The sequence below is a fragment of the Moritella sp. F3 genome (assembly GCF_015082335.1).
Taxonomy (GTDB): Bacteria; Pseudomonadota; Gammaproteobacteria; order Enterobacterales; family Moritellaceae; genus Moritella.
Genome location: NZ_BLRL01000004.1, coordinates 57,672 through 115,342, shown reverse-complemented (window position 1 = coordinate 115,342; position 57,671 = coordinate 57,672). Strand labels below are relative to the sequence as shown.

The following is a 57,671-nucleotide window of genomic DNA, read 5'->3' as shown; positions in this document are numbered from 1 at the left end:
AATTAGCCCAAGAAGGCGCATCGGGGTCGGGAATATCCGTTCCTGTTGCCCAGTATTTGTTTATGTATACGAGACCATCTTTTTGTACTTGAGTGTCTTTTTTTTCATAGGTTGCTTGCGGATCCCACAGAGCAATATCCGTACAATCAAACGTATTTGCTTGTACGTTAAATGTTATTAAACATGCTGCTGTTAGACTACTCAGTGCAAATGTTTTTCTCACTAACTTAGTTCTATTTATACTCATTACGCTTATCCTTAAACGATAGTTAAGTGGTTGTTATAAATATCAAAATATATTGTAGTAAGTTAGTAACGCTAAAATAGTGATCAATGTTGTGTGTTTAATGCTTTATGGAATATCGCCATTTCTTTGTGATCCCAGACTATTCCACATCTTATTTTACAGAGTGAAATAATACTTTATGGTTAATTTACGATATTTAAAATCTTAATTTATGAGAAATAACGGCAATTTTCCTGAGCTGATTGATAACAAGTGGTAACACAAATGATAGCAAAGTGTTAAATCGATAGTTGAAATGTAATATCGGCAATGTTTCAAAGTATCCAGATGCGAACCTTCGAGTAATCTAGCTTAGGTCGTTTGTAGAAATAGAGAAAAGAGAAATAGGTCAGTCTAGCGACTGTTTAAATGAGCGCTTACTTGCAGCGATTCCGTGACAGGGAAAAGCAGACTCATGAACTGAGCCTACTTTACAATATGAGCACTTACACTTGCGTATCTTAATTCACGGCAAGGCTATCTGCTCCGCGTAATTTCATGTAATCGCCAAATACCGTTAATGCCCCGCTCGATCCGGTTAGTGTCGACGTCTTATTATCATCACGACCAACCCATACAGTCACGACATCGCGGTTATCTAATCCAACAAACCAGCTATCACGAAGTTTATCGGTAGAACCGGTTTTACCGGCAAAGTTAGTACCAGGGAATTGCCAACTTAAACGGCGCGCAGTACCTTGCTTAGCGACCAAGGTCATATTATAAATCGTCAAATCCGTGTATTTACGATCAAAACGACGGCTACCTTTTAAGTCTTGTTGGTAAACCAAATCACCATCTTCATCAACCACTGCGACTAAGCTCGTTAACTTATGATATTCGCCTGCAGTCGCAATCGTTTGATACATTTGTGATACTTGAAATGGCGACATATTTAACGCACCTAACAACATTGATGGGTAGTGGTTATCCACTTTTTTAATCCCTAAGCGTTTTAAACTTTCAATGACATTATCAACGCCAAGCGCCATGCCTAAATTAACCGTCGGTACGTTAAGCGATTGCATCAAGGCTTGATATAACGGCACTTCGCCACGGTATTTACGATCATAATTCTTCGGCGTCCAGTTATTGCCATATTGGTTATTCAAGCGCAGCGGTTTATCCGCTAACGGTGAGTTCAGATCATAGCCTTGTTCAAACGCAGTTAAATAAATCGCGGGTTTCACCACCGAGCCAATTGAACGCGAGGCATCCAGTGCTCGGTTAAAACCAGCATATTGAGTATTACGGCCACCGACAATCGCAGTCACCCGTCCATAATGGCGGTCGGTCACCACCATAGCCGTTTCTAACCCTGATATGTTACGGGCTCTTTCTAAGCGCGGTAAGCTTGCACTGATCGCAGTTTCTGCTGCACGCTGGGCGAGTGGATCTAAGCTGGTAAATATTTTTAATCCTGATTGATCATAGAGCGCATCACCAAACGTAGTTTTTAACTCTCGGCGCAGCAGAGACATAAATGCCGGTGCTTTAGAGACGCTCATGTGCCCACGTGGGATAATCCCTAACGGACGCGCTATTGCCGCACGGTATTCAGCAGTGCTGATTTTACCGTTTTTAGATAATAATCGGATAATCATGTCACGACGTTCAAGCGCACGATCTGGGTAGCGCCATGGATCATAAAACGACGGGCCTTTCACGACAGCAACCAAGAACGCCATTTGATCTATGCTCAATTCAGGTACAGGTCGACCAAAATAGAAATAACTCGCTAAACCAAAGCCATAAACACCATCACTGTAATTTTGACCTAAATATACTTCATTAAGGTAACCACTTAATACCGCATCTTTACTTAAGCGATAATTAATTAACAATGCCATGTAGGCTTCATTAAATTTACGCCAAAAACTACGTTGTCGGGTTAAGAAAAAGTTTTTCACTAACTGCTGCGTCAAGGTACTGCCACCTTGCACTGTGCGTCCAGCATTCATATTAGCGAATGCTGCACGTACAATCGCAACGGGCGACACGCCGCTATGATGGTAGAAATTACGGTCTTCCACCAGCAGTAAAGTATCGATTAATAGTTGTGGGTAATTTTGTAACTCTACCAAAATACGGTCTTCTTGATTAGGTGCTTGCAAGGTATCAAGCAACATAGGGTCAAGATTGACGGAGTTGAGGTATTTACCCGTTTTCTGATCGCGAATACTGACTAAGCGATTATCCGCAAAGGTTAAAAATAACGCTTGAGTAGGCTCAGTACCATCGAGATAGGTAAAGCTGCGGCGTAATAATTCAACTTTCGTTTTTGATACTGAAAACTGCCCTGCAGTACGAGGCTTGGATACTTTTAAGTAATTCAGTAAGACCAGTTCTTCGACGAGTTTATCGTGAGGCAGAAACATACCTGGCGTGAGCTCTAAACTACGTGCGTAGATCTGTGCTGGGGTTTTCCAAATAGGGCCAGAAAATCGCGCTTGAATTTTACTGTCTAAATACATGCCGTAGAGAACAAAGATAGCCGAAAACGCCAAACTAAATTTGAGTAAGAAGATGGCAAGACTGCGACTCCAAGTGCGATTTTTAGCTTTCTTGGTTTTCTTTTTTGTGACTTTGCGTGCAGTTGTTTTTTTTGCTGTTTTGTTTACGGTTGATTGCGCTGGTGTTTTACGTTTTCTGACAGGTTTTTTAGTGTCATCAGTTACGGGACGTTTAGCCAAGAGAAAGAGTCCTAGAGATTGCATCAAATACGCTTAAGATATGATCGAATACGAACTCATAAAACGGCGTAACAAAGAATCGCTAGTTTACCCTGTTCCCTCCCCGTAACTCAACCAGTGCAAGGTTATTTAACGGCCTTGCGCATATATAATTCATTACTCGCCAAGTCATCAACCATCCCAGACGGCTTTATCGTTTGCTGCTTAAACCCTGTGTTTTCATAGAACTTGATGGCATTGATATTATTAACCATCACGGTTAATTCGAGCTGTTGTAATTGATGTAGACGAGCCCATGCCTCAACCTGTAATAATAACTGCCGCCCGAGTCCCCGGCCGATACTCGCTTGTTCAATACCAATAACCAATGAGACACTGTGACGATCCCCACTGATATAGGCGGCGATACCAATCGCAAAACCAAGTAACGGTTGATTCTCAGCCTCGATGACATACAGCACTTGTGTTGGCGAGTTAATAAATAACGCCAGATGTTCACAGAGTTCAGCGGCACTATTTTGTTCACCCATTGCCATAAACGGCGTTTCAGTATTCAATTGGGTAAATAGGATGGATAAGGCGTGTGCATCACTCATCCTGACCGGTCTAATGATCATAGAAATACTCTCACTGAGCTAGAAGATAATAACGGCAAAAAAATTGAAAATTAACAATCGCAGGAAACAGGAGTATCATAGGCAGATACTCAAACGACTTCAAGAACTACAAACACCAAGGTTTATTAATGCTCGTAATCTCTAGCAATGTGTCAATTCCCGATTCAGAAATTGATATTCAAGCCATTCGCGCACAAGGTGCAGGCGGTCAAAACGTGAATAAAGTATCAACAGCGATTCATTTGCGCTTTGATATCAAGGCTTCGTCATTACCGGAGTTTTATAAAGAAAGGTTATTAGCACTACGTGATCATCGCATCACCAAAGATGGTGTCATTATAATAAAATCGCAAGAATCTCGCAGCCAAGATTTTAACAAGCAGGTAGCGTTTGAACGCTTGGTCGAATTAATTAAACAAGCGACAGTGATCCAAAAAGCGCGTCGTGAAACCAAGCCAAGTCGTAATGCCAAAAAGAAACGTATGGACACTAAGACTCAGCGTGGGAAGACTAAAAATATGCGTGGTAAAGTTAGCTTTTAACTTCATCCCATGCGGCATGGTAATTACTTAACGCCAGTTTGAATGCCGCTTGCTGCTTTTTCCCAATCGCTGTTGCAATCGGAATATCAGCCGTCATGGCATTCACTGCTCGGCCACGTAAATGTAGCTCATAATGCAGATGTGGTCCGGTAATACGACCACTGTTGCCTGATAACGCAATTTTCTGCCCACGTTTCACTCGTTGACCTTTACGTACTAGCGCCTTACTTAAATGTAAGAAACGGGTACGATAAGTTTGGCCATTTGAGATCTCGATATACAAGCCTGCATACTTATGATTAAGCACGCGTGATACCACACCATCGCCAGTGGCGAAAACAGGGGTGCCAATCGGCGTTGCAAAGTCAGTACCATTATGCGGACGTAATAAACCCGTAACTGGATGTAAACGTCTTGGATTAAAGCTCGATGATATACGGTATTTACTGCTCACCGGACGACGTACAAAGGCACGTTCAATGCTTAATCCCGCTTCATCATAATAAGTACCTTCATACAAATAAGCACTAATATTACGGCTGCGGTTATTAATACTCACCGCTTCGATACGATTTTCACCCGAGCGCTCATCACCAATGTATTGACGCGATACCAATACTTTAAACGTATCGCCGATCTGTAAATCACGACTGAAATTAATTTTATCTTTTAATAAACTGGCAATAAATTGTGCTTCAAATAACGATAAGCCAGCTTTTTTCGCAGAGCCTGCAAAGCTGTATTCTACCTTGCCTATATAACTGTGCTCACGCCACTCACCATCAAGGGTTATTTGCTCAAATTCAAAACCATTATCGCCAGCGCTAGTATAAACCACTTGATGCGCAAGACTGATTTGTAATTCAAGACGTGTTAATAATCCTTCGAATTCAGTGAAAATGAGGGTTTGCCCAGGCTTAATGCTATCTAACGCAAGTACGTTTAAATCCACTTCGAGGATCTGATATAAACTGGTTTGACTTAAACCCAGTTTCTCAAAGATACCGCCTAGCGTGTCGCCTTTTTGGATCACGTAGTTAATCGTTTTCGGATACGACTTGGCTAGCTCTTTGGCAATCGATGCGACCGTCGACTCTGTCACTGTTTCAGCTTGTGTATTAGCGTCATACAGTGGTAATTCAGGCTCGTACGTTAACTCGGTTACGACTTTAGGCGTCGCCTTTATCGTGGCTTTCGTCTCGATGTTATCACCCACTGGTAATAGCGCGACGATAAGCAGCAATGTGCTGGTTAATAGCACCCACATTAGTGCTAGTTTTAATTTATTTTTTTTAATTAACGACATTAATGAATACCCGATTATCGTTCAAAATAGCCGTAATTAGCATAATAAGGCCGAAATGGTATACCACAATAAAACAAAGACCTAGTATAGATAACGTAAAAGTGTGTAAATCAGTGGAAAAATTTGACATCAAACAATCAGCTAATAACGACATAACTCGGGTCAATTTGAAAAATGCCTAATACAATGAGTAAATTACCAGCAACCGTTAACCAAAAAATGCGTTTGAAACTAACTTTACTTTTTTTATGAGAAAAGAGTCTTTGAGCGATCATCGCGCCAGGCCAACCGCCTAACAATGCCAATATATGTAATGTACGCTCTGGTGTTCGCCATGCTTGTCGTTTAGCAGCCCACTTATCTTTACCATATACCAGCAACGTGATGAGGCTCAACACCACATAACTGTAACCAAGCCATACCAACATGTCATCATTCCTTAAGTTATCGTTTGTGGTGAAGTTGAGATTGCCTATCAGGATCTCAGATACAAAAACGGCAAGCGCGATGCTTGCCGTTTTAATCTACCTAAATACTGCACATTCTGCCAGTACCTTAAGCGATAGTTTGCTTGTACTGGTTACCACTGTTCGCTAGCCCACTGCTGTTGCTCGTCAGTATCCATAAAGCTCCACGCTAAAATACGGCTGACTTTTTGACCTTGCGACATTGGGATCACGCGAATTTGTTTAGCGCCAATCGCAGTTAGATGCGCTTCTAACGGTTCTAGGTTTTCACTTTTCGAGATAAGGCTGGTAAACCAAGACACTTGCTGAGAAAAATCTTTACTCTCACTCGCCATGTCTTTCACAAAGCGTAGCTCACCACCTTCACACCAAAGTTCTGTGTGTTGACCACCAAAGTTCAACTTAGTGGTATTGGTTGGCGCTGCTTTGCCTTTGTGTAAATTGATAATTTTACGCTCAGTACCTGCCGCAGCTTCTTCCATTGATGCATGGAATGGCGGATTACACACAGTCACTGAATATTTATCGCTATGTTTAATCACACCTTTAAACATACTGCCCGGTGTTTTTTTCAACACGATTTTAATTGCTTTGTTTAAACCTGGGTTCGCTTGCACAATGACGTTAGCGGTTTTTGCAGCCACTTTATCAACATCAGTACCAACAAAACCCCAGCCATAGCTGCGATGACCAAGAATAGGATAAATACAGTTAGCGCCTGTACCTATGTCTAATGCTTTTACACGTTTACCAGTTGGTACTTCGCCACTATTCATTTCTGCCAACAAGTCTGCAATATAGTGAATATAATCAGCACGGCCTGGAATAGGTGGGCATAAGTAGCCTGCAGGGATCTGCCAATTTGGTACTTGGTAAAAATGTGCTAATAAGGCTGCGTTCAAACATACAACGGCTTTATCATCACTAAAATCAACCGTTTCTTCTCCACGCGGATTTTGCGTTATGTGCGCTTGTAACGCTGGGTATGTTTTAACTAAGGCAGTTAAATCATAACGTCCCTGATGTGGATTACGGGGATGCAATGTGGCAATTTTTTTAGTCATGATAAATCTTCTTTTATTTTGCTGGAACGAACACGGGCGGATAATAGCAGATTCCGATTAATTATGGCTGCTTTCCTACATATGTTTTTTAACCCGGCGGGTCGGCATCGCTTCAAGTGGATTATCTGGCCAATAATGTTTCGGGTAGCGGCCTTTCATTTCTTTTTTGACTTCGTTATAGCTGCCACTCCAGAAACCGAGTAAATCTTGGGTTATTTGCAACGGACGTTGAGCGGGAGACAATAATTCAATCACAATCGGCACACGACCATTCGCAACAGCCGGTTTATTCGCTTGACCAAACATCTCTTGAATACGCACGGGTAAACTCGGGGCATTATTATCGTTATAACGTAATTTAATTTTTGAGCCTGTCGGCACGGTAAAGTGTGTGGGTAACTCTTTATCCAAACGTTGTTGCAGAGACCACTCTAAACGCGATAACAGCGCTTCGGACAATGGTATTTTTTTCATCTGCGCAGGCCCCGTCACGCCCGTTAAGTACGGTAACAGCCAATTTTCTAAATCGTCAATCAAGGCAGCGTCACTGTAATCAACAAAACCTAATTCAGGCAACCATTGATGTGCGCAACGTAAACGTGTCAATAAGGCTCTATGTTGTTCGCTCCACGGTAATACAGACAGACCCGCCTTACGAATACCGGCCAGTACTGCAGTTTGTTTTTGTGCAGGGCTGATATCGGTTAATACTTTACGGGATAACACTAACTTGCCTAAACATTGACGCTGCTCAGCAATCAGTTTTTGCGCTTTTAGATCCCATTGCACAAATGCTTGCTGGCTAAACAATTGCGGTAACCAAGTCTGTAACTCTGCGAGATCGATAGCACAGGCGTTATACACCATGGCATCTGCGCCTTGTTCAGTTAATGACAAATCAGCCACAACCATTAATTCGGCACTGGTTAAACTAGCATCGTTCATCAATTTAACCCCGAGGCCGTTACTTAACATATACAGCACATCTTGCCCGTGGCCAGCTTGTCCGCGTCCAGTGCTATCACGACGCTGCGCGATACGATCAGGATACGCTAACGCTAATAACAAGCCGGTATAGGCATTCGTGCTCGCGCTATGACTACTCTGTTTTATAAAACTAAAACGCTGCGCCCACTGCTGCGCTTGGCGTTGTGCTTGCTTAAATTGCCCCGCCGCCATCTGCTGCAGTGCAAAGTCGAGATCAAGTGGTAAGCGTTCACTGCCTTCGAGTAAAGCAATCAAACGGCAGGCTAACCAGCTAATACCTGGTAATTCAGCTTCCCATGTTTGCGCCGTTAATAACATATGCGCTAAACGGGGAGACATACCAAATGCGGCTAACGCTTGGCCATGTTGACTGCAACTACCCGATTCTAACGCGCCTAAATCAGTGAGCAAACCTTCAGCATAATCGACATTGGCCAGTGAAGGTTTATCTAATAACGCCAGTTCCGCAAAGCTATTAACGCCCCACACTTTTAGCTCTAAACACGTTGAGGTTAAGTCTGCGACAAGAATTTCTGGTTCTATTTGCGCCTCTAAGCGGCTATGATCTTCTTCCCGCCATAACCGATAGCAATGTCCGACTTGTAGTCGCCCTGCTCGTCCAGCACGCTGAGTGGCAGACGCTTGGCTAATGCGCTTTGTTTGTAATCGACTAACACCAGAGCGTGGCGAGAAACTGACTTTACGCTCAAGGCCAGAATCAATCACCACCGAAATACCTTCAATAGTTAAGGATGTTTCCGCAATATTCGTTGCAAGTACAATTTTACGTTGTCCGGTAGGCAAAGGATTAATCGCCGCCTGTTGCTGCTGTTGCGTCAATTGCCCGTACAAAGGCAGGACATGCAACTGGGCATTAACGAGAGCCTGTAATTGTTGCTGACAACGCTTAATCTCACTCACACCCGGTAAGAACACTAAGATATTACCCGCTTGTTGTTGCAAGGCTAATGTTACGGTCGCAGCAATCGCCCCCGGTAGTGCTTGTTTAGCAGTACTGCGCTGTAAACTCATTGGGTGATAGCTATACGTCACCGGAAAACAACGTCCTTCTGCTGTCAATAATTGCGCATCAGGCAATAGCTTTTGCAATCCGTCGGTATCGAGTGTGGCAGACATAACGAGTAGCTTTAAATCATCACGCAGCCCTTGTTGCACTTCTAATGCAAACGCCAGCCCAATATCAGCATTCAATGAACGTTCATGAAATTCATCGAAGATAATTAAATCGTAATCACTGAGTTCCGGATCTTGCTGGATCATCCGCGTTAAGATCCCTTCCGTTACTACTTCCAAACGTGTGGTTTTCGATATTTTGGTATCACCACGCATGCGATAACCGACCTCGTCACCGACTTTTTGTTGCAGCTTCGAGGCCATATAAGTGGCAATATTACGCGCGGCAAGACGACGAGGCTCAAGCATCAGAATACGGCCACTAAAGAGTTTTTCTTGCAGTAGCTTCAACGGTAATAGCGTTGACTTACCCGCCCCAGGTGGCGCTTGCAAGATAACTTGATTGGATGATGTTAAGGCCGTAAATAAGTCGGCTAGTACGGAAGTGATCGGTAACGCTGCCACAAAGGCCTCTCAGGATAAAATAAATTAATCAGTAATCGACGTATTTTACCCTAAAAATACCATCCATTAAATTTAAGTCTATTATTTATAAGGAATAGCAAAAGGAACTTACTATGCGCTTATCCATGCCAATTATTTTATCCTTATTATTGACGCTCAGTTATAGTCACTCAGCGCTTGCCCATGTCGGTTTTTGGTCAAAAACATATACCATCACTCATCAGCTCAGTAATGGTGAAAGCCTTGCCAGTGCCAAACAAATAATGCTGGAAAAAGCGCGAATAAAAGCCAGTTTTGATGTACGCGATTATCAACTAATGAACAAACCCGTCGATCTCACCAACTACAAACAATATGTGCCGATTATTCAAGCCGCCTATATCAAGATCACCCCGCAAAACAAGCCACAGACGGTCAAAGATAAGGATGTCTATAAAGGCAAAGTCTTTGTGGTACAGCAAATACGGGCGACCTTTGACGAACATCATATTGGCGAGAGTATGGCGGTATTACGCAATAACCTCAGCATAGAAAAAAGTCTCATCACCCTTGATAATGAATTCGATAATAATTTAAAAAATTTAGGTGAGATAAAATTAGCCATTGCCGAACCACAAATTTCAACGCAACAAAGTGCACGATTAATCCGTCAACAAGATCATGAGGTCATGCAACTCACCTCGATCCTTGATGATGTGAAACGCTTGTTTTCAGCACATGGTCATAGCCCGAAATTCAATCTCGCACAGTTATTAAAAGTGCGCAGTAGTATTGATAATGAAGTCATCGAGCCTATCCTCAATACCAAAGTACAGACCCGTATAACCAATGTCGAAGAGCTCAGTAATGGCGATGTCAAAGTGCAAGTGCAAGTTGGCTGGACACTGCCAATACATCATATGCGTATTTTGCATAAATACGTGCGTACTGCCGATGTCACTGCGCCGGGAGGCAGTTCAACGTACTTAAAAATGTCACGTTTCTATAATGAAAAAGAACGTGCGCCGACCGTGTTATCTGCCAATATTTACAATTATCTCGCCAGTCAGAAGATTTTTTTTGATGTCTCGATTGGCAGTCAACATCAACGTTTAGGCGTGCTTTATCCAAACGGTGGCGATGTGATGAACAACTGTAATAATCCACTCGCACGGAATGCTGATAGCCCAGACAAAACCTCAGTGTGTATCGTCGAGCAAGTATTTAATGATCAACAGATTTTATCCCAGCCCAATATTGCCAACCCCCTTACATTTACCCTGAGTGCCAATGAAATTAATGGTCAATTGAGCGTAAATGTAAAACAAGTGTGGCAGAAGGCCAGCGATCAAGAAGATAAACAATGGCACCGAGATTTATCTAAATTTAAGTGATGGCTTTATTGCTGCAAAATTATTATGCTCTCAATTAATAACCAACTAATTGAGCCATGCAATGCAATATCCGAGTCCATTACAATCCGCGACATTAATAAAACGTTACAAGCGCTTTCTAGCCGATGTCATTCTTGAAAATGGTGAAGAAGTCACTATCCATTGTGCCAATACCGGTGCAATGACCGGTTGTGGCGATGCTGGCGATACGATTTGGTATTCAACCTCGGATAATCCAAAGCGTAAATATTCCCGATCGTGGGAGCTCACCGAAAAAGCCAACGGCGATATGATCTGTATTAATACAGCCAGAGCGAACCAATTAGCCAAAGAAGCCATTGAATGCGCTTCAATATCACAACTTGCAGGTTACGAAACCCTGCGTACCGAAGTAAAATACGGTAATGAGAATAGCCGCATTGATCTATTGCTCGAAGACAGCCAATTAGGTAAATGTTATATCGAAGTGAAGAGTGCCAGTTTATTGCAAGATGGCTGTGGTTATTTTCCAGATACTGTCAGCGTGCGCGGTCAAAAGCATTTGCGAGAACTGATGGCTGTAAAGGAAAATGGACACCGAGCAGTATTATTATTTGTCGTACAACACACAGGAATTACCACTTTAAAACCTGCGAAACACTTAGATAAGGACTATAGTGATCTTGTTAAGCAGGCCATTAACCAAGGAGTAGAAGTATTCGCATACGCGAGTACAATAGAAACAGACGGAATTACACTGGTAGAACAAATTTCATTCAACTGTGATTAAGATCACAACCAAACTAACCCAAAAGAGGGTGTTGATGAACAATTTTCCAGTTTAGTTTGCGCAGTTTGTGTGTTTCTGGTATTTATACCGCCCATAAATATTGCTAAGCAGTGCTCGGTAATATTACGGCGTAATGCGGACTAGGAGAGATAGCATGCCTGAAGCGAAAAAATTACTCGGTGTTTTAGCCATCGCAGGTGTAGAAGCTTACCAAGAACAACCTGGTGAAGAATACATGGGCGAGAAGCAACGCGATCACTTTAAAAATATCTTAAGTGCTTGGCGTAATGAACTACGTGAAGAAGTTGATCGCACAGTGGTTCATATGAAGGATGAAGCGTCAAACTTCCCTGATCCTGTTGATCGTGCAGCTCAGGAAGAAGAGTTTAGCTTAGAACTTCGAGCACGTGATCGTGAACGTAAACTGATCAAAAAAATCGAAAAAACACTTCAATTAATTGAAAATGATGAATTCGGTTTTTGCGACACTTGTGGTATCGAAATTGGTATCCGTCGTTTAGAAGCTCGACCAACTGCAGAACAATGTATTGACTGCAAAACGCTTTCTGAAATTAAAGAAAAGCAAATGGTTGGCTAATCAGTTTCTACTGACATGATTTTATTGAGGGCTAATTAGCCCTCTTTCTATTTCTAGCCTTTTTTATTTTTAACTCTCGATTTAAGAACTCAATTTATGTCCAATAGCTACGTAGGACGCTTTGCGCCCTCACCTTCAGGGCCACTACATTTTGGCTCCCTGATCGCTGCTGTTGGCAGCTACTTACAAGCCAAAGCCAACCAAGGTACTTGGTTAGTACGAATTGAAGACCTTGACCCTCCTCGCGAAGTTGCCGGTGCTGCAGCCAACATCCTAACGACACTTGAAGCCTTCGGCTTGAATTCTGATCGTGACGTTGTCTACCAAAGCCAACGTACTCGAGCCTATCAAGATGCGATAGCACAACTTAGTCAGCAAGGTTTAACTTATTACTGCCATTGCACGCGTAAGCAAATCCAAGCGCAAGGTACGTTTTATCAAGGTCAATGCAAACACAAACAACTTGCTGCAGAAAATGCCTCGTTACGCGTAACAACCACGACGCCAGTGAATGATTTTATTGATGAACTGCATGGTACAATAGCGATTAACCAGGAACTCGCGGCGGAAGATTTTATTATTCATCGTAAAGATGGTCTATTCGCTTATAATCTTGCTGTTGTGGTTGATGATATTTATCAGGGTATCACCCAGGTAGTCAGAGGCGCAGATCTGATTGAACCGACTGGTCGACAATTATATCTATTTGCTCACTTTGGCCAACCTGCGCCATCATTTTTACATTTACCGTTAGTTAGTAATGCCGATGGCTCTAAATTGAGTAAACAAAATCATGCGCCGGGCTTAGATAACCGCAATGCGAAGGCTTTATTAATTGATGCATTCAAGTTCTTAGCCCTACCTGTTTTTAGCGAACTACAAGATCTTTCGATTCCAGCGCTATTACAATGGGGCACAGAACATTGGTCCGTCAAAAACCTACCCAGACAGAAATCCATCGTATTAAGCCAATAAGGCAAGATTAATACTAAATTTCGTCGACAATCTTTGTCATTTTACCAGTGCAGCGCTATGATAGGCGGCACAAAAAATTCAACCTATTTTAATATTAATTCGAGGTGTACCATTTTCACTCAAATCACTAAATTCTGTAAAAATATACTGAGCAGAAAGCAGCTAGATCAAACGCCAGATGTGCAAGACACAACATCTGAAGCAGCGTCAAATACACGCAAAGATCGTGATTCAGCGAGTAAAAAAGCACCTAGCCAAACGCGTTCTCATGAAACAGCGGTTGCAACACCTGCGCCAGTCATAACGCAAGATACACCTGTTTTAGGATTAAATGAGCTGAAGTTGGAAAAGGGTCAACACCCGGTAAACCATAATTTAATTAGTGAAAACGCCCTAAAAGTACTTTACCGTTTACACAAGTCAGGCTACCAAGCGTATCTTGTTGGTGGTGGTGTTCGTGATATTTTTATTGGTCAAGAACCAAAAGATTTCGATATTGCGACCAATGCTGAACCAGAACAAATCAAAAAATTATTTCATAACTGTCGCTTAGTTGGCCGCCGTTTCCGCCTTGCTCACATCCTATTTGGCCGTGACATGATTGAAGTAGCGACCTTCCGTGGTCATCACGTCGAAGAAGAAAATCAACAAACATCAAAGCAATCTGATGGCGGCATGTTATTACGCGATAACGTCTATGGCACAATCAGTGAAGATGCTGAACGTCGTGATTTCACCGTTAATGCGCTGTATTACAACATTGCCGATCGTGCTGTGTATGACTTTGCAGGCGGCCTTGCTGATTTACAAAGCAAACAACTGCGTTTAATTGGCGATCCTGAAACGCGTTACCGCGAAGATCCTGTACGTATGCTACGTGCAGTACGTTTTGCGGCTAAATTAGATATGCAGATTAGCCCTGATGCTGCAGCACCAATCAAACAACTCGCGAGCTTACTATCAAGCATCCCAGCAGCACGTTTATTTGAAGAAACGCTAAAACTATTTTTAAATGGCCAGGGTTTAGCAACATACAAATTGATGAAAGAACATGGCTTATTTCAGCCATTATTTCCACTAGTAAGCAAGTATTTAAACGAAGACGGTTCAAGTAATTGCGATAAATTCATCGAAATTGCACTAGAAAATACTGACAACCGTATTAATGCTGGCAAACGTGTAACACCGGCTTATTTATATGCAGCTATGTTATGGTATCCACTTGAGGCACTTGCTGAAGAGCGTGTGATCGATAGCGGTCTTAACTACAATGACGCTTTGTTATTAGCAATGAATGACGCGCTAGACTCACAAACGAAAAGCATTGCTATTCCACGTCGATTTACCTCAACAATCCGTGATATTTGGCATCTACAAAGCCGCTTACCACGTCGCCAAGGTAAACGCGCAGAAAAAGCGTTCGAGCATTTAAAATTCCGCGCTGGTTTTGATTTCTTAGAAATGCGTGCAGACATTCAAGGTGGCGATTTAGTTGAAGTCACACAATGGTGGCAGGATTATCAAAGTGCCAATGCCACTGGTCGTCAGAACTTAATTAAAGAATTGAATTCACCTGCAGGTAAAAAAACGCGTCCGCGTCGCGTTAAAAAGAAGAAACCAGCCGCTACAACTATTGTTGATAATAATTCTGATAACAGTGCTGATAACAATGCTGAATAATGTGTCGAAACCTATCGAACAGGGTTATACACGTTGTTATGTCGCGATCGGCAGCAACCTTGCAGATCCTGTCACGCAAGCACAAGAAGCGATTGTTGCACTAGAGACATTAAGTTTAAGTCGTTTAGTGTCGGTATCCTCTCTTTATGCAAGTAAACCGATGGGGCCACAAGAACAACCTGACTATATTAATGCTGTAGCATGTATTGATACGCGTTTAGCACCCATTGCATTATTGGATGCACTACAGCATATTGAAAATGAACAAGGCCGTGTACGTAAAGAACATTGGGGGGCAAGAACCCTCGATTTAGATATCTTACTATACGGTAATGAAATGATGAGTACACCACGCTTAACTGTGCCACATTACGGCATGAAAGAGCGTGAGTTTGTACTTTATCCCTTAGCTGAAATAGCGCCACAATTACAACTACCTTGTGGCCAAGCATTATCCGTATTACTTGAGGACTGTCCTCGTAACGGCTTAGCTATTTATCAAAACATAGAGTAATGTGAAGAAGGATTTCCAATGAGTAAAGTTACCGTATCTAAACTGCTTAAATTGAAAGAAGCAGGCCAGAAGTTTGCATGTATTACTGCTTATGATGCAAGTTTTTCTGCATTGTTTGACGAAGTCGGCATGCCAGTATTACTAGTTGGCGACTCGATGGGCATGGTATTACAAGGCCACAATGATACGCTACCAGTTACTGTTACAGATATTGCTTATCATACCCGCTGCGTACGTGCAGGTGCGACTGAAGCACTGCTTATCTCTGACATGCCATTCATGAGTTATGCAACTAAAGAACAGACTTTAACCAATGCGACAACGCTTATGCAAGCCGGTGCGAACATGGTTAAAGTAGAAGGCGGAGAATGGTTAGTTGATAGCGTTTCAGCTCTGACTGAACGTGGAATTCCTGTGTGTGGTCATCTTGGTTTAACACCGCAGTCGGTACATGTATTTGGTGGTTTTAAAGTACAAGGCCGCGCGCAAGATAAAGCCGATGAAATGGTTGAACACGCACTGTCATTACAAGCCGCAGGCATCCAACTATTAGTGGTAGAGTGTATCCCTGCGCCACTAGCAAAGCGTATCTCTGAAGCCTTAACAATCCCAGTGATTGGTATTGGTGCTGGTCGCGATACCGATGGGCAAATCTTAGTAATGCATGATGCATTCGGTATTTCGAAAGGCTTTGTGCCTAAATTCTCGAAAAACTTTCTCGCCGAAACCGGTGATATGCGTAAAGCCGTTAGCGCTTATATTGATGAAGTTGCTGCGCAGACTTTCCCTGCCGATGAGCACATGTTTTCATAGATTACGCTTAGCATAAGTTCACGTGTTATCTCCTGCTCACGTGTCCGCACAAAAGAACGAGGGGTTGATAAGCAAATAATCAAAATTTGCACGCCCCCTCTTTCACTATTCCCTCATTTATTAGGTAATTCATATATGGATATTATTGCAAATATTGACGTGCTTCGAGAGCAAGTTATCGCTTGGCGTCGTCAAGGTCTATCTACGGCATTCGTACCAACTATGGGGAATTTGCATGATGGCCATTTAACCTTGGTGAAAGAAGCGCAAAAATTCGCAGACCGTGTTGTGGTGAGTATCTTTGTGAATCCAATGCAATTTAACCAAGCGGCTGATTTAGCTGCCTACCCACGCACCTTAGATGAAGATTGCCGCGCACTGCAAAGTGTTGATACCGATTTAGTCTTCACACCAAGTCCAGAACTGATATACCCACACGGTTTAGCATCACAAACCTTTATTCAAGTACCCGGCATTTCCGAAGTACTTGAGGGAGCACATCGCCCAGGCCATTTTAATGGTGTGTCGACTATCGTGGCTAAATTATTTAATTTAGTACAGCCTGATGTGGCCCTATTTGGTGAGAAAGATTTCCAACAGCTCGCCCTTATTCGTCATATGGTTGCTGATTTAGCGATGCCAATTCAAATTGTTGGTGTGCCAACCGTACGCGAAAAGTCAGGTTTAGCAATGAGCTCACGCAATGGTCTGTTAACCGCTGAAGAGCGTATTATAGCGCCATTATTAGCAGAAGTGATGACTATAATTGCTGGAAAAATCTCTGTGGACGAGCAAGAAAATCAGATATTAGTAACACAGGCAACGGCGCAACTAAATGCCGCTGGTTTCAATACCGACGCGATTGATATTGTCGATGCAGAGACCTTAGCCTCGCTCACAACAGACAGCAAGCAAGCCGTAGTATTAATGGCTGCATTCTTAGGTAAAGCGCGTTTAATCGACAATAAAGTGATTGAATTAACATAATAACTAGCCTAATCAGTTGGTTGTTAAGGTAAATAGCACTAACCCTAGGTATATATTTACCTTACTGTTAGTGCGTGTTTCCTTGGCGACTAGTACATATTTCCTTAAGTGCTAGTACAATTGCGCTAATTAAACAAATACGCTACTATGGTCGCTGGTACGTATTTTGTACGACATGTCGTCGGTAAATCGTTAACGGTATAGTCATAAACAATTAATGGAATGGGTTTTAGAACAATGCAAACCACAATGCTAAAAGGTAAGTTACACCAAGCGCGTGTAACACATGCCGAACTAAACTATGAAGGTTCATGTGCAATCGATCAAGATATGCTTGATGCATCAGGGATCCTAGAATATGAAGCAATCGATATCTATAACATTGATAATGGTGAGCGCTTTTCAACTTACGCAATCGCTGGCGAACGCGGTTCGAAAATCATTTCTGTGAATGGTGCTGCAGCACGTAAAGCCGCAGTAGGCGATCGCATCATCATCTGTGCTTATGTACGCATGGATAATGAAGAAGCGAAACAACACAAGCCTGACCTAGTTTATCTTGATCAAGCGAATGACATCGTGCGCACAAGTAACGATATTCCTGTACAGGTTGCCTAGTTAGCAAACCTATACGGAATAACAAAAAACCAGCGCATGCTGGTTTTTTTATACCTGTAATTCCACCTTATCCCTCGATTCAACATCAACATCAACATCAACATCATTCAGGCTTAGGTAATAGCTAAATTACAGGTAATAAAAAAGAGCACCGAAGCGCTCTTTTTTGATATCAATATGTGTTACTAATCATAATCAAACCGGACATAACAAAGGTTATGCCGATTGTATTATTATAGTGATTCAGCCGTTGCAACTACGTTAGCAACAGTGAAACCAAACATTTCGAACAATTGCTCAGCAGGTGCTGATTCGCCGAATGTAGTCATACCGATGATAGCACCGTTAAAGCCTGTGTATTTGTGCCAGAAGTCAGCAATACCCGCTTCCACCGCAACACGTTTAACAACGTCTGACGGTAATACTGATTCGCGGTATGCTGCGTCTTGCTTGTCAAATACATCTGTAGCAGGCATAGATACAACACGTACCTTACGGCCTTTCGCTGTAAGCTCTGCAGCTGCTTTAGTACAAAGCTCAACTTCAGAACCTGTAGAAATAAGGATAAGCTCAGGTTTGCCATCACAATCAACTAGCGTGTAACCACCTTTAGCAACGTTTGCTAATTGTGCTTCATCACGTGCCATTGGTGCTAGACCTTGGCGGCTGAAGATAAGTGCAGTTGGACCATCTTTACGTTCAATTGCGTGTTTCCAAGCAACTGCTGATTCAACTGAATCACATGGACGCCATGCGCTCATGTTAGGTGTCATACGTAAACTAGCAACTTGCTCTACTGGTTGGTGAGTTGGACCATCTTCACCTAGGCCGATTGAATCATGCGTGTAAACTTGGATGTTTTGCACTTTCATCAATGCAGCCATACGCATTGCGTTACGCGCATATTCCATGAACATCAGGAATGTAGCACCGTAAGCCGTGAAACCGCCGTGTAACGACATACCGTTGATGATTGCAGTCATACCAAACTCACGAACACCATAGTGTAAGTAGTTACCAGATGCGTCATCAGCAGTGATTGCTTTAGTACCAGACCACATAGTCAAGTTAGATGGTGCTAAATCCGCAGATCCACCTAGCAGTTCAGGTAATAATGCACCGAATTCTTCGATACAGTTTTGTGATGCTTTACGTGTTGCTACTTTTGCAGAATCAGCTTGAAGCTGTTTAATGTAAGCAGACGTTTTAGCTTCCCAGTCAGCTGGTAATTCACCAGAAGTACGACGTGCGTATTCTGCAGCTAGTTCTGGGTATGCCGCTTCATAAGCCGCAAATTTTTCATTCCATGCCGCTTCCGCTTGTGCGCCAGCTTCATTAGCATCCCACTCAGAATAGATATCTGCTGGGATTTCGAATGCAGGGTGTTTCCAACCTAGTTTTTCGCGTGTTGCGATAATTTCAGCGTCACCTAGAGGAGCACCATGACAGTCATGCGTACCTTCTTTGTTTGGTGAACCAAAACCAATGACTGTTTTACAACAGATAAGGCTTGGACGTGATGTTTCTGCTTTAGATGCATCAATAGCTGCTTGGATTTCTGCAGGGTTGTGACCATCTACAGAAACAACATGCCAACCGTAAGCTTCAAAACGTTTCACAGTATCGTCTGTGAACCAGCCGTCTACTTCGCCGTCAATTGAAATACCGTTGTCATCCCAGAATGCAACAAGCTTGCCTAGGCCTAATGTGCCAGCAAGTGAACATGCTTCATGTGAGATACCTTCCATTAGGCAACCATCACCTAGGAACGAGTAAGTGTAGTGATCAACAACTTCATGTTCTGGTTTGTTGAACTGTGCTGCTAATGTTTTTTCAGCAATCGCCATACCAACAGCATTAGTAATACCTTGGCCTAGCGGGCCAGTCGTTGTTTCAATGCCTGGTGCATAACCGTATTCAGGGTGACCCGGTGTTTTTGAATGCAATTGACGGAAGTTCTTCAATTCTTCAATAGGTAATGCATAACCTGTTAGGTGTAGCAGTGAGTAAATAAGCATTGAGCCATGGCCGTTTGAAAGAATAAATCGATCACGGTCAACCCAGTTTGGATTTGCTGGGTTATGGTTTAGGTTTTTACGCCACAATACTTCGGCAATATCTGCCATGCCCATAGGTGCGCCTGGATGGCCTGAATTTGCTTGTTGAACTGCGTCCATACTTAGGGCACGAATTGCGTTCGCTAGCTCTTGACGAGTTGGCATATTTTGCTCCTGCTGAAATTAATTTAAAATACTTTTAAGCTGTTATATTGTCATAAAAATATCGTATGTATAACAAGTTTTTTTAGTTTATTTATATTTATCGAATTTAAACTTCGCAATTACGCTTTAACATTCTAAGCTAACCACAAGTGGTTTCGAATGAAAGCATTTTAGCACTCAAACGAATTTTAACGTGTGCTTTTATTCGTAATTATGTGAGCGCCACACGGAAATAATATTTTTTAATCGCCATTAATTTTTATTACCGCTATCTAAAAAGAAATACTATCCAAGCTGTTTATTCGTTATACTGCTTTGGCATTGATCCTCCACAACGATTTAACTAAAAGCTATTACACAACGATAATAAATAACGCGATAACTCCGCTATATTACCTTGCGCTAACGCCTAGTTTTTACAACTCGATACGAGCTATTTGCATTCTTATCACTCGAACAGGTGGCACAAGAAAATGGCTAAATCACCCAATCTCACATTTTTAAAAACCGCATTACGTAAACACCGCACCAGCCCCAAATTACTTTCAGCCAAACATGACTATATTGTATTACCAATCATTTCAGCGCTAGTCGGTGGTATTACCGGCTTAATGATCGCCTTATTTGAAGCCGCCATACTCTGGACTAATAGCCAACGATTACAAGTATTCAATCCTTTAGACCTGCCGACGAGTCTCAACGTACTGTTGATCATGTTACTAAGCGGGGCCATGGTTGGCTTTTCTTTTTGGCTGACCTTACGTTTTGCCCCCGAAGCATCTGGTAGTGGCATTACGCATATTGAAGGTGCGCTTGATGATATGTATGACATTCGCTGGCGACGTTTATTACCGGTAAAATTAGTCGCGGGAACATTAGCGATTGCTTCAGGAATGATTTTCGGCCGTGCTGGTCCAGCTATACAAATAGGCGGTACTGTTGGCCGTATGTTTGCCGATACTGCTAAACGCTATACTAATTCTACCCACATACTTGTGGCAGCTGGGGCAGCGGCTGGTCTTGCCGCAGTATTTAACGCCCCACTCGCTGGTATCTTATTTGTGATTGAAGAGATGCGCCCGCATTTTCGCTACAACATGACCTCGATAAAATGTGTGACGCTCGCTGCGGCGATGGCAACCATTGTCATGCGCGCTTTTCATGGCCAAGATGCCGTCATGCCCCTTGTACACTTTGATGTGCCACCACTGACTTCACTGTGGTTATTTCTATTATTAGGCAGTATTTTTGGTGTCATCGGGGTGTATTTCAATCGTTGGATAATCAGCAGTACTAAATTGTTGAAACGAAAGCAGAATAATAAGATGAGCCGGATTATTATTACCGGTATTTTGTTTGGTTGCTTGTTTTCACTACTACAGTCGTTCGCCCCTGACACCGCAGGTAATGGCCGTGATTTGATGATTAGAATGATCCAAGAACCTAGTACTTGGGCTATTTTAGTGGGTCTGTTCGTGATCCGTTTATTCGGTACCATTGCTTGCTTTGCTTCTGGCGCACCTGGTGGCGTCTTCACACCTATGCTCACCTTAGGCACTTTATTTGGCTTAGCCTTTGGCGTTGTGGCAGCAGATTTATTCCCCAGTTTTGTCGCCGAACCAACTGTTTATGCAATAGCAGGTATGGGGGCACTATTTGCTGCAACAGTCAGAGCGCCTGTAACAGGGATAGTATTAGTGGTGGAAATGACTGACAGTTACGAGCTTATATTACCCTTACTTATCACTTGCCTTGGTGCTACGTTTGTCGCCCAGGCTATCGGTGGTAAACCACTTTATGCTGAATTATTAAAACTGTCGTTACCTAAAGAACCCATTGCCGATGACAAAGATAAGGTAATACAGTCATAAGAACGGTTCCCAAATACCCAATCAAGATTAAGTTAATACCCCAGAAACAACAAAAGCACCTTCTAGGGTGCTTTTGTACGTGTTATTAACGAGGAACTAAGTTTAAATACTTAGAATACCCACGCTAGACCAAATAGAAAGTCACTTGTTAGACGTTCTTCAGGCATGTTATCGTAATCAACTGTGGTGTAGTTATACTCAGCAAATAAAGTTGCCGTTGGTATTAACGCATAACTCGCACGGAAAACCCACTGCGAGTAATTTTCTGTATCACCAAATGCTAATATTTCAGGGCTATAATGAAATTCAGCTTCTAAGCTAAACTCTTCAGTTAAACGTAACCCACCTAAACCACCAAATGCTAATGCATAACCATCGCCATTATCATTATCCATTCGCATTGCTTTAGCACCAAGCTCAAAGAATGTCGCACCTGCATCCTGAAATGCATAAAGACCAGTATCAACGGTATAACCATTATCGATAGTCTGTAGGAAATCACCTTTAACTTTCAGTGCTTCTTGCAATTCAATATCATAACCTAACACAATATTGTCGTTATTGAACGCAAGCGAAACGTTTGATGCTGCACTACTAAAGCTCGCTAATAATCCTGCAGTAATAATTAATGATTTTTTCAATGACACTTTATTCTTCCCAATGCAAATGAGTGTAGTTACATGTAATGATAGTAAACGAACATTTATTTTCAGTTAAAAAAATGCCGTCACTTCATACTTTTAATACTTTAGCACTATGCTACTTCATATTGCCTGTTTATAACATATATACATAAATAAAATTCCATTGAAAATAGTGAATTTAAACAATTTTCATAATAAATATGACCTAGGGTCTATCTTAATACCGGCAAAATAGATTAGAATAGCCGTCTAGATGTTAAAACTTCTACACATATGAACGTATATTACGTCGGTTGTGTTTAAATATAGAGAGAGAATTAGAACCATGGCTAAACATTTGTTTACCTCTGAGTCAGTATCAGAAGGTCATCCTGATAAAATTGCAGACCAAATCTCCGATGCTGTACTTGATGCAATCATCGCTCAAGACCCTAAAGCACGCGTAGCCTGTGAGACTTATGTTAAAACCGGTATGGTTATGGTTGGCGGTGAAGTAACGACTGACGCTTGGGTTGATATTGAAGAAATCACCCGTAAGACAGTTCGTGAAATCGGTTACATCAACTCAGAAATGGGTTTTGATGCTGATTCTTGTGCAGTATTAAACACCATCGGTAAACAGTCTCCTGATATTAATCAAGGTGTTGACCGTGAAGATCCACTAGAACAAGGCGCTGGCGACCAAGGTCTAATGTTTGGTTATGCAAACAATGAAACTGAAGAGTTAATGCCTGCTCCTATTACTTACTCTCACAAACTGGTTAAACGCCAAGCTGAAGTTCGTAAAAGTGGTACACTGCCATGGTTACGCCCTGATGCAAAAAGCCAAATCACATTTGCTTATGACGACGGTAAGATTGTTGGTATCGATGCAGTTGTTCTTTCAACTCAGCATTCTGAAGATATCAAACAAGCAGATCTTGTTGAAGCTGTAATGGAAACGATCATCAAGCCAGTACTACCTGAGCAATGGTTAACGAAAGACACTAAATTCTTCATTAACCCAACAGGCCGTTTTGTTATCGGCGGCCCAGTAGGCGATTGTGGTCTAACTGGTCGTAAAATCATCGTAGATACATACGGCGGCATGGCTCGTCACGGTGGCGGTGCATTCTCTGGTAAAGATCCATCAAAAGTAGATCGTTCAGCAGCATACGCAGCACGTTATGTAGCTAAAAACATCGTAGCGGCTGGTCTAGCTGACCGTTGTGAAATCCAAGTTTCTTATGCTATCGGTGTTGCTGAACCAACGTCAATCTCAGTTGAAACATTCGGCACTGGTAAAGTAAGTGAAGAACTACTGACTAAACTAGTTCGCGAACATTTCGAGTTACGTCCACACGGCCTAATCGAAATGCTAGATCTTAAACGCCCTATTTACCAAAATACGGCTGCTTATGGTCACTTCGGTCGTAGCGAATTCTCTTGGGAAGCGACAGATAAAGCTGAAATCCTACGTGATGCAGCAGGTCTTTAATCAACACTCGCTTTTAATTAGGTAGTTGATAACTTCTAATTAGATAGTTGATAGCTTTTAATTAGACAGTAAGGGGCGCTTTTGGTAATTTAACCAAAGCGCCTTTTTTATAGATATCGATAATGTCTGACGACTTACAGCAAGCAAACTTAACAACCAAAATGCTAGAACAATTAGTATTAGATAAGATCAGCACCTGCTATCAGCAAGCCGAACAACGCTTAAACCGAACTTTCCCCCGCCCTATTATTAATTTCAAGCAACGTGGTAAAGCCGCTGGCAGCGCCAGATTACAAACGAATGAATTACGCTTTAACCCTATTTTATTGCAAGAAAACCAACAACACTTTATAACGCACACAGTCCCGCATGAAGTTGCTCACCTATTAACGTATCAACTTTACGGTCGAACAAAACCACATGGGAAAGAGTGGCAGCAAATCATGAATCAAATATTTGATCTCGTAGCCAAAACGACACACCAATACGATGTCGCCAGCGTGAAAGGCAAAACTTTTACCTATGCTTGTCAGTGCACAGACCATCAACTGACGATTCGACGTCATAATAAAATTATACGTGACAACATCAAATATATTTGTCGTTTATGCAAGAAAAGTTTAACCATAAAATATTAAATCATACTTAATAACAATAAGTTAACTTAAGCCTGAAGAAGTGACAACTTGTTTGATAATAATCTGAAAAATTAACTTATATAGGTGTATTTATCTAATTTCATCAGATAAAATAACCCTATACATACCATTGTGATTAGGAAATATAGGTTATGACTCACACGTTAGATACTGCGAAATCAACCGATTATGAAATGGAAAAACTGATAACAGCAGTTTTAAAGCGCAACACAAGTCAAGCAGAGCAAATAGCTCGCAATCTCGACCTGAGTGCTTTATCTATTTCTCAGCGTATTTTCATGGCAAAGTCCGGTGTGTTAAAAGAAAAAATGTTATTAGATTCAGATATCGCAGTGCGTTACGCGGCTTCTCGCGCAAACTAGCCCACTTCGAAAACTAATCTTAAGGGCAGTTGTTATCTTCTGCTCTTTTTTTATGCCTGCTTTTTAGCCCTCGCTTTACCCTGCATTGTTATATCTCAATAAGATCTAATCTAGACCACCTATCAAACGTATTAAACAGCCGCCAAAAAACTCATCCCCACGCCACTATCGTCTTGTTTTAGCTATGCTACACTGTTGAATTATCACCCCGGAGTAGCCTGTAATGCTAAAACAGATAAGTACTGTAGTTATATCAACCGCATTGTTAATCCCTTCGTTCTCCTATGCGTCTGATAACGGCAATCAAACTAACCAATCTTTCAGCAAAGCTAAAAAAATGCTTGAGCGAGAGGTTTACACGCAAGTACCGAAACTGACTATCTATTGTCAGGCCGATTTTAATAAGCAAAAAAAGATCACTGACCACAATGGTTTTACATCAACAAAACATGTAAAGCGTCAAGCAAAAGTGGAATGGGAACATGTCGTCCCTGCGGAGAACTTCGGGCGTAATTTTAAAGAATGGCGTGAAGGTGATAATGCGTGTGTAAACAGTAAAGGCAAGAGCTTTAAAGGCCGTCGTTGTGCTGAAAAACTCAATATCCCTTACCGTTATATGCAAGCGGATATGTACAATCTCTACCCTGCGATAGGTGCGGTAAACGCCCTACGCAGTAACTATAACTTTGCATCTCAGGTATCAGCAGAGAAGAACCAATTCGGCAGCTGTCCCATCAAAATTAACAATAAAACTGTACAACCACCAAACTACGCTAAAGGTGAAATAGCTCGCGCGTATCTGTATATGGAATCAGCTTACCCTAAATACAACATCGGTAGACAAAAGCGTGAGTTGCAAGCTTGGGATAAACAATACCCAGTGACTCGCAGCGAATGTCGACGCACTCAGTTAATCGAAAGCTTACAAGGTAACGAAAACCGAGTGGTTAAATCTGCCTGTTTAGATCGTGGATTATGGTAGATAAATAGATTAATTCACCTTATTCCATTCTAGCTGTAATCGGTGGTTGTTAACACCAATCCATTTTTGTAGTGCATACAACTGCTTAAAAGGTATAACACCACTGATGACACTGCCATCAGCAATCGCGACACGGCAGTTTCTTTCTTTATATTGTGCTAACACATGCGGTATTTTCACTTTACTTGGATGACCCACTTGGGTTGAAAGACCAAGAAATATTGTACTCGACACCATGACTTACCTCTAATATGACATCTGCTTAAAGATGATTATCAATAATTCATCATAAAAATAAAGAGCACGAATAAATATATAACTCAAAAAAATGCCTAGTAATCGCTATTTAATATTGATTATAAACATTATTTATTCATATAAGTTCGGTCGATGTAATGTCATATAAATACTTGGGTCAGCTAATGCAGTAAGGTTACAATAACCTATATAATCACATTATTATTACAAAGGATTGCCATGAAAATTGATCTCACATTAAGCGGCTTAGTTGCACAAAAGCACACATTCACCTTGCCACTTGATTACAACAAACCTGACGGTGACAAGGTTGAGGTATTTGCACGCGAACTTGTCGCATCAGATAAACAAGATCAAGACCTTCCATATTTGGTTTATTTTCAAGGTGGTCCAGGATTTGGCGCGGTACGCCCGATGGCTAATGGCGGCTGGATCAAGCGTGCATTACAAGAATATCGTGTATTGCTGTTAGATCAGCGTGGCACAGGGTTATCAACACCAATTAGCTCAGTCAGTCTTGCCCACTTAACGCCAAGTGAACAAGCTAACTACCTTGCCCATTTCCGTGCTGATAATATTGTCCGTGATGCTGAAGCTATCCGCGCACAATTATCACCGTTTAATACCTGGAGCATCATCGGCCAAAGCTTTGGTGGTTTCTGTGTATTACGTTATCTAACTGCCGCACCAGAAGGTTTAACACAAGCTTTTGTGACTGGCGGATTACCATCACTAACGCGCCCAGCTACAGAAGTTTATCAAGCAACTTATAAACGTGTATTAGCAAAAAACAATGATTTCTTTAGTCGTTTTAATGACGCACAAGATCTTGTAACTGCATTAGCGACACATCTTAGTGAACACGATACTTATCTTGCGACAGGCGAGAAACTGACCGTTGAAATGTTGCAACTACTTGGTGTTAACATTGGTATGGAAGAAGGCCCTGAAGCGGTTTATTATTTACTTGAACAAGCACTTATCACCACGCCGACTGGCACACAAGTCAATCCACTGTTCTTAGCGCAGTTCTGTCAATTCCTTGATTTCAATACCAACCCGATATTTGCCGTGCTGCACGAATCGATCTATTGCCAGCAGCAAGCATCAAATTGGGCTGCGCATACTGTTCGTGCTGATCATGATGAATTTAATTATAAGCCCGGCCAGCCGTTCTTATTTACTGGCGAAATGATTTATCCGTGGATGTTCGAACAATTTAATAACTTAAAACCACTGCAAGCAGCGGCGCAACAGTTGGCAGGTAAACAAGATTGGTCAGATCTTTACGATCTTAATGTCCTTAAAAACAACCAAGTACCAGTAGCAGCAGCTATCTATAGCGAAGACATGTATGTAGAAATGCAATACAGCCTAGAAACCGCCGCGCGCGTTAATAACCTCAAATACTGGTTAACGTCAGAATTCGAACACAACGGCATCCGCATGGATGGTGATAAAGTACTAAGTAAGCTTATCGACCTAAATAATGGCGTGACGCTGCGCTAACCACATCATTAAAACTTATCAGCCTGCTGTTGTAACCAAGCTAATAACACCTTAACGCGTGGATTAGGTGTTATATCTGCGCTATATACTGCGTGATATTGATACGTGGCAGGACTGGTGAGCGCAGGAAAGGGCGCGACTAACTCACCACTGCGTAAATGTTTATCAACTAGACGCTTACGACCAATCGCCAAACCGGCATTATTAATCGCGGCAACCATCGCTAAATCGGAACGATCAAAGCTTAAACCGCGATTATAATTAACCCCGCTTACCTGATGACGTTCAACCCATTCTAGCCATTCCGCATTATAAGCCGCTTGTGGCCAAGCCTTACAATCATGCAATAAGCTGCAATGACGAATATTGTCGGGACTATCCATCAAATTGTGTAACTCTGCGTAAGCGGGAGAACAAACTGGCGTGACTTCTTCTGACATTAATTCGATGTTCGATAATCCAGGAAAGGGACCCGAAGTATAATAAAGCGCAACATCAATAAATTCGGTTTGAAAATTAATATCATCATTACCGGTCAGAATATCCAACTGAATAGCCGGGTACAGGCGGTGAAAGTCATGGATTCGAGGTACCAGCCAGCACAGCGAAATAGACGGACGAGCATAAATGGTCAAACGACCAGAAAGTTCATTACTACGAATATCATTTAACTCTTCATCCAATGCACCAAACAATTGCTCGCAACTGCGGCATAAGCGAGCGCCTTCAGCAGTCAATTTAAGCTGTTTATGCAAACGATGAAATAGCTTAAAACCAAGTTCTTGCTCTAGCTTAGCAATACGGTGACTCACTGCGCTCGGGGTGAGACACAGCACCTCCGCCGCTTGTGTAAATGAGCCGTACTGCGCAGATTTTACAAAGGTATCTAGGTTAGCTAATTGGCTACCGCTAAATTGTTTAGGACTGGCGAATGTTAATTCCATAACTTAATACCCAAACTCCTTCAAGATGCTATATCAGAGACTCGCAGGGATATCAGAGCAAGGCACAATATACAGATAATGGTTATTCCATTTTCAAATATTGTAACGCAGTTCTGTTATTCAAGCGAGCCTCCCGCAGGGCAAGCCGAAAGAAGGAATCTTCGGCGTTATGAAGCCTTGATTTACAAGGGCGGTTTGCGATTAGACAGCCCTTGAATTTAACAGACCGGAGCTAAAAATGTTCAGCTTTTAGCTTTTTGTAAATAGGCAGCCATTTCTGACTCTGGCACCATACCACCGCCAGTAGCCCAGACTAAATGGGTCGCATTCGCTAATTTATCATCAAGTTGCATTCGTGCAAGGTAATCAGCATTATTGGTCACATGGACAATTCCAGGCATACCAGCCAGCGCAGAGGGTTCTAATTTAAGCAGTTCAGTCTTATGTATCAACCCTAGTAGCTGATACATATCGGCATCAGTTAACGTAATATAACCATCTAGCATTCGCTCCATTGCTTTACCAATAAAACCCGAAGCGCGACCAACAGCAAGACCGTCTGCAGCAGTGACATTATCTATACCAAGATCTTGCACTGAGATCTGATCATGCAAGCCAGTATAAACACCTAACAACATACACGGTGAATGAGTCGGTTCTGCAAAAATACAATGCACATCATCGCCAAAAGCTAATTTAAGACCAAACGCAACGCCACCAGGGCCGCCACCAACACCACAAGGTAAATAAACAAATAACGGATGCTCGGCATCAACAACGATTCCTTGTTCATCAAACTGCTGCTTTAAGCGCTCTCCAGCAACCGCATAACCTAAAAACAACGACGTCGAGTTTTCATCATCAATAAAATGACAGAACGGGTCTTGCAATGCTTCTTCACGACCCTTTTCAACCGCAATGCTGTAGTCAGATTGATACTCAACCACATTCACGCCATGGTGGCGCAAGCGATCTTTTTTCCATTGTCTTGCATCAGCAGACATATGCACACTAACCTGAAAGCCTAAGCTAGCACCTATAATACCAATCGATAACCCTAAGTTGCCTGTTGAGCCGACTGCAATTTTATATTGACTGAAAAATGCCTTAAATTGTGGCGTATTAATTTTGCTATAATCATCATCGACACCCAGTATGCCCGCTGATATGGCCAATTTCTCTGCATGCTGTAGTACTTCATAAATACCACCTCGCGCTTTAATTGAACCCGATATTGGTAATTGAGCATCAAGTTTAATCATCATTCGACCAAGTAAATCAACCTGATAGTGTTTGCCTAACGCCGTTTGCATCAGCGGTATAGCCTGCAACGGAGACTCTATAATACCGTTACTTTCTTGTGTTTCTGGAAATGCCAGGCATAGAAAAGGCGCAAAACGTAATAAGCGGTCACTGGCATCTTGTACATCAAGCGCGGTTAAGCCAACATAAGGTAAAGCCTCGACATAGCTCGTTACCTTCGGATTGAACCAACTCAACGGTTGAAGATCTATCAGTAATTCCAGCAATGGAAACTCATTTATTAGTTGTATTATTCGCGTATTGTTCATCACATACTCTTCATTAGACGATTAAAAATAGTATGCATTGACTCTACTAATACGAACAAAGGATCAATTTTTAGCCTTAGGATGAATCTGACGATGCCATAAATGAGACAATCATCACCTCGATGACGACGTCCATAAGCAACTATTTTTTTTGTTAACCGATAAATTTCATCTGCTCATAAAAAAAGTGGGTATAATCATTTTATTAACTACATATTTAAATAAAGGTAACCAGCATGCGTCATCCTCGCATCTTCGAATCCGGCGAACTAATCGTAGGTTCTAGCTTTGAATTATCACCAGACGGCGCAGGCCATGTTGGTCGTGTACTACGCATGACAACCGGTGATACGCTAACTTTATTTAACGGTAAAGGTGGCCAGTACCAAGCCACAATTGAACAAACCACAAAAAAATCAGTGACAGTTCACATTGATGAATTCCAAGATATTAACAGTGAATCTCCATTAAAAATCCACCTTGGTCAAGCGATCTCGCGTGGCGAAAAAATGGACTTCACCATTCAAAAATCGGTCGAACTGGGTGTAACAACTATCACGCCACTGTTTAGTGAGCGTTGTGGTGTTAAGTTATCTGGCGAACGTTTAGAGAAAAAAGTACAGCAATGGCAAAAAATTGTCATTTCTGCGTGCGAACAAAGTGGCCGTAACTTTGTGCCACAAGTATTAGCACCAAAACAGTTAAAAGACTGGGCAGCAGAAGAAACAACAGAACTTAAATTGAATCTGCACCCACGCGCAAAATACAGTATTAACACCTTACCCGAGCCGACTAATGGCGTGCGTTTGTTAATTGGTCCTGAAGGCGGTTTATCTGCGGATGAAATTAGCATGACAGAGCAATTTAACTTTGAAGAAACGTTATTAGGTCCTCGAGTATTACGAACAGAAACAGCAGCATTAACGGCGATCACCGCACTACAATGCCGCTTTGGCGATTTAGGATAGGATAAAGAATATGACAATTAAACTTGGCATCGTGATGGATCCCATTGCAGACATCAACATTAAAAAAGACTCTAGCTTTGCAATGTTAATGGAAGCGCAAAACCGTGGTTACGAACTTTTCTACATGGAAATGCAAGACCTATTTATGCTTGAAGGCCGTGCATATGCTGCGTCTCGTTCATTGAAAGTACAACAAGACCCAGCAAACTGGTACGAACTAGGTGAAGAAACTAACCACCTAATTTCAGATTTAGACGTAGTATTAATGCGTAAAGATCCTCCGTTTGACACTGAATTTGTTTACGCCACTTACATGCTTGAACGCGCTGAAGACGAAGGCACATTAATTGTTAACAAACCACAAAGCCTACGTGATGCGAATGAAAAACTGTACACCGCATGGTTTAGTGAATTCACGCCAACGACGCTAGTAACACGTCGTAAAGACAAATTACGTGCGTTCCATAACGAACACAAAGATGTGATCTTAAAGCCATTAGATGGCATGGGCGGCGCATCAATTTTCCGTCTTAACGAACAAGATAAAAATGTTAGCGTGATCATCGAAACATTGACTGAACATGAAACGCGTTACTGCATGGCCCAAAAATTCATTCCAGATATTAAAGATGGCGACAAACGCATCTTAGTCATTGATGGCGAACCAGTACCGTATTGCCTAGCTCGTATCCCAGCAAGTGGTGAAACGCGTGGTAATATCGCAGCTGGCGGTCGTGGTGAAGCACGCCCATTGTCTGAAAGTGATTGGAAAATTGCCAAAGCATTAGGGCCTAAATTAAAAGAAAAAGGCCTGATTTTTGTTGGTCTAGACGTGATTGGCGACAAGCTAACTGAAATCAACGTGACTAGCCCTACTTGTATTCGTGAAATCGAAACTGCTTATGATGTTAGCATCACAGGTATGTTGATGGATGCGATTGAAGTACGTTTAAACAAAGCTTAATTTACCAGCGGCTCTTTAATCGCTAATCAAATAAAGAGCCAAGCTAAAGCTAAAATAAATTATAGCTTATCGTTAATTTCACCGCTTAAGCTATGATTGTCTGCCATAATAAATTCACTGCTAACAACAAAAGGTAGGCCTATGGACTCTTTGCAAGATCACTTCCTTATCGCAATGCCAAGCATGAAAGATGGCATTTTTGAACGCTCTGTTATCTATATTTGTGAGCATAATAATGACGGTGCGATGGGTATCATCATCAATCTGCCCGTCAATATTTCTATCGATGAGTTATTATCACAAACTATTGAGCCAGATCTCGACGACGAGACAGCTGCACAGCCAGAGTCTAAAAAAACCATCGACGAACCGGTATTTAAAGGCGGTCCAGTATCTGAAGACCGTGGTTTTGTATTGCATACTGCCTATCCAGGTTTTAGCTCGAGTTTACAAATCAATGATGAATTGATGATCACGTCATCACTTGATGTGTTAGCAACACTTGGTACCAACAAACAACCTGACAAGTATATCGTCGCGTTAGGTTATTCCGGTTGGACTAAAGGCCAGTTAGAGCAAGAAATAGCAGACAACAGCTGGTTAACCATTAATGCCGACGAAAATATTCTATTTAACGTGCCAGTACACCAACGCTGGGAACAGGCCGTACAGAAAATAGGTATCGACGTCAGCCAATTATCTAGTCAGGTAGGACACTCTTAATATATCTAAGTAATTAAAAGTGCCTACGGAGAAGAATATGAGTAATGCAGAAAACGGACAAAGGACCTTACTTGGTTTTGATTTCGGAACTAAAAGTATTGGTATCGCCGTTGGTCAAGAGCTCACTGGCACAGCACGACCGCTTGTGGCATTTAAAGCGAATGATGGTATTCCTGATTGGGATCTAATCGAACAACAGATCAAAGAATGGCAACCAGATCTGGTTATTGTTGGTAAACCACTTAACATGGATGGTACCGAGCAAGAGATCACGAAGCGTGCGACTAAATTCGCGAATCGTTTAACAGGCCGTTTTAATGTTAAAACCGAAATGCATGACGAACGCTTAACAACGAAAGATGCCAAAGCCCGCTTGTTTGAAGAAGGCGGTTTTAAAGCCCTGCAAAAAGGCGCAATTGACAGTGCCTCTGCCATGGTGATTTTAGAAAGCTGGATGGAAGCACAATACGGCGCAGAGCTTTAGGTTAATAGCACCGACGGTAATTACACAAGGCACTCATAAAGGAAGTTCCATGAAAAACGTCATTATTGTTGGTGCGACAGGCGCAACAGGCAAGCAACTCATGCAGCAGTTAATGCATGATCCGACTGTTGAAAATATCTATGTTGTCCATTATCGTAAAACAGCTTTTGCGCACCTTGATAAAGTGACTGAGTTTACGCTCGATTTAGCCCAGTTTAATACGTTAGACATCACCGCTGACATTGATTGTGCTTATTGTTGTCTCGGTACAACGCGTAAAAAGGCTGGCTCATTAGCCGCATTTAGACAAGTTGATAAAGACTATATTGTTAACTTTGGTACTTGGGTTGCAAATAACACCAAGGCACAACTACATGTGATCAGTGCTGTCGGTGCCAACGCTAAATCTGCAAGTAGTTACTTACAAACTAAAGGTGAAACAGAGCAGTTATTACGTCAATTACCACTCACCGCTTTATTCCTTTATCAACCCACACTGTTACACGGTAAACGTGACGAATTCAGATTAATGGAAGCGATCGCTTATTACCCGCTAGCAATATTATCTCTGTTGCCTTTACCGTTATTAAAGCAGCAAAAACCGATAGCCATCGACCAACTTGCCAATGCCATGTATCAACTAAGCCAGCAAGTCACCGATGGCCACCACGTGATCAGCAGCCTAGAGATCCAACAATATTAACGTATATTAAAAAGTCGAATAAACTATTCTCAGCCAACCCTTATAAAGAGCTCGTTCGTAATTCCGTTGCCGCTTCAAGCACTAGTTGACGGAACCAAATATGGCTAGCGTCATGGTGTAATAGCGGACTCCAGATCATTTTCAATTCAATATTTGGGATCGGAAATGGTGGTTCAAGCAAGGTGTAATCACTGTTATTCTGATGAATAAGTGCAGCCTGCGTCGGTAACGTCGCGATTAAATCATCTTGCAGTGCCAATTGCATCGCGACATTATAGTTACGGGTAAATACCTTAATATCACGTTTCTTACCTAAACGATCTAATGCTTCATCAACCCACCCTAATTTTTGTACATCATGTGGATTCATGCCCACACCAACGCCAAAACCAGTCTTCGATACCCATACATGTTTTGATGCTAAGTAATGATTTAAATTAAATTTATTTACGATGGGATTATCTGCATTCATCATGCAGGTAAACGAGTCATGCCATAACGTTTTTTGATAGAAGGATTGTGGTAATTCATCAAAACGGTTAATCGCCATATCAATCTTACCTTCCTCTACATCATGGAAGGTCACATCCGACGGCGTCATAATATCGACAGTCATGTTTGGCGCAACTTTACTTAACTTACTCAGCAGTCGCGGGATCAGTGTTGATTCTGCATAGTCACTGGCCATAATACGAAACACACGATGACTGCTTTGATCAAATTCTTTTTCTTCTTGTAAGGCTTCTTCAAGTTCCAGTAGTAGCTTTCTGATCACGGGGGCTAATTTACGCGCCTTTTCAGTTGGAGTCATGCCGCCAGAGGTGCGAACTAAGACAGGATCGTCAAGCAGTGTCCGTAAGCGGCGTAATCCGTTACTCATCGCTGGTTGCGTTATATTAAGCATACTTGCAGCGCGGGTTACGTTCTTCTCACGTAATAAAACATCGAAGTAAATCAATAAATTAAGATCGATCCCTGATATATTCATAAAATAAATACCTACAATAAAAATTTGATAAAGCATTAATGAAACAACGCTAATTCAGTGACATAAAAGCTGACACCTAGTCAAATAAGCCCGTATCTAACCACTTAAGCCAGAATACACCATAAATAAGCTAAATGACCAGCCTGATGTATTCACAATGTGAATGGCGACTATAGGAATTATAAACTAACTAAATATCTACTGAGCGTTTAATATTAACTCATCAAAACGCAAACGAATAAAAGGCTTTAGACGCTGCGTTTCAATTTAATTAATCATCATTTGATAACTGTAAGGGATTTGCTATGTCAACATACAACACTGATATCGATTCGGTTGCTACACTAAAAGCGGAACATGGTTCTAAATGGGCTGCAATTAACCCAGAATATACAGCGCGTATGCGTGCTCAAAACCGTTTCAAAACGGGTATTGAAATTGCACAATACACAGCTGACATTATGCGTGCTGATATGGAAAACTACGATAATGATTCTTCACTGTACACGCAGTCTTTAGGTTGCTGGCATGGTTTTATCGGTCAACAAAAAATGATTTCTATTAAGAAACATTTTGAAAACAATACTGACCGTCGTTATCTTTACCTTTCAGGTTGGATGGTTGCTGCATTACGCTCTGAGTTTGGTCCATTACCAGACCAATCAATGCATGAAAAAACATCTGTTTCAGCACTAATCGAAGAACTATACACATTCCTTCGTCAAGCAGACGCACGTGAATTAGGCGGTTTATTCCGTGAACTAGACGCAGCAAGAGATGCGGGCGATTCAGCTAAAGTAGCTGATACACAAGACAAGATTGACAACCACGTGACGCACGTTGTGCCAATCATTGCTGATATCGATGCAGGTTTTGGTAACGCAGAAGCAACATACCTTCTTGCTAAGAAAATGATTGAAGCGGGTGCATGCTGTATTCAGATCGAAAACCAGGTATCTGATGAAAAACAATGTGGCCACCAAGACGGTAAAGTAACGGTACCACATGAAGATTTCCTTGCGAAAATCAATGCTGTTCGTTACGCATTCCTAGAGCTAGGTATCGACAACGGTGTTATTGTTGCGCGTACTGACTCATTAGGCGCTGGTCTAACAAAACAAATTGCAGTAACGAATGAACCGGGTGACCTTGGTGACCAATATAATTCATTCCTTGATTGTGATGAGATCACACAAGCAGAGCTAGGCAATGGCGATGTTATTCTGAAGAAAGACGGTAAATTATTACGTCCTAAACGTCTACCAAGTAACTTATTCCAATTTAAAGAAGGCACGGGTGAAGCACGTTGCGTACTAGATTGCATTACATCGCTACAAGGTGGCGCTGATTTATTATGGATTGAAACTGAGAAACCACACGTTGGTCAAATCGGTGCAATGGTAAATGAGATCCGTAAAGTAGTACCGAATGCGAAACTTGTTTACAACAACTCGCCATCATTCAACTGGACACTTAATTTCCGTCAACAAATCTTTGATATCATGGTTGAAGCAGGTCAAGACGTGTCAGCATATGACCGTGCAGACTTGATGAACGAAAAATACGATACGACAGAATTGTCAGCCCAAGCTGATGAGAAGATCCGTACATTCCAAGCTGATTCAGCACGTGAAGCGGGCATTTTCCATCACCTAATCACATTACCAACTTACCATACAGCTGCGCTATCAACGGATAACCTAGCGAAAGAGTACTTCGGTGACCAAGGTATGCTGGGTTATGTGAAAGGTGTTCAACGTAAAGAAATCCGTCAATCGATTGCATGTGTTAAGCATCAAAACATGGCAGGTTCTGACATGGGCGATGACCATAAAGAATACTTTGCTGGTGATGCAGCACTGAAAGCCGGCGGCGAAGACAACACGATGAACCAGTTCTAATTTAGAGCTTCATTGGTTATCTAATTATCAGTTAAATAAGAAAAAACCAGCTTCGGCTGGTTTTTTGCGTTCTGGGATTATAGATAAATAGAGACCTCATCCCTGCCCTCCCCTTAAAAAAGCAGTAACAGAAGCTAAGCGATGCATAGCGCTAGGTTTTCTTATCTATACTTGCTAGTATTTAACAAAATAGGTGTTTAATAACTAATATCTCAGGGAACTTAATGGAACTATCTTTTTTATTACAACAAATTCGCCATGAGTTATCTCTTACCCAAGCGGAGATGGTAGAACAACTTTCTCTCTTTGATGACAGTTTTGAGCACCTTGATTTAATTACTTATAGTCGCTGGGAACGTAATGTTTCTATGCCTTCCACACTGCGTATTGTGCAACTATTAAGTTTTGCTAAATACGATAAATTAGCCTACTTGTGTAAGCTCGATCTTAAGTTATCTGAAACCAAAAGTAATAAGTTTCAAAAATTAGCAGATCTGCATTATCAAGAGGAGGAGGTATTATTACGTGCTTATTACCCCATCGATAAACCTAACTTTATTCGTTATAGCGCCACTCATCCACTTGCTGATGTGAAACAAATTGAAAAGATTAACGCGGCTACTTCAAGAGTCTTTGATCTGCCTAAAACGAACTTAACAGAGAGAATAGCAGCGGCTGTCAAACTGCAGCAGAGTAATCAGCTGTTTATGGTGACATGTGAAGATGAAGAACAGCGTTTATGCGCCCATGCATTGTACTCCGTGCATGATAGCAGTGAAAAAGCGCGCCTTATTGCAGATGTAAAAGGTTTTTATCGCACACCGCGAGAGCTAGGAGTAAACAAGGATAAGTTTTTATTTAGCCATACCTTCACCCGTTTTAACTTCGATTGGTGGTTATATAACTGCTACTGCATGATAGATATCATCTGTAAAAACAGTGATATTAAAGAGATCTATTGTATTGTGATCAATAAAAACATGGCTAAGATCTACCAAAACATTGGCTTTGAGTTAGTTGAAAAATTTTCAACTAAAATAGAAAACACACAGGGCCAAAGTAAACTAATGTCTATCAAACGCGAAGATTTTCTATCAAACCACGGCGTGATCACTTGGATAAAAGAGCACCAATCCTTTATCCACTAACTCTTTGATCGTATTAAGCACTAGGCATTGTTGAATTATTGCTTATCGACTTGCCCTGTTACCTCTGGTTTATTTATCTAAAATGGTTTCATTCTCAAATCAGTGTTGCTGATAAATAACCAGAGGTGATAATGAAACTATTTTTTAAATATATTTCTCTCGCTGTACTTACGGCCGTTTTATTTGGCTGTGGTAGTGAAGGTAACAGCACGCCTGACACAATTACACCTCCAATCGTTATGCCAGAACCGCCCCCAGTCATCGACGCACAATTATCAGCGATGGACTTTCATACTGCGGTGCAATTTTCCCAGCCTAATCAGCCACTGACTTTTAATATTTCCAACTATGTGGCTTATAGTAAAGCTAACCATATCCGTTTAAAAGATATTGAAGTATTAAGTGATTCACAGACCTGTCAGATAAGTAATATTGATGCAGAGCAACAATCTTTTACTATCAACCCCAATAAAGCCGACAGTTGCGATTATCGTTATACCATTAGCACTGAAGGTGAAGATAAAAGCGCCTGGGCTTCTATTACCTTTTCAGCCGTAAAAGGCGTGCAAAAAGCGCGTAACGACTATCAAGTCATTCCTAAAGATAACCTACTGCCGGATATCAATAAAGCCACTTCGGTCGGTGATACCATTACCTTTAGCATCTACGATGAATTAAGCAGTGAACTGTTAGCCATGACTAATCCGGTGTTTGATGCATCAACAGTGGTGGTGGGCAGTGGTTTAGCCTTTATCACTAAAAATGGTGATTTTAGTTACAACGCCATTGATATAGGCGTCACTAAGGTGAGTTATTCTGTGGTAGATGATAATGGCTTAGCCTTTACGGGCCTGATCAATATTGATGTTTCTGGGGATATCAATACAGCCCCAATAGCAAATAATGCCACCTATGGCCGTACCCAAGGAGTTGGTAATGAACTGACTTTGGATATTATGAAGTTTCCCGGGTTTGGGCCTTTAGTAGAAGATGCCGAAGGTGACAGAATTCAATTAGTCTCAATACAAGCCTTTAATGCAGAAGTGAAACTAGCAGATGCCAATGATGTGGCCAATACCTCTTTTACTTTCCGTGGTGATAGTAAAGCAGTCTATACGGTGAACTATACCGTCTATGACCATGAAGTAGATGGTATTAGCAGTGGCACTATCACCATTGAAACCGATTATATCCGTGAAGGGGTTTTAGAGTTTTCTTTTAATGGTTTTATCAAACTATTTGGTGATGGAGAGCTGGGCGCAGCGGGTCGTAATACCTTAATGCGACCGTTTAAAGACGATTTAATACCCTATATGCAGGATAATGGTCTCTATGCCACGGGGCTTAAGAATATTGGTTTTGGTAATTATAAAATTGATATGAGTAGTGAAAATGGTGGTGGAAATAAAATCATTTTATTTACCGCCGATAATGCCCTGCAAGAAGGCATAGAAAACATCATTACACTGCCGGCAAGCAGTCAAATTTATTATGGCCTAACCTATGCGGATCGTATTCTAGGTTATGGTGGTTTAGTTTTTGAGGTGACTCAAGCAAGCGAACTAAATGTGCATAATCAAATCTATGGCACCTCTAACGCTTCATACAAGAAATTAACCGATAAAATTAATGCGTTAAAGTTAAGTGATGTTAAAAAAGTGGAAAGCTTTGGTCCACTTTCTGCGGTAGTATTTTTTAATGATGGCACAGCAACTTATTACAGTATTTACGTCCCTGATGGCAAGTTAGTAGTCTTAGATTGGACAGCAAGAATAGGCAAAGTGTCTCAATGCTGGGATGCACCTAATGGTCCATCGCAAGTAGGTACTCATTATTGTATCAAGAGTGATCAGAGTGGTGACGCTTTTTGGTTCTCTGAATCAAGTTTAGATCATGATAAAGGCAATAATTTTTATATTAAATTTCTCAAAAATCTTAAGAGCAAACAAGTCAAGATAGTTAAAACAACACAGGTAAATAAAGGTATTGCCGCTTTAACCGATAAAGGTGACTTATATGTTTCGTTTAATGGTAAAGACGTAGATGGCAATACCTATGCTGGGGGAAAAAGAGTCGCGAGAAGGGTAATGAGTTATCAACAAGCGTCCAATTATGTCACTTATATGCATATGGTTGAAGATGATTATCGCGCTAACAAAAACAATAGCAGCAGCAACGAAGCGCGTGATAGTTATTACCTAGAATTTAATGGTTATGCTCAGTATCACCGAGAACAATTACCAGATGGTACCCCCCTGAACATGACACTCGACTTTAGCAAAATAAGTCACAGCAATCGTAAAAAAGTGAAATTTTACGAAAATACCGCCAATGCAGTGGCGTTATTGATTGATGATAAATTAAAAATATTAACCCATAAAGGCCTGAAGGAATATGGTGGTAGAGATCATCATAATAATATTATTGGCGACTCGGGAAACTCTTTTGGTGTTTATACTGCTACGGCAGGGCAAGGCCGAAGCACCTTTTTTGCACGTGGTAATAAAACCGCTCATCAAGATCATTGGGAACTCTATTCTCCACTGGAAGAGCTGGATAGCAGCTTAACCTGTGATAACAAACCTAAACATGGTGAAGTTTCTTATCCGTACATTTTAACCGGATGTACCTATCTTGATTTTAAAATGAATGGTGCAGTAATTGCGTCACCAGGCTCTAACATCAGTGTTCATCCAGCGGTGCGTTTTGCTAATGAAGATGCCACGGGTAAGGTTTATCCTGATTTAGTGGATTTAGATAAGGATGGATTATCCACGGAAAGTGAAGTTGAGCAATGTTTAGCGGATCGCTCTAAATATCACGCGGGTGATATTGAATATTGCTCTCAGCCTATTTTATCGGACAGTGATGGTGATGATGTATTAGATAGCTTTGAATTTTTACATCAGGATAAAGCAGCTGGCAAGGGTAATTATCAAAGCCGTTATAGTAATATTGTGGGTGATTATCATGATAATACCTTTGCTCCCTTTGATGGTAATAAAGATATCGATAATAATGGTCAGGATGATAAATACGATCACTAATCGTAATAATCTGTTATACCACCCGCTTAATACTGAACCTCTGGAGCTGACTGCCTTAACCAGTAAAAAACTCAGGGGTTAAGCGGATGGTATTCCCACAAAATAATAACTATTTTGTTTTTTTATTCACTTAATGAGAACAACATTTAGCCACCTCCATCTCGCGCCAAGCTAGACACCTACTGACTTCATCGCAATTCTATTGTTAGCAAAAAGTTAATCGGTAGGCATTTCTATATTTTCAAATTTCGATGTGACGTGTATCACAAAACATCAAGTCTTTATCATAGTTACACGAAGCTTAGCTAAGAAAACTTTTTAACAATTTATTGTTATCAAGTTAATTAATCGTTAAGCGGGTTTATTAAACTTTCTTAATTAAGGTTAACTATGAAAAACAAACTATTACTACTAATCGTTTTATTAACAGCCTCTTCATCTGTACTTGCTGCTGATGCAACAACAACATTACATTGGAAAGGCGTCGTACCTTCAGTAACATCAAGTGATGAAGTGATCATTACCGGCCCTGGTGGCGCATTACCTTATGCAGAATCAGCCGGTCTTGTGGTAACGGATAACACAGGTGCATTCACTTCAGACAGAATCTCTTTAGAATTACATTACCGTGCATGTGCTGATGGTACTGGTTCTGGTGGTTGTACAACTGACAATGAGGCTGTTCCCGGTGAAGATGTAGACGCAGTGGGTGACATCATCAACGATGCATCTTGGACAATGAGTGCATTAGATACCGTGATTGGTACTACAGATACTTCAGCTATTGGCACCACGGTTAATTTAGATGGTGCGCCAATGACACAAGCAACACCAGTTGTGGCAATGGCGGGGACTGTGACTTTCACTACCGAAAATACAACGCCTACCGATGAAGTCCTAGCTGTCGGTCAAAACATCGAAGTCCACGCTGTTATCAATTCATCTAAAGCTATTTAGGTGACCCCATGAAGCGCTATCAAACCGTTTTTTGTCATCGTTTATTTATATTTGTACACTTATTGTTGGTATGCATGAATGTAAATGCGCTTGATGGTGCTTCATCTCTACAACATCAATTTCGTGTTGATACCCATATTGAACTCGCAAAATTTTACGACCGCGAAATTATTGAATTTGAGTTTGTGAAAAACAATTGGCAACTCGAATTTGACGCAAAAAACTATCAATTCAAGCGCATTTCCGATGTTTTGCAACTACAAACCAATATTACAGAAACAGATCCAATCGACAGCTTTGCCCTGACCTTAGTTGAAAAACAATCACAATGTTATGACCGTGCTGGTTTAGCCACTACAAGCAAAGATTTTTCTCACGTGTGGTTGGCCGGTAAGGAGATGTTTAAGGGTGATACCTTCATTAATGAAAGCTTAGATGAATTAAATACACAGGGTAAATATCGCACCCTAGATGTAGACCTTTCCTTCGACCCCGTTCACTACGGTGATGATAACTGTAGTGGTGCAATTCAATTCAGTGTGGAGTTAGAGATATGAAAATCAGATGTCTATTAATCATCGCATTGATGGTGAATATCAACTTAAGTCACGCGTCGATTCAAAGTGAAGGCATTATTATTCCCGCTGAGTTTACCGATCTCTATCAAGGACACGAGGAACTGTTTACTTTTGAAATGGCCAGTGCAACGGACCTGCTCACGATAAAGGTAACTTCAACACCCACATCAGCAACACTGTCAGCAAGCAGTATCAATAAAATCGAAAACTACCTGCTACAAAATAATATTAAAAAGCAGGCGATTGCTAACATCATTAATAAAATGACCAGCAATATCATCAATGCCAACGCCTGCCACGGTAAGGTTGCTGAATGTACAATGATCCCTGACGAGTTTGCATTTGCCTATGATTACGAACAAAAACACATTACCTTTTTTGCTAATAACAAACTATTAGATAAAAGCAAAACCAGTAAAATATTCCATGACTCAAGCAATGACCTTTACGGTTTCATTAACAGCATGGACTTTAATTATCACTACTTTAACAACAGTGGTTCTTCACTTATTTTACGTGACAAAAGCTTGTTAGGCCTAAAATACGGCAATGTACGCAGTAGCCTTTACCTTGACAGTAGCAGCAGTGACTTAGATGTTGAGCAGCTCTCCTACGATTACGAATTTAAAAACCGTCGCTTTCAATTAGGTCACTTTAAATATGGTTACGAGCAAAATAGTACTGCTTTTTTAGATTTAACCGGCAGTTATTCACAGGATGTCGTGAATTACTCCTCTTCAAACAACTTAATAAGCGGTGGCAAGCAGAATAACCGTAGCTTGTATTACCTACTACCTAACCAGGGCCGTATTGAGGTGTACCGCGAAGGTAACCTTATTTACAGTAAAAATGTTGATGCAGGGCAACAGAGTTTATCTTTTCGCGAATTACCTTATGGCTCTTACATGGCTACTATTGTGGTGATATCGGGTGGTCGTGAATTATTGACCGAGAGACAACAAATTTTTAATAACAGTTCTTTTTCTCTCAATCAAGGTGAGTATGACTTTAGCTTTTCAGCGGGTCAGTTAAATGATCGTTACGATGAAAAAAAAGACCGTGAAAATTCACTAGCTGAACCTGAAAATAAACAACAATACGACCTGTGGTTACAGGAGAATAGCTTTGTCGAAGCAAAAGCCACTTATCAGCTATTGGACAGTACGTTAGTGGGGACACGTTCATTAACTAATGTAGGCAATAGCATGGTCGAAATTGGGGCTAAAAAATCCTTCGCAGAATACGCAAACGCGGATGTGAAATACGCACGGTTTGATAATGGCAGTCAGTTTCTATCCGCTGATACCAATATCTACAATGTAGGTTTTGGTTACGAACGTTACCATTCTGCAGACGGTGAATACAGCTTAGATAACTACATGTTATCTAATATTGGTTACCAGCGTTTAACGCTTAATGTGTCAGCTACGGTTTATGCTGGGCAAGGTTATTTGCTGTTTGTGAATAATAAAGTTGATGAGGCGAATAACGGCCAAGAATATGTGGATCAAAGCGACTACTGGTCAGTGAGTGCAGGTTATTCACATGCTTTTATTGCTAACTCAACGTTAAATTTTTCTGCTACTTATCAAAGTGAAGATTACCGTTGGAATAATGATGGTTGGTACGCCGGTATTCTTTGGTCAGTACCATTATCAATGGACTGGAGCGCTAATTCATCAATGAACTTAGGCCACCAAGGTGTGGAAGAGTTCCGTAATAGTATCAGCAACAATCAGCAACTCAGTGACAACCTATCGGTTAATACCGAAGTGGGTGTGACTTATATGGGCAATGATTATGAACGCAGTGTTGATAGCGATATCAGTAGTTCAGCAAATTATCATAATAGTATTTTAAATAGTGATGCTTATGCCTACGTTAGCTCAGATGGCACTAAGTCATTAAACGCGAATCTATCCACCACACAGGTTATTTCTAATAGCGGTAAATTGTATTTCACGGCAGAAAAAAGTGATGCTTACATTGTCGTGGATGCACAGAGCCAACAAGATACCGATCAACACCGTGGCCTGTTATCTATCTATCACGAGCAAGAGCTCGGTTATAACGACAATATAGATCAAGAAGATACGGTTATCGCCATTGATAAATACAAAGACTTTAACGTGCGTTTAGATACCGAGTCCTCTAACTACATCAGTGAAGATGAGCATCAAGCCAATGGCTACGCACTACCCGGTACAGTGATCAGTTTAGACATGGACTTGGTAAAAATTAAAACCTTTATCACCTCATTTGATGATCTTAATGATAACGCGGTATCTGAGGTGCAATGTACTGGTGAAGGCTGTGTTGATGTAGAAAAAATTGAACAGGGTGTATTTAAAGTCTCTGTCATTGCAGGTGCGGATTACGAACTGTTTTCACACAATCAAACCTGTGTAACACCCAGCTTAGACAGAAACTCAAGCACCATTAGCAATGTTGGTAATAACTACTGCTTACCTGGATTATATCAAGAAGGTGCTTGGTCACTGGCAAATAACAATAACCAAGCAATTGATCTTGATGGCAAACAATATTATTTCCTGGGTGTTTTTGACAGTGAAGTTGATTACCCACAAACGGCACAAAAATTGAAAAATACAGGTATTGAGACAATCTCTCGTGCGGTGGGTAAACGCCAATACCTTTATGCAAGAACCACCGAGATGCTAACAGCAATGCAGCAAACATTATTAAATGAATTAAATCTGTACGCCTTAAACAACTTTGATTCAAACAACTTTACATTGAATTGGGATTAAATAATGAAAACAATTAAACAACTTTTAATGATGTGCTTAGTAATCAGTGCAACACCGGTATCAGCAATGTCGATCAGCAGCTTAATGCTTGTTAATGCTGACGATAAAGCAGGTATTTTAACGCTGGATAATACCGACAATATTACTTACTTCTTAAAAACTTCGGTGTCGAAGGTGGAAATAAAAAACAATCAAATTATCAAAACGCCCTATACACGTAAAAATTTAGATAGTTGGCAGATAGCAACCAAACCATCGAAATTAGTGGTTGAACCAAATATGGTCAAAGATATTCAAATTGAAAACATCTGTGGCGACAGCTGTGACCGTTCCTTAGATCAGGTTTTCCAAATCCATATCCAACCAGTTTCTTATACCAATGAAGGCGAGAACCAGTCAAAAATCAACATGTTATTTGGTTTTTCACCCTACTATATTATCCCAGCTTCAGAGAGTAACGTTGAATACCAAGCAAGTTATGACGGTACTAATATCACCGCTAAAAACAGCGGTAATACCATGCTCACCCTGCTGATTGATCAATGTAAAGATAATCAATCCACGCAACAAAGCGATGAAGAAAAGCCTGCGTTATGTACTGCGAACTTTACGCTACTGGCGGGCAGAACACGGGTTTTACATGTACCAGAAGAGCTACAACAAGAAAGCTTAGATGTGATGTTACTTAACCATGATGAAACATTTAAACAAGACATCACCTTAAAACAAGGCCAATAATATGCGTTACCTATTATTACTGTGTTTATTAACCGTTAATGCCCATGCGTTTACCATCAATGGTAAGTTAACTGGTGAAAAATTAGAATGGTATAACGCCAGTAATAATGGTGAATACCTCACACCTAACTATTGGTTTAAACCTGCGCGTTTACCTGAAACAAAAAAATGGGTACCGGGCACTTATACCTCTTCCACTAACCTCACGATTGAGTTAAGCAGTGGTCGTGAGCGTGTTTCTGTACCACTAACACTGAGTGGTGTTAATTATCAGCCCAACCCTGCCTGGGAAGGTGACTGGTATTCAGATATTTACCCAAGCTGTGATGAAACAACCATGATGGGTATTATTACCGTTAAACGCACCAGTGGTAGTGGTTTTTGTATTTCAGATAACAGCCTTAACTATCAAAAAGCAGTGGTGCCTTTTAGCGCTGTGCAGCCGATTATCAAACTAGATAAAAGTATTTTAATCGCACAACTAAAAGGCAAAAAAAAAGGCGTTTACTCAGGTACCGTGAGTGCCGTGATCAGTTATGGTTTCTTTGCAAAGGGCTCGGAAACGGTAAAAACTTACCGTAATGTACCTATTACTTTCTCAGTACAAATTAGCTATAGCCCTAGTGTATTAAGCCGTATTAATGTTCTAGGTAATGGCCATATCGTGCCTAAGTATGATACTACGGCACACACCGTGAGTGGTTTAGCGGGTTTTAAAGTTTCAGCATTGGGTTATTTTGAAAATGGCCTGAAGTTTGTACTGATTAATAAAGCCATTGATGATTACAACTTAAAACCAGTCAGTGGTGGCTCAACCTCTATTCCTTATAACATCAGCTGCCAAGGTTGCAGTGCAGGTAGCCAACTCGTTGAACAGGGTAAAGTGCTCACCGATGGTAAAGCAGAAATTCATTCACCGGGCGCTAGCTTAATCCCTTTTACGCTGGGTGTAAGTTACGACAATATTTCGGTCAAAAATGTTGAAGAAAAAACCTATGCCGATCATTTCACTATTATGTTTGAGGTGAGTTTATGAGCCGTGTTTATTTATCTGTCTTATTATTATTAAGCTCAAGCTTTAGTTATGCAGAATCCTTTAATGATGATGGTGGCTGGTACCTAGGTGGAAAACTAGGCGCAACGGTATTAGATATTGAAGCGACTAACCAGACAAGTGATAAGGACCCTTCGACTGCAAGTATGGGGGTTGTGGCGGGTTATAACTTTAATGATTTTTTATCCGTTGAATCTGACTTAAGTTCCTTTGGCAAATTTAAACAGGGGGCTGAACCAGAGAAATTAATCGATTTTTCAACCTATATAATGGGACGCTACCATGTCTCAGACCGCGCAGCCCTATACGCAAAAGTGGGGAATAGTATTATCGGTAATGACTTAAACCTCAGTGGGGGTATTGGTCTTAAATACCAAATATCACAACAATTAGAATTGGATACGGGTTATCGTTTAATTGGTGATGTCCCTAATACTGAAGATGATCTGTATGAGTTCAGCGTCGGTATTAATTATAAATTTGGTAAACCCAAACCAGCAGCTAAAATTGTAGCTCCACCTGAGCCAGTGATAGTGCCAACAACACTTAATAGCAATACCTTATTTAAGTTTGATAGTGCAGAAATTAGTGATAGCAGTGCCTTGGCACAACTAGCCCAAAAAATGCGTGCGAGTCGTGTAGAGATAAGCGTTGAGATAGTTGCGTATACCGATACCAGTGGCCCAGAAGCTTACAACTTCAAGCTTTCTAAAAAACGTGCCGAAGCGGTACGAGATTACTTTATTAAACTAGGAGTGAATAAAGAAGTGATTAATACTGCTTGGAAAGGCGAGGCAAACCCAATCGCGTCAAATAAAACCCGCGCTGGGCGTATTAAGAACCGCCGTGTAGAGGTTATCTATATTAAAAACAACGTGGTTTATCAATAAACAGCCTGATGAACACTACTGAGCAGCCAGCAGAACCCAGTTGATTATTGAATATCGGGGTTCTGCCATAGCAATTGCGACTGCTATTCTTTCAACAATAATATCCGTGCTTCAAAATAATCAGGGAAAGTGCGATAAGTATTAATATAGTCATCCCAGTTTTTGAAGTAACCGCCGAGGTAATCGAGTTGATATTGATTATTCTCAAAAGCCCCGCCCGTGTCAGCTAATACGGTTAAACGACTTTCGCCATTGTGGGTCAGCATAATCAGTTTGCCTAAGCCTAAGTGCGCTAAATCGCCAGCAACTGTAACTAGCGGATAAACAGGGATCTTATAGTTAGCATCTTTACCGTAGCCCATGACCGATTCAGTTTTCTTGAAGTACCAATAACGCCCCTGCTGCTCTTTCTTTAAATTACGTTTATAACCAATGCCATTATTACGATGTACGTTAAAGAACTGGCTGGTGATCTCACTGCGATCGTCACTATTGTTACCGGAAATATCACCACTCGTACTTTTATCAGTCGTAAAGTCGACTTTGACAGTGCCCTGCATTAATGAGTCTTCTAAGTCGTAACGCGATAGCCAAACCATCGGCTGGGCTAATTTATCTTTATCCAAAATACCTGTTATGACGTCTTGCTTAGTCAGTTGATGACGGGTCAAACTCGGGTCAGCATTAGCTTGCTCAAGCGTAAGGTCTTTTTCATCATTCGGAATAGCATATAACGCATAAGGGGTTTCAGGCGTTTGCCTGGCAGTTCCTTTCGCAAGTTTAATATAATATTTAGTCAGTAAGATTTTATCGTCAGGGATATTTTTCAACAGCGGTTTGTCTTTAGCAAAGCCCTGCGCTTGGTTTTTATCTGGCATCCAACGGATCACGTCAAAGTGCTCTGCAATAAAATCGGCATCCATAAGACGGCTTTTAGTACCCGCTAATTTATCTTCTTGCTCTACCTGGCAAATAAAATTAAGTGTGCGTTTTACGCGGTCTAAATCACCACCAAATTGTGCAGTTATGCCGGCGGTGATAATACCGGGGTCATAATCTTCCCCCAAATTAAGATAATCCACAGAACCTTTGGCAACTTCACACAGTTCAGCGTTAGATGACGTCACCATTTCACCAATTTCAGGTTTGGCTTCTAATTGAAAAATAGGGTTTACCGCTACGTTAGCAGCAGAATTAAACGCCACCAGCAAAATTAAAGGTAAAGGCAAAGGCAAAGGCAAAGGTAATAAAGCACTTAGTTTCATCATTTTAACGATCTCGATATTCGAAAATAAACAGCTAATATTAATTATATCAACATTAAATATACTCGTATTCACAACTTACAAATGCTCATTTATTACTCTGACGTAAATCAAAATGGCAAATTTAAAACACAAGCCTGTAATGTAAACCAAGCAAAATATAAACTCTAGTTACTATTTTCGGCAATCGTCGTTAAATCTGCAGACATCTATTAATTAAGGTAACGGAATGCATTTTTTAATCATTACAAATTTAGTATGGGCTTTTTCATTTAGTCTTATCGGGGTTTATTTGTCCGGTCAGGTTGATGCTTGGTTCTCGGTATTATTCCGTATCGGTTTAGCGATGTTGGTATTCATCCCATTTTTACGCCTGGGTAACCTCGCCCGTTCGACCATTATTAAAGTGATGACTATCGGCGCTTGTCAGTTGGGTATTATGTATGGTTTCTATTATCAATCATTCCTACTGCTATCCGTGCCTGAAGTACTCCTGTTTACGGTATTCACGCCTATCTATGTAACCTTGATTGATGACTTATTACATTCACGTTTCAGCCCTTGGTATTTAGGTACTGCGTTTATCGCTGTACTCGGTGCAGTTGTCATTAAATACGCAGGCATTAATGAAGGTTTTGTCATTGGTTTCTTAGTTGTTCAAGGCGCGAATATTGCCATGGCGATTGGCCAAGTGGCTTATAAGAAATTATCAGAAAACGAATTAAAAGATGTGAAACATAGCGAAGTATTTGGCTTATTTTATATTGGCGCATTCCTGATTGCAGCTATCGCATTCATGTTACTGGGTAGCACTGAAAAAATGCCAACAACCACAACGCAATGGAGCGTATTAACTTACCTTGGTATTATCGCTTCAGGTTTAGGTTACTTCATGTGGAATAAAGGCGCGTGTTTGGTTAACGCAGGGACATTAGCAGCGATGAACAATGTACTGGTGCCATTAGGCTTATTAGTTAACTTAGTGATTTGGAATCGTGATGCAGACTTAGTTAAATTGGCATTAGGCGGTAGTATAATTATTCTGTCATTGGTGTTTAATGAAACAGTCGTTAAGAAACGCGTATCGCAAAAAACGCTAACGCAGTAAGAATAGCGTACAGGTAATAAAATCCGCAAATAACGCTGAACCAAGGTGATGATTCTACCTCATTACGTCACCTTGGTTTATTCTCTATAAATTACATTATATTCTCTGCTACAATCTTCTTTTTATACGTAAGCAGATCCCATGTACTTTTTACTCCCGCTATTCACGGTTATCATCTGGTCAGGCAATTCGATTGTTAATATCTTATCGGCCAATGTGATCGCACCCGAAACGATTTCTTTCTATCGTTGGTTTATCGCCTTAATTACCTTAACGCCTTTTTTAATCAAACCTGTATGGAAAAAACGCCATGCAATTAAGCCTTATTTATCTAAGCTAGCATTCCTTGCCTTACTGGGCATGGCGATTAATCAATCCCTCGCCTACTTTGCCGCTGCGACAACAACAGCAACCCACATGACGCTGATCTTTGCCTTAGTCCCTTTGCTAAGCTTGATGTTTAGTGTGCCGATACTCGGACTGACATTAACTAAAAAAGCCTTGTTTGGTGCGATGATTTCACTGACTGGTTTAGTGTATATGCTAAGTCACGGCAAAATCAGTAACTTGTTATCAGAAGGCATTAACATTGGCGATACCTATATGCTGATTGCAGCGTGTAGTTACTCACTGTACGGCGTATTACTCAAACGCTGGCGTCTACCGTTTAACAACTGGATCGCGTTATATGTACAGATGGTATTTGCGGTCATCATCTTATTGCCAGTATTGACGTACCACGGCCAAGTCAGCCTAACCACTGAATCGCTCCCCTTGGTATTATATGCAGCGATACCAACTTCAATCTTAGCCACTTGGTTATGGATGCAGAGTATCCAACATCTTGGCGCAGATAAATCGGCAATGTTTATGAATCTATTACCGGTATTTACCGCCGTCATGGCGACCTTTATTCTTGATGAGCAGCTATCGAGTTATCAGTTTATTGGCGGAGCATTGGTTCTTACAGGTGTGGCGATGACGCAGTTTAAATCGAGAAAGGTTGTCAAAAAAGAAGTGCTTATTTGATCTTATAAGTAAGTAGTAACGGACTAGTATTAGCTTTAGTCCGTTACTTTATTAATGATTACTAGTTCATTGCTTTTGGTTCATTACATCTGAGTATTTAAAGTCGAGCAAAACCCGCTTCTAAATCAGAAATCAAGTCTTCTACATCTTCCAAACCAATGTGTAAACGCACTAGCGTACCAGTGAAATCAACATCTCCAGCAGGTCTAATACGATTCAATTCTGACGCTTGGTTAGCCAAGATTAATGACTCATAACCGCCCCATGAATATGCCATGCTGAAATGGGCAAAGTTATCGAGGTAGTTAGCCAGTTGTTCATTGCTTAATTTGTCTTTTAAAATAAATGAGAACAAACCGTTACAACCATTAAAGTCACGTTTGTAAAATTCGTGGCCTTTACAACTTGGTAATGCTGGATGATTAACACGTTCCACTTCTGGACGAGCGCTTAACCAATTCGCCACTTGAATACTTGCAGCTTCATGCTGCTTTAAACGAATACCCATAGTGCGTAAACCTCGGCTCGCCATGTACGCAGTATCAGCATCAACCATTTGTCCCATAAGGTAAGACTGCTCACGTAATTGTGCCCAGCAACGCTCATTAGCAACGGCGGTACCTAACATATAGTCAGAATGACCAATGATGTATTTCGTGCCCGCTTGAATTGAGATATCGATATCATGTTCAAGCGCTTTAAATAATACTCCCGCAGCCCACGTATTATCCATCATGATAATCACTTCAGGATTTACCGCGCGCACTGCTTTTACAATCGCTGGAATATCTTGTACTTCCATGGTGACTGAACTTGGTGATTCTAGAAATACCACGCTAGTATTGTCTTGCATTAATGCCGCAATACCTTCGCCTAGCATCGGATCGTAATACGTCGTTGCTACGTTCATTTTAGCTAACATCACATTACAAAAATCTTGCGTTGGTTCATAGGCAGCACCAGTCATGAGGATATGCTCGCCCGCACTCACAAATGACAAAATAGAGTTAGTAACCGCAGCAGCACCACAAGGATAAAGCGCGCACCCTGCACCGCCTTCTAGTTCGGTCATCGCCTCTTGCAAAGAGAAATGCGTTTGGGTACCGCGGCGACCATAAAAAAGTTCACCGTCTGCACGCTTCGCTGTCGCTGCTTTTTTTGCTTTAACTGATTCAAATACAATTGATGATGCGCGTTGTACTACAGGGTTAACTGAACCGTGTGAGAATTTTCTGTCGCGTCCTGCTGATACTAACTGTGTGGCTAATTTGTCTGAACTCATAGTAATGTCTTTCCCTGCTCACTGGTATTGTGATATCAATTTTATCTATAAAAGTACAGTAGCGAAAGATAGACTGACAGGCAATGAATAAAATAGATTAGAATGAAAAGAGTCGTGTCGTCAGAGATAAGGAGAAGTATGGCACCTCTCCTTACGTATAATTATTTTATTTTTTATTCACAAAGAAATAAGTATCTAAGTATTGTTTAAATGGTAAAAATGCTGGATTTGCCCAGCTAACAAATAGCTTAGATTGGTCAGTAAGGCCGTCTGCAACACCAGAACCAAGCTTACCAGCATCAATAAATTTACTATGACTAGAACCAGATAACTCCCCTGCGGCAGTATTTTTGTCTGCTTCAACTTGATATTCATACACAGTGCCCAGTAATGCACCTGGGTTTAAATTCACCGCTAGCGAATGAGTTTCATCTGGTTTACCATTAGCAATAATATTACTGCTATCTTCACTATCTATACACGGTGTTGGTGTGCCTAACGCACGCTCACTTGCTACCGTAGATAATTGGCCATTACCATAATTACATTCATCATATTTCAAGTAAGCAAGACTTTGCAATTCAGCGGCGACTTTAGTTTGCAGTAGTGCATCCTTAAACGAACCATAAGCTACACCCAATGCAGTACCTGTTGCTGTATTTGCATTTCCATCTACATAGTAATCATAAAGCTGCATCAATTTTTGATAAGTGGTCGAAGAAAGCGTCTCGTCTTTTCCCTCATTATCAATATAAATTAATTCAATACCGTCAATAATAGTGCCTTTTTGGTCATTCAATTCAATAATAAACTCACCAGTTGTGCCCGTTATAGCTGATTCATTTTCAAGCAATCCAATAATAATTCGTTTCGCCGCAAACTGATCTCGCACATCCTGGTGAGCCCATTGCATCATGTTCTTCACACGTTCCATAACACGCTGTTGCTGTGCATCAGTTACGTTATTACCTAACTTAATCACATACACACCATTATCAAAATGACAACTCGGTACATCGGCTTTATTTTTACAATTAGCAACAGTATCAAATACTTTCACTGTTGTTTGCAGTACAGTTGGCGTTGCCTTACTAGCATTATCAGAACCACAACCTGCAAGCACGACCATGCCAGTCGTTAATAAACACATTCTCAATTTATTTGATATTGCCATTACTGAACTATCCTTAGTGAAATACAATCTTTACATAAAATTACATAAAGTAGCGCATGGTAAAATAATTACCGACGACACTGTGTAAGCGATTGTAAGCTTAGGATAAAAGACAATATGCCAGGTTTCAGCAATATAAAAACAAAACCCCTGCCTACTTTCAACGAAAATAGGCAGGGGTTTAGATACAGCCGCTGATCATAATTGGTGAATCATGACCACCAGCGTTTATGGGCAGGACAAACTATTCTTTAGCAGCATTACCTTGCTTAGCAAAGTACTCTTTCGTTAACTTAAACACCACAGGGCTTAATAATGCCAGAGCAATCAAGTTAGGAAGAGCCATCATCGCATTTAGCGTATCAGCCAATAACCAAACGAAGCTTAATGAACTTGTCGCGCCAATTGGCACTGCAACAATCCACAAGATACGGAATGGTACAATCGCTTTCACACCAAATAGATACTGCACACATTTTTCACTGTAGAAACTCCAGCCAAGGATCGTAGTGAACGCAAATACCGACAGCGCAATAGCAACGATGTAGTTACCTACACCCGGCAGTGCACTAGCGAACGCAGCAGATGTTAATGCAGCGCCCGTTTCACCCGATGTCCATGCACCAGATACCACAATAGCAAAACCAGTAATACTACAAACGATAAGGGTATCAATGAAAGTACCTAACATCGCGATAAGGCCTTGCTTAACCGGATCATTCGTTTGAGCTGCAGCATGCGCAATCGGTGCGCTACCTAAACCAGCTTCATTTGAGAACACACCACGAGCCACACCAAAACGGATCGCAGCCCAAACAGCAGCGCCAGCAAAACCACCTTGTGCTGCAACTGGAGTAAATGCGCTTTCAATAATTAATGCCCATGCAGCAGGAATTTCACTCGCATTCATGATTAACACGACCAAACCAGCACCGATATAAAATATTGCCATGATTGGTACTAACTTACCCGCCACATCAGCAATACGTTTTACGCCACCCATCAGTACGAGGCCAACCAATACCATCATCACTAAGCCAGATACCATAGGTGAAATACCAAAGCTGCTTGATAGAGCATCGGCTACCGAGTTTGATTGCACAGTGTTACCAATACCAAAACCAGCAATTGAACCAAAAATAGCAAACGCAGTGCCGAGCCAAGCCCATTTACTGCTTAAACCGTTTTTGATGTAATACATTGGACCACCAACGTGATTACCATTAGCATCCGTTTCACGATATTTAACCGCACATACTGCTTCTGCATATTTGGTTGCCATACCCACTAACGCAGTACACCACATCCAAAATAATGCCCCCGGTCCACCTAAAAAGATAGCCGTTGCAACACCAGCAATATTACCTGTACCGATAGTCGCAGAAAGCGATGTCATTAACGCATTAAACGGCGATATTTCACCTTTGTCACCAGAACGGCTTTTTCGTCCCGCCCAAAGTAATTTAAAGCCCGTACCTATTTTTAAAATAGGCATTAATTTCAGTCCCAGCGATAGGAATAGTCCTACCCCAAGGATCATGACGAGCATAGGCACACCCCATACCACACCATTTACCGCAGAAATAAAATTTGTTAAAGCTTCCATCTACATCCCTTCCTTTAAATTCATAATTCTGACAACGCACATTATCAGGCTATATATTCAACAAACAGATAAACATAATACCTACAACTGTTTAACATGCAACCAAGTATCGGTAGATTAGTATTAACAGGTATTATATTTTGAATGGAATAAGACTAATTACAAGACTATAAATTAATTAAGAATTTTATAACTTAATAGCCAGAAGCCCCACCAGCAGTGACATCTATAAAATCTACACCATGCTTTATACATGATAATCCGCAGCGATTAAAAATTATTTTAAAACACATAAAAAAAATATAAAACAAACAAAAAGTAAACACGAGGTTAACAGTTTAAGTATAAAAATATGTAAATATAGGTAAAAAAATGAGCTAATGAGACATGTTGTTATTTTAATGGATCACAAGGTTAGGTCATGAATAATTTAAGAATGCAGAATAAATTACTACTGATTGCTATAGTTCCCATGATTATTGCGTTATCAGTTGCACTCGCAATCATCGCTAACTTACAAGCCAAATCAGTCACTAGCATGATCAATAACCACAAATCTCTGTTACTTGACGAACGCCAAAAACAAATCAGCGATGCAGTCAAAATAACGCAGAAAGTAGTACAACGAGAAATGAGCCTCGCCTTTACGAACAATCTAAATCAACAGCAAAGCCTAGCGGATGTACGCGATCTACTTAAACAAGCCCGCTATGGCGACAAAAGCCTCGGTTATTTCTTCATTTATGACAGTAAGGGTATCAATATTGCTGATGCCTCTAACGACGCAAATCAAGGCCAAGACCGTTTCGCATTACAAGATAAAAACGGGGTAATGCTCATTCAAGAACTCATCAAGGCAAGCCAATCTGGCGGTGGCTTTGTTGAGTATGTTTATCCTAAGCCCGGTACGAATTCACTGCAGCCAAAATTAAGTTATTCCGCGCCCATTGCCGGTACTGATTGGTTCATCGGCACAGGCGTTTACATTGATGATATTGAAAAAGATTTAGCGATCTTCAGCGCCTCCTCATGGCAGCAACTTTACACGCAAATACAATACGCAGTTATCAGTGCCATCGTGATCGTCATTCTCACCAGCTTGATAATGCTGTGGATAGCAAAACGCGTTGCCAACCCAATTAACGATATGCTTAATACCCTTAATGACATTGCTGATGGCGAAGGTGATTTAACCCGCCGCTTAGAAATCAAAGGCAGTGATGAGATTGCCCAGCTCGGAAATGCGTTTAACCGCTTCACATCCAAGTTACAGTGTATTATCAGTTCAGTGGCAGATGTCACTCGCAAAGTCACTGATTCAGCGAGTAGCTTAAGCCAGCAAACGCAAAAAACCACAGCACAACTCACCATTCATAATAATGAAACAGACCAAGTCGTTACAGCTGTTACGCAAATGAATGCCACAGCCAATGATGTCGCTGAAAATGTTATTCAGGTCGCAGATGCTACCCAATTAGCAACGCAAGATTCTTTATTGGCGCAAGACAATGTTTCAACGTCGAATAACGCAATTACGAACTTAGTGAATAACGTCGAACAAGCCAGCGGTCACATGACCTCATTACATGATCAATCACAAAAAATTGATCATGTATTACAAGTCATTGGCGCGATTGCCGAACAGACGAACCTGCTCGCACTCAATGCCGCTATCGAAGCAGCAAGAGCGGGCGAGCAAGGCCGAGGTTTCGCCGTCGTTGCTGATGAGGTGCGTAGCTTAGCCAGTCGGACACAAGACAGCACATTAGAAATTAAAGTCATGCTTGATGGTCTACATCAATTTGTCGCCCAAGCCGTTAGCGCGATGCAAACTAGCCAAGAAACCAGCGCTCACGTGATGCAATCGTCGACACAAATCAGCGGGAGCTTATCTGCGGTCACCGAT

General features: G+C 41.2%; 50 protein-coding genes (2 of these 50 cut by a window edge). 33 read left to right on the top strand and 17 right to left on the bottom strand.

From position 1 onward, the window contains the following. The 3 genes from JFU56_RS09060 to JFU56_RS09050 all read right to left on the bottom strand — a co-directional run. Positions 1-247, bottom strand: the 5' portion of a protein-coding gene (locus JFU56_RS09060; protein WP_198436972.1) for a chitodextrinase precursor. 2,657 nt of this gene lie to the left of the window's left edge; only the first 247 of its 2,904 coding nucleotides appear in the window; it begins with the start codon at positions 245-247; its stop codon lies beyond the left edge, outside the window. A gap of 500 nt (positions 248-747) precedes the next feature. After that, entirely contained in the window at positions 748-2,979 is a 2,232-nt protein-coding gene (gene mrcB / locus JFU56_RS09055) for a penicillin-binding protein 1B (protein ID WP_198436971.1), read from the bottom strand. 125 nt (positions 2,980-3,104) lie between these two features. Next, positions 3,105-3,596 carry a GNAT family N-acetyltransferase gene (locus JFU56_RS09050; protein ID WP_198436970.1) on the bottom strand — a complete coding sequence of 164 codons (492 nt, stop codon included), beginning with the start codon at positions 3,594-3,596 and terminating at the stop codon, positions 3,105-3,107. 128 nt (positions 3,597-3,724) lie between these two features. Here JFU56_RS09050 and arfB point away from each other — a divergent pair, with 128 nt between their 5' ends. After that, the gene (gene arfB / locus JFU56_RS09045) at positions 3,725-4,138 is read left to right on the top strand and encodes an alternative ribosome rescue aminoacyl-tRNA hydrolase ArfB (RefSeq protein ID WP_198436969.1); all 414 of its coding nucleotides are present in this window, start codon (positions 3,725-3,727) and stop codon (positions 4,136-4,138) included. On the opposite strand, the gene JFU56_RS09040 is transcribed toward arfB, so the two are convergent. From JFU56_RS09040 to hrpB, 4 genes are all read right to left on the bottom strand, one after another. Then, entirely contained in the window at positions 4,128-5,444 is a 1,317-nt protein-coding gene (locus tag JFU56_RS09040; protein ID WP_198436968.1) for a peptidoglycan DD-metalloendopeptidase family protein, read from the bottom strand. The two genes, arfB and JFU56_RS09040, sit on opposite strands and share 11 nt — an antisense overlap. 137 nt (positions 5,445-5,581) lie before the next feature. Then, a complete protein-coding gene (locus tag JFU56_RS09035) occupies positions 5,582-5,872 on the bottom strand; it encodes a DUF1294 domain-containing protein (RefSeq protein WP_198436967.1) in 291 nt (96 codons plus the stop codon). A gap of 152 nt (positions 5,873-6,024) precedes the next feature. Then, positions 6,025-6,975, bottom strand: coding sequence for a 23S rRNA (adenine(1618)-N(6))-methyltransferase RlmF (gene rlmF / locus JFU56_RS09030; RefSeq protein ID WP_198436966.1), 951 nt, complete (start codon positions 6,973-6,975; stop codon positions 6,025-6,027). A 75-nt stretch (positions 6,976-7,050) separates the two neighbouring features. Next, positions 7,051-9,561 (bottom strand): ATP-dependent helicase HrpB, encoded by a 2,511-nt coding sequence (gene hrpB / locus JFU56_RS09025; protein WP_198436965.1) that lies wholly within the window; start codon positions 9,559-9,561, stop codon positions 7,051-7,053. A gap of 113 nt (positions 9,562-9,674) precedes the next feature. Here hrpB and JFU56_RS09020 point away from each other — a divergent pair, with 113 nt between their 5' ends. The 9 genes from JFU56_RS09020 (at position 9,675) to panD (ending at position 17,888) form a co-directional block, all read left to right on the top strand. Further along, positions 9,675-10,934, top strand: a complete 1,260-nt coding sequence (locus tag JFU56_RS09020; RefSeq protein ID WP_198436964.1) for a sugar fermentation stimulation protein — start codon at positions 9,675-9,677, stop codon at positions 10,932-10,934. Between the two features lie 61 nt (positions 10,935-10,995). Continuing rightward, positions 10,996-11,703 carry a DNA/RNA nuclease SfsA gene (gene sfsA, locus JFU56_RS09015; RefSeq protein WP_198436963.1) on the top strand — a complete coding sequence of 236 codons (708 nt, stop codon included), beginning with the start codon at positions 10,996-10,998 and terminating at the stop codon, positions 11,701-11,703. Positions 11,704-11,857: 154 nt separating this feature from the next. Then, the gene (gene dksA, locus JFU56_RS09010) at positions 11,858-12,301 is read left to right on the top strand and encodes an RNA polymerase-binding protein DksA (RefSeq protein ID WP_019440751.1); all 444 of its coding nucleotides are present in this window, start codon (positions 11,858-11,860) and stop codon (positions 12,299-12,301) included. A 96-nt stretch (positions 12,302-12,397) separates the two neighbouring features. Continuing rightward, positions 12,398-13,276, top strand: a complete 879-nt coding sequence (gene gluQRS, locus JFU56_RS09005) for a tRNA glutamyl-Q(34) synthetase GluQRS (RefSeq protein ID WP_198436962.1) — start codon at positions 12,398-12,400, stop codon at positions 13,274-13,276. A gap of 180 nt (positions 13,277-13,456) precedes the next feature. Next, positions 13,457-14,956, top strand: a complete 1,500-nt coding sequence (pcnB, locus tag JFU56_RS09000; protein WP_206759244.1) for a polynucleotide adenylyltransferase PcnB — start codon at positions 13,457-13,459, stop codon at positions 14,954-14,956. Continuing rightward, the gene (folK, locus tag JFU56_RS08995) at positions 14,946-15,470 is read left to right on the top strand and encodes a 2-amino-4-hydroxy-6-hydroxymethyldihydropteridine diphosphokinase (protein ID WP_198436960.1); all 525 of its coding nucleotides are present in this window, start codon (positions 14,946-14,948) and stop codon (positions 15,468-15,470) included. The genes pcnB and folK overlap by 11 nt, the downstream gene beginning before the upstream one ends. An 18-nt stretch (positions 15,471-15,488) precedes the next feature. After that, on the top strand, positions 15,489-16,283 hold the full coding sequence (gene panB / locus JFU56_RS08990) for a 3-methyl-2-oxobutanoate hydroxymethyltransferase (protein ID WP_198436959.1): 795 nt from the start codon (positions 15,489-15,491) through the stop codon (positions 16,281-16,283). Between the two features lie 135 nt (positions 16,284-16,418). Beyond that, a complete protein-coding gene (panC, locus tag JFU56_RS08985; protein ID WP_198436958.1) occupies positions 16,419-17,270 on the top strand; it encodes a pantoate--beta-alanine ligase in 852 nt (283 codons plus the stop codon). A 237-nt stretch (positions 17,271-17,507) separates the two neighbouring features. Next, positions 17,508-17,888, top strand: a complete 381-nt coding sequence (gene panD / locus JFU56_RS08980; RefSeq protein ID WP_198436957.1) for an aspartate 1-decarboxylase — start codon at positions 17,508-17,510, stop codon at positions 17,886-17,888. Positions 17,889-18,121: 233 nt separating this feature from the next. Here the strand turns inward: panD and tkt are convergent, their stop codons facing one another. Then, positions 18,122-20,110: a transketolase gene (tkt, locus tag JFU56_RS08975; protein ID WP_198436956.1), complete on the bottom strand. Its 1,989-nt coding sequence runs from the start codon at positions 20,108-20,110 to the stop codon at positions 18,122-18,124. A gap of 473 nt (positions 20,111-20,583) precedes the next feature. Between tkt and clcA the strand changes: the two genes are divergently transcribed. Next, on the top strand, positions 20,584-21,981 hold the full coding sequence (gene clcA / locus JFU56_RS08970) for a H(+)/Cl(-) exchange transporter ClcA (RefSeq protein WP_198436955.1): 1,398 nt from the start codon (positions 20,584-20,586) through the stop codon (positions 21,979-21,981). 110 nt (positions 21,982-22,091) lie between these two features. Here clcA and JFU56_RS08965 read toward each other — a convergent pair whose 3' ends face one another. Continuing rightward, the gene (locus tag JFU56_RS08965; protein ID WP_198436954.1) at positions 22,092-22,628 is read right to left on the bottom strand and encodes a YfaZ family outer membrane protein; all 537 of its coding nucleotides are present in this window, start codon (positions 22,626-22,628) and stop codon (positions 22,092-22,094) included. A 322-nt stretch (positions 22,629-22,950) separates the two neighbouring features. Between JFU56_RS08965 and metK the strand changes: the two genes are divergently transcribed. The 4 genes from metK to JFU56_RS08945 all read left to right on the top strand — a co-directional run bounded on the left by metK (position 22,951) and on the right by JFU56_RS08945 (position 26,105). Beyond that, a complete protein-coding gene (gene metK, locus JFU56_RS08960) occupies positions 22,951-24,102 on the top strand; it encodes a methionine adenosyltransferase (RefSeq protein ID WP_198436953.1) in 1,152 nt (383 codons plus the stop codon). Between the two features lie 122 nt (positions 24,103-24,224). After that, positions 24,225-24,740: a SprT family zinc-dependent metalloprotease gene (locus JFU56_RS08955; protein WP_198436952.1), complete on the top strand. Its 516-nt coding sequence runs from the start codon at positions 24,225-24,227 to the stop codon at positions 24,738-24,740. A 152-nt stretch (positions 24,741-24,892) separates the two neighbouring features. Continuing rightward, positions 24,893-25,123 carry a hypothetical protein gene (locus JFU56_RS08950; protein ID WP_198436951.1) on the top strand — a complete coding sequence of 77 codons (231 nt, stop codon included), beginning with the start codon at positions 24,893-24,895 and terminating at the stop codon, positions 25,121-25,123. Between the two features lie 223 nt (positions 25,124-25,346). Further along, positions 25,347-26,105, top strand: coding sequence for an endonuclease (locus tag JFU56_RS08945; RefSeq protein WP_198436950.1), 759 nt, complete (start codon positions 25,347-25,349; stop codon positions 26,103-26,105). Between the two features lie 9 nt (positions 26,106-26,114). On the opposite strand, the gene JFU56_RS08940 is transcribed toward JFU56_RS08945, so the two are convergent. Next, the gene (locus tag JFU56_RS08940; protein WP_198436949.1) at positions 26,115-26,342 is read right to left on the bottom strand and encodes a DUF4160 domain-containing protein; all 228 of its coding nucleotides are present in this window, start codon (positions 26,340-26,342) and stop codon (positions 26,115-26,117) included. Between the two features lie 240 nt (positions 26,343-26,582). Here JFU56_RS08940 and JFU56_RS08935 point away from each other — a divergent pair, with 240 nt between their 5' ends. Beyond that, positions 26,583-27,872, top strand: a complete 1,290-nt coding sequence (locus tag JFU56_RS08935) for an alpha/beta fold hydrolase (protein ID WP_198436948.1) — start codon at positions 26,583-26,585, stop codon at positions 27,870-27,872. A gap of 8 nt (positions 27,873-27,880) precedes the next feature. Here the strand turns inward: JFU56_RS08935 and dsdC are convergent, their stop codons facing one another. Further along, complete coding sequence (dsdC, locus tag JFU56_RS08930; protein WP_198436947.1) at positions 27,881-28,816, bottom strand: DNA-binding transcriptional regulator DsdC; 936 nt, start codon at positions 28,814-28,816, stop codon at positions 27,881-27,883. Positions 28,817-29,058: 242 nt separating this feature from the next. After that, positions 29,059-30,387 (bottom strand): D-serine ammonia-lyase, encoded by a 1,329-nt coding sequence (dsdA, locus tag JFU56_RS08925; protein ID WP_198436946.1) that lies wholly within the window; start codon positions 30,385-30,387, stop codon positions 29,059-29,061. 236 nt (positions 30,388-30,623) lie between these two features. On the opposite strand from dsdA, the gene rsmE reads away from it, so the two are divergent. The 5 genes from rsmE (at position 30,624) to JFU56_RS08900 (ending at position 34,229) form a co-directional block, all read left to right on the top strand. Beyond that, positions 30,624-31,355 (top strand): 16S rRNA (uracil(1498)-N(3))-methyltransferase, encoded by a 732-nt coding sequence (gene rsmE, locus JFU56_RS08920; protein WP_198436945.1) that lies wholly within the window; start codon positions 30,624-30,626, stop codon positions 31,353-31,355. A gap of 10 nt (positions 31,356-31,365) precedes the next feature. After that, positions 31,366-32,319, top strand: coding sequence for a glutathione synthase (gene gshB / locus JFU56_RS08915; RefSeq protein ID WP_198436944.1), 954 nt, complete (start codon positions 31,366-31,368; stop codon positions 32,317-32,319). Positions 32,320-32,460: 141 nt separating this feature from the next. Then, a complete protein-coding gene (locus JFU56_RS08910) occupies positions 32,461-33,042 on the top strand; it encodes a YqgE/AlgH family protein (RefSeq protein ID WP_198436943.1) in 582 nt (193 codons plus the stop codon). A 37-nt stretch (positions 33,043-33,079) separates the two neighbouring features. Beyond that, positions 33,080-33,526 (top strand): Holliday junction resolvase RuvX, encoded by a 447-nt coding sequence (gene ruvX / locus JFU56_RS08905; RefSeq protein WP_198436942.1) that lies wholly within the window; start codon positions 33,080-33,082, stop codon positions 33,524-33,526. 49 nt (positions 33,527-33,575) lie between these two features. Next, the gene (locus JFU56_RS08900) at positions 33,576-34,229 is read left to right on the top strand and encodes a short chain dehydrogenase (protein WP_198436941.1); all 654 of its coding nucleotides are present in this window, start codon (positions 33,576-33,578) and stop codon (positions 34,227-34,229) included. 40 nt (positions 34,230-34,269) lie between these two features. Here JFU56_RS08900 and JFU56_RS08895 read toward each other — a convergent pair whose 3' ends face one another. Further along, entirely contained in the window at positions 34,270-35,217 is a 948-nt protein-coding gene (locus JFU56_RS08895) for a LysR family transcriptional regulator (RefSeq protein ID WP_198436940.1), read from the bottom strand. Between the two features lie 305 nt (positions 35,218-35,522). On the opposite strand from JFU56_RS08895, the gene JFU56_RS08890 reads away from it, so the two are divergent. The 9 genes from JFU56_RS08890 (at position 35,523) to JFU56_RS08850 (ending at position 48,301) form a co-directional block, all read left to right on the top strand. Beyond that, the gene (locus JFU56_RS08890) at positions 35,523-37,118 is read left to right on the top strand and encodes an isocitrate lyase (protein WP_198436939.1); all 1,596 of its coding nucleotides are present in this window, start codon (positions 35,523-35,525) and stop codon (positions 37,116-37,118) included. A 224-nt stretch (positions 37,119-37,342) separates the two neighbouring features. Next, positions 37,343-38,266 carry an XRE family transcriptional regulator gene (locus JFU56_RS08885; RefSeq protein ID WP_198436938.1) on the top strand — a complete coding sequence of 308 codons (924 nt, stop codon included), beginning with the start codon at positions 37,343-37,345 and terminating at the stop codon, positions 38,264-38,266. A gap of 131 nt (positions 38,267-38,397) precedes the next feature. Further along, positions 38,398-41,313 carry a hypothetical protein gene (locus tag JFU56_RS08880; protein WP_198436937.1) on the top strand — a complete coding sequence of 972 codons (2,916 nt, stop codon included), beginning with the start codon at positions 38,398-38,400 and terminating at the stop codon, positions 41,311-41,313. Positions 41,314-41,703: 390 nt separating this feature from the next. Next, positions 41,704-42,270 (top strand): hypothetical protein, encoded by a 567-nt coding sequence (locus tag JFU56_RS08875; RefSeq protein WP_198436936.1) that lies wholly within the window; start codon positions 41,704-41,706, stop codon positions 42,268-42,270. Positions 42,271-42,278: 8 nt separating this feature from the next. Continuing rightward, the gene (locus tag JFU56_RS08870; RefSeq protein ID WP_242065923.1) at positions 42,279-42,827 is read left to right on the top strand and encodes a hypothetical protein; all 549 of its coding nucleotides are present in this window, start codon (positions 42,279-42,281) and stop codon (positions 42,825-42,827) included. Next, positions 42,824-45,619 carry a CS1-pili formation C-terminal domain-containing protein gene (locus tag JFU56_RS08865; RefSeq protein ID WP_198436935.1) on the top strand — a complete coding sequence of 932 codons (2,796 nt, stop codon included), beginning with the start codon at positions 42,824-42,826 and terminating at the stop codon, positions 45,617-45,619. The genes JFU56_RS08870 and JFU56_RS08865 overlap by 4 nt, the downstream gene beginning before the upstream one ends. 3 nt (positions 45,620-45,622) lie before the next feature. After that, positions 45,623-46,357 carry a hypothetical protein gene (locus JFU56_RS08860; RefSeq protein WP_198436934.1) on the top strand — a complete coding sequence of 245 codons (735 nt, stop codon included), beginning with the start codon at positions 45,623-45,625 and terminating at the stop codon, positions 46,355-46,357. Between the two features lies 1 nt (position 46,358). Then, entirely contained in the window at positions 46,359-47,393 is a 1,035-nt protein-coding gene (locus JFU56_RS08855) for a hypothetical protein (protein ID WP_198436933.1), read from the top strand. Then, a complete protein-coding gene (locus tag JFU56_RS08850; RefSeq protein WP_198436932.1) occupies positions 47,390-48,301 on the top strand; it encodes an OmpA family protein in 912 nt (303 codons plus the stop codon). The genes JFU56_RS08855 and JFU56_RS08850 overlap by 4 nt, the downstream gene beginning before the upstream one ends. 83 nt (positions 48,302-48,384) lie before the next feature. On the opposite strand, the gene JFU56_RS08845 is transcribed toward JFU56_RS08850, so the two are convergent. Continuing rightward, positions 48,385-49,569, bottom strand: coding sequence for a hypothetical protein (locus JFU56_RS08845; protein ID WP_242065922.1), 1,185 nt, complete (start codon positions 49,567-49,569; stop codon positions 48,385-48,387). Positions 49,570-49,795: 226 nt separating this feature from the next. On the opposite strand from JFU56_RS08845, the gene JFU56_RS08840 reads away from it, so the two are divergent. Beyond that, positions 49,796-50,674, top strand: a complete 879-nt coding sequence (locus JFU56_RS08840; RefSeq protein ID WP_198436930.1) for an EamA family transporter — start codon at positions 49,796-49,798, stop codon at positions 50,672-50,674. A gap of 141 nt (positions 50,675-50,815) precedes the next feature. Next, on the top strand, positions 50,816-51,703 hold the full coding sequence (locus JFU56_RS08835) for a DMT family transporter (protein WP_198436929.1): 888 nt from the start codon (positions 50,816-50,818) through the stop codon (positions 51,701-51,703). 97 nt (positions 51,704-51,800) lie between these two features. Here JFU56_RS08835 and metC read toward each other — a convergent pair whose 3' ends face one another. The 3 genes from metC to JFU56_RS08820 form a co-directional block, all read right to left on the bottom strand. After that, positions 51,801-52,985: a cystathionine beta-lyase gene (gene metC, locus JFU56_RS08830; RefSeq protein WP_198436928.1), complete on the bottom strand. Its 1,185-nt coding sequence runs from the start codon at positions 52,983-52,985 to the stop codon at positions 51,801-51,803. 166 nt (positions 52,986-53,151) lie between these two features. Then, positions 53,152-54,159, bottom strand: a complete 1,008-nt coding sequence (locus tag JFU56_RS08825; RefSeq protein ID WP_198436927.1) for a hypothetical protein — start codon at positions 54,157-54,159, stop codon at positions 53,152-53,154. A gap of 244 nt (positions 54,160-54,403) precedes the next feature. Then, positions 54,404-55,765 (bottom strand): sodium:alanine symporter family protein, encoded by a 1,362-nt coding sequence (locus JFU56_RS08820; RefSeq protein ID WP_198436926.1) that lies wholly within the window; start codon positions 55,763-55,765, stop codon positions 54,404-54,406. 421 nt (positions 55,766-56,186) lie between these two features. Here JFU56_RS08820 and JFU56_RS08815 point away from each other — a divergent pair, with 421 nt between their 5' ends. Beyond that, positions 56,187-57,671, top strand: partial view of a methyl-accepting chemotaxis protein gene (locus tag JFU56_RS08815; protein WP_198436925.1) — the 5' portion only. It continues 216 nt past the right edge of the window; 1,485 of the gene's 1,701 nt are visible here — the first part of the coding sequence; it begins with the start codon at positions 56,187-56,189; its stop codon lies beyond the right edge, outside the window.

Bases quoted from the DNA above. Each gene is read 5' to 3' on its own strand.
- JFU56_RS09050 (WP_198436970.1), bottom strand. From the start codon at position 3,596: ATGATCATTAGACCGGTCAGGATGAGTGATGCACACGCCTTATCCATC.
- arfB (WP_198436969.1), top strand. From the start codon at position 3,725: ATGCTCGTAATCTCTAGCAATGTGTCAATTCCCGATTCAGAAATTGAT.
- JFU56_RS09040 (WP_198436968.1), bottom strand. From the start codon at position 5,444: ATGTCGTTAATTAAAAAAAATAAATTAAAACTAGCACTAATGTGGGTG.
- JFU56_RS09035 (WP_198436967.1), bottom strand. From the start codon at position 5,872: ATGTTGGTATGGCTTGGTTACAGTTATGTGGTGTTGAGCCTCATCACG.
- rlmF (WP_198436966.1), bottom strand. From the start codon at position 6,975: ATGACTAAAAAAATTGCCACATTGCATCCCCGTAATCCACATCAGGGA.
- JFU56_RS09020 (WP_198436964.1), top strand. From the start codon at position 9,675: ATGCGCTTATCCATGCCAATTATTTTATCCTTATTATTGACGCTCAGT.
- sfsA (WP_198436963.1), top strand. From the start codon at position 10,996: ATGCAATATCCGAGTCCATTACAATCCGCGACATTAATAAAACGTTAC.
- dksA (WP_019440751.1), top strand. From the start codon at position 11,858: ATGCCTGAAGCGAAAAAATTACTCGGTGTTTTAGCCATCGCAGGTGTA.
- gluQRS (WP_198436962.1), top strand. From the start codon at position 12,398: ATGTCCAATAGCTACGTAGGACGCTTTGCGCCCTCACCTTCAGGGCCA.
- folK (WP_198436960.1), top strand. From the start codon at position 14,946: ATGCTGAATAATGTGTCGAAACCTATCGAACAGGGTTATACACGTTGT.
- panB (WP_198436959.1), top strand. From the start codon at position 15,489: ATGAGTAAAGTTACCGTATCTAAACTGCTTAAATTGAAAGAAGCAGGC.
- panC (WP_198436958.1), top strand. From the start codon at position 16,419: ATGGATATTATTGCAAATATTGACGTGCTTCGAGAGCAAGTTATCGCT.
- panD (WP_198436957.1), top strand. From the start codon at position 17,508: ATGCAAACCACAATGCTAAAAGGTAAGTTACACCAAGCGCGTGTAACA.
- tkt (WP_198436956.1), bottom strand. From the start codon at position 20,110: ATGCCAACTCGTCAAGAGCTAGCGAACGCAATTCGTGCCCTAAGTATG.
- clcA (WP_198436955.1), top strand. From the start codon at position 20,584: ATGGCTAAATCACCCAATCTCACATTTTTAAAAACCGCATTACGTAAA.
- metK (WP_198436953.1), top strand. From the start codon at position 22,951: ATGGCTAAACATTTGTTTACCTCTGAGTCAGTATCAGAAGGTCATCCT.
- JFU56_RS08955 (WP_198436952.1), top strand. From the start codon at position 24,225: ATGTCTGACGACTTACAGCAAGCAAACTTAACAACCAAAATGCTAGAA.
- JFU56_RS08950 (WP_198436951.1), top strand. From the start codon at position 24,893: ATGACTCACACGTTAGATACTGCGAAATCAACCGATTATGAAATGGAA.
- JFU56_RS08945 (WP_198436950.1), top strand. From the start codon at position 25,347: ATGCTAAAACAGATAAGTACTGTAGTTATATCAACCGCATTGTTAATC.
- JFU56_RS08940 (WP_198436949.1), bottom strand. From the start codon at position 26,342: ATGGTGTCGAGTACAATATTTCTTGGTCTTTCAACCCAAGTGGGTCAT.
- JFU56_RS08935 (WP_198436948.1), top strand. From the start codon at position 26,583: ATGAAAATTGATCTCACATTAAGCGGCTTAGTTGCACAAAAGCACACA.
- dsdC (WP_198436947.1), bottom strand. From the start codon at position 28,816: ATGGAATTAACATTCGCCAGTCCTAAACAATTTAGCGGTAGCCAATTA.
- dsdA (WP_198436946.1), bottom strand. From the start codon at position 30,387: ATGAACAATACGCGAATAATACAACTAATAAATGAGTTTCCATTGCTG.
- rsmE (WP_198436945.1), top strand. From the start codon at position 30,624: ATGCGTCATCCTCGCATCTTCGAATCCGGCGAACTAATCGTAGGTTCT.
- gshB (WP_198436944.1), top strand. From the start codon at position 31,366: ATGACAATTAAACTTGGCATCGTGATGGATCCCATTGCAGACATCAAC.
- JFU56_RS08910 (WP_198436943.1), top strand. From the start codon at position 32,461: ATGGACTCTTTGCAAGATCACTTCCTTATCGCAATGCCAAGCATGAAA.
- ruvX (WP_198436942.1), top strand. From the start codon at position 33,080: ATGAGTAATGCAGAAAACGGACAAAGGACCTTACTTGGTTTTGATTTC.
- JFU56_RS08900 (WP_198436941.1), top strand. From the start codon at position 33,576: ATGAAAAACGTCATTATTGTTGGTGCGACAGGCGCAACAGGCAAGCAA.
- JFU56_RS08895 (WP_198436940.1), bottom strand. From the start codon at position 35,217: ATGAATATATCAGGGATCGATCTTAATTTATTGATTTACTTCGATGTT.
- JFU56_RS08890 (WP_198436939.1), top strand. From the start codon at position 35,523: ATGTCAACATACAACACTGATATCGATTCGGTTGCTACACTAAAAGCG.
- JFU56_RS08885 (WP_198436938.1), top strand. From the start codon at position 37,343: ATGGAACTATCTTTTTTATTACAACAAATTCGCCATGAGTTATCTCTT.
- JFU56_RS08880 (WP_198436937.1), top strand. From the start codon at position 38,398: ATGAAACTATTTTTTAAATATATTTCTCTCGCTGTACTTACGGCCGTT.
- JFU56_RS08875 (WP_198436936.1), top strand. From the start codon at position 41,704: ATGAAAAACAAACTATTACTACTAATCGTTTTATTAACAGCCTCTTCA.
- JFU56_RS08870 (WP_242065923.1), top strand. From the start codon at position 42,279: ATGAAGCGCTATCAAACCGTTTTTTGTCATCGTTTATTTATATTTGTA.
- JFU56_RS08865 (WP_198436935.1), top strand. From the start codon at position 42,824: ATGAAAATCAGATGTCTATTAATCATCGCATTGATGGTGAATATCAAC.
- JFU56_RS08860 (WP_198436934.1), top strand. From the start codon at position 45,623: ATGAAAACAATTAAACAACTTTTAATGATGTGCTTAGTAATCAGTGCA.
- JFU56_RS08855 (WP_198436933.1), top strand. From the start codon at position 46,359: ATGCGTTACCTATTATTACTGTGTTTATTAACCGTTAATGCCCATGCG.
- JFU56_RS08850 (WP_198436932.1), top strand. From the start codon at position 47,390: ATGAGCCGTGTTTATTTATCTGTCTTATTATTATTAAGCTCAAGCTTT.
- JFU56_RS08845 (WP_242065922.1), bottom strand. From the start codon at position 49,569: ATGATGAAACTAAGTGCTTTATTACCTTTGCCTTTGCCTTTGCCTTTA.
- JFU56_RS08840 (WP_198436930.1), top strand. From the start codon at position 49,796: ATGCATTTTTTAATCATTACAAATTTAGTATGGGCTTTTTCATTTAGT.
- JFU56_RS08835 (WP_198436929.1), top strand. From the start codon at position 50,816: ATGTACTTTTTACTCCCGCTATTCACGGTTATCATCTGGTCAGGCAAT.
- metC (WP_198436928.1), bottom strand. From the start codon at position 52,985: ATGAGTTCAGACAAATTAGCCACACAGTTAGTATCAGCAGGACGCGAC.
- JFU56_RS08825 (WP_198436927.1), bottom strand. From the start codon at position 54,159: ATGGCAATATCAAATAAATTGAGAATGTGTTTATTAACGACTGGCATG.
- JFU56_RS08820 (WP_198436926.1), bottom strand. From the start codon at position 55,765: ATGGAAGCTTTAACAAATTTTATTTCTGCGGTAAATGGTGTGGTATGG.